Origin of the sequence: Vibrio sp. VPAP30 (genome assembly GCF_001188205.1) — a bacterium.
GTDB classification, from domain to species: domain Bacteria; phylum Pseudomonadota; class Gammaproteobacteria; order Enterobacterales; family Vibrionaceae; genus Vibrio; species Vibrio bivalvicida.
Window position 1 is genome coordinate 57,672 of the sequence record NZ_LBLS01000031.1, and the last position, 52,321, is coordinate 109,992.

Consider the following 52,321-nt stretch of genomic DNA (forward strand, 5'->3'; position numbering starts at 1 on the left):
AGCAGTGGATTTGGTCTTGGTTTAGCAATTGTGGAGCTGATTGTTAAAAGACACCAAGGCAGGGTTGAAGTTGGGCAAAGCGCGCTAGGCGGTGCGCAATTCACCGTGACGTTCCCTAAACTGTAATCGAGGCTGACATAAGCGTGACAAAGTAGCGACAAAGTAGATCTACATCTCATTTTTCTGGTTTTGTACACTGTGCACTAACGCTTGCCTAACCATTTATTAGGCAATGACTTCATGAGCAAAGTCCCATACAGAAAGCCGAGAATTCTATATGTCAGTCAACTACCTTAATTTTGTTTTGTCGCTTCCCAAGGTCGCCGAAACTGTTTATCCAGATATTCGCGGGTTTAAAAAGTTACGATATAATGCGCGTTTTTGCCTATGGTCAATGCTTAAGCCGGGAGTCCTAAAACAGATGCAGGAACTCTTTGCGCAACCTGATCTCAAGAAAATCACCGAGGTCAATCCTCGATTGCTGGAAAAACCATTGAAGCCATACGTGTGTTTGAAGTGGCGCCCTGAGCAGCGAGCAAAGAAAATCTATGAGCATTTTAGCTCTTTGTACGAAATGTACGGTCGTGGTTTCTTAGATTTCTATTCAAATGATGGCTGGTTACTCGCTGATATTTTAGACTGCAGATTGTTATTGTGTGCTGGGCCGGAAAGAGAAGGCTCGCTGGCACTTAAACTCATTGATGAGCAAAACCGAGACTTGTTTACCTTGGCATTTAATCTCTCAAGTACTCCGAATAGAGAGATCCATATTGGTGCGCTACAGGGGCCGGGGGATTACATCACGGAACGTGGTGAGATCATCAAAGCTTTGACTCGTGGTATGCATGGTTTGCGTCCAAAAGCTCTAATGGTAGAAGTGCTGTTGATGCTTGCTCGAGAGTGGCAGGTTGAGAAGATATTCGGTATTAGCAATAAGGGGCACATCTATCAAGCACTTAGATATACGGGTTCGAAACGCTCAAGTGTCACTTTCAACTATGCGGAACTATGGACTGAATATGGTGCGGAGCAGGTGTCTAAATATATTTATCAGATACCTATGCAACCACCGCGCAAAGATCCAAGCACACTTAAGAAAACCAAACGACGTTTATATACTAAGCGCTATGCTTGGCTTGATGAGATTCAAGATATTATGACGAAGCGCCTAAGCGAACTGTAGTCGCTGTACTAGATATATTTTATATATGACTGATAAAGCCTGATTGAAATCAGGCTTTTGTCTATCTGAAATTGTCACTACTTCATAAAATCACCCTGGCCCGAGCCTATATATCTTTAACAGCAGTACCGACCGCGTTGTCGCCGATCGCTGAATTAGCTAACATTACAAATTTTTAATCTTGAGTTTAGAAAGACGTTAGCTCCATTGGTTAATCTTGTTCCGAACTTAACCAACAGTAGGAATAAGATTATGAAAAAACTCACTACACTTAGCATCTTGATTGGCAGCATGATTAGCTTTAGCGCTATGGCGAACTCAACGAATGACTCTAACAAGGCTAATCTTCTGCCTACTATGAGCGCAGAAAAAGCGCTTAGTCAGATTAAAAAGCTCAAGCCTGCTAGCTATGAATCTATCGAATTGATTGAACAAGAAGATGGTCGGTTTCTCTACGTTGCCACTGCAAAACAACAAGCAGAACAAGACACCATTTTCTTTGATGCAACAAGTGGTAAAGACGTTACCCAAACGATTCAAAAAGTTAACTTTTCACTTCAAGAAGTCCTTGCGCAAGTTGGTAAGACGCACCAAGGGTTCATCGTCTCAGCGTACTCTGATCTAGCACCGGAGCTCGGAACTATCTATATGGTTGAGCTAAAAGAAAGTTACGAAGAGCCACTTTCAACCTTGTTAGTGATAGATGCCAAAACATTGAAAGTGATCGATTCTGAGAAGGTCGACAGAGTAGAAGAGTTAATCGAAGAGTATGAACAAATGGAATTCGCTTCGGGTATGGTTAAAGATAATCTATACGGAAATGCGTATTCTATTAGTGATGACAATGACTTAGAATTAGTGGAAGTTGGTCCACAACCGAAGCCATGAAATCGAAGCAATTGGGCTAGTCGCTTGGGGTTTGAGTTATGAAAATTTTATTAGTGGAAGACAACGTAGAACAATCGCGTTTTCTGAGTCATAGCTTAGAGCAATCTGGGCACCAGACTGATCGAGCCGAGAACGGGAAGTTGGGTTTGATTTGTGCTTTGCAAAATGACTACGACGTTATTATTTGCGACCGCATGATGCCTGAAATGGATGGTCTTCAGATGATTCAGGCGCTAAGAGCGGGTGGTAACCAAACTCCTGTATTGGTGCTCAGCGCGTTGGATAGCGTTGAGGAGCGTGTTAAAGGATTAAGAAGTGGGGGAGACGACTACTTAGTTAAACCTTACGCTTATACCGAGTTGCTGGCGAGAATAGAAGTGCTGGCACGAAGACCAAGTGAATCGCAATCTCAAGCAAAAAACACCGAGTTAAAGCTAGATTCTTTATCGTTAGATACATATACCCGAAAGGCAAAGCGGGGAGATATAGATATAGTACTCAACACTCGTGAGTATCAAATTTTGCTCTACCTAATTGAAAATCAAGGCCGCATAGTGACACGAACTATGCTGCTAGAGAAAGTTTGGAATCATCATTTTGATCCGCAAACCAATGTCATTGATGTTCATATTAGTCGATTGCGAAAGAAGATTGATCTCGATGGTTACAAGCCTCTGTTGCACACCGTTAGAGGGGCTGGCTACGTCATGGAGGAACGTTCGTGAGTTGGCTAAATGATCCTTTTCGCCGTTTTCTTAACTTATATGCCATGTTAGTCGTGGCAGCGATTGTGTTGCTAATCGTGATGCGTACCAGCATCTATGCCTGGTTCATTGACAACAGTGTCTTACCCATTCTTGCCTCTGAAGCCAACTATGTTAATCAACTGTGGGATGAGTTAGGCGCTGAGGAAACGAAGAAGGTTCTGCGAGCAGATCACGACGCAGTCTTTAGCTATATGTTCAAAGAGCATATCAGCGACCACGAATTGCAAAAGCTAGACTCCTATGAATTACTAGATGAAATGGAGTTTAGTGTAGAGTTTTATATACAGGAGAGTGAAGCTCCTGATTACATCAGCGTTGAGACCTTTCTTCCGGAGGGCGATGGCTGGCGAAAGTTGGAGGTTCGGGCAGAAGACAACTTCTTTAATCAACAAACTCAGCTTATTGATCGGATCATTTACTCGGTAGGAGCGTTGATGATTGTGGGATTCGTCATTGCCTATTTCATGATAAACAGCATTAAAACGCGACTGACTGATATTAACGCAGCGAGCAACAGCATAACTAAAGACAACGACCTACATCTTAGAATCCCCAATGAAAACCTGGAAGGGCCGCTGTCAGAGACCATTTCAGAACTGAATATGATGTTAGATCGTCTTGCACAGTCGACAGAGATGACTAAGCAGCAAGCAAACAATATTGCGCATGACTTAAGAACTCCGCTTACGTCGGTTTATCATCGAATTCAGCAACTTTCTGAGAGTCACTCAGAACTTGAAGAAGTAGAGCAAATGGTGGCAAACCTTCTCAATACCTTTAATCAACTGCTACGAATAAGCCGACTTGAGTTCAATGGAGAGCAGATAACTCAAAGTGCTGTCAATCTCCAACAGTTAGTTGAGTGTGCGGCAGAACTATACGAGCCCGTTGTAGAAGACAATCATTTAAACCTAGAGTTAAACATTGATCCAAGTCACCAAATTAACGCCAGCCAAGAATTAATGATGCAGGTAGTGTCCAATTTGATCGATAACGCATGTAAGTTCAACTTAGCGGGTAACACGATTCGAATCTCTTCAGCAGAGAAAGCAGACAGTGTAGAAATAACCGTAGCGGATCAAAGTGGCGGCGTCGGAGAAGAGGAGTTAACGCACCTATGCCAAAAATTCTACCGCAGCGACAGTAGTAGAAATACGGAAGGCAATGGACTAGGGCTAAGTCTAGTCTCTGCTGCTACGAAGAGAATGGGAGGCACCTTAGAGCTAAAGGATGAGTATCTATATGATAAGCAGGGTCTTTCAATCACACTGAAGTTCCCAAAGGTTTAGCTAGAAAACTTGCTAGGTACAGATACAACAAAGCCCGCTTGAAGCGGGCTTTGCGATCGTCCTGAAGGACTAAATTTGGTGGGTCCGGGCGAACTCGAATCGCCGACCCCTACCATGTCAAGGTAGTACTCTAACCAACTGAGCTACGGACCCAAATTTATGTTCTGTGCAACTGGATGCTTTAAGGAGTGGTGGGTCCGGGCGAACTCGAATCGCCGACCCCTACCATGTCAAGGTAGTACTCTAACCAACTGAGCTACGGACCCATTCCTTAAGAACGAGAGGGATGTTACCGAGAGTTATTCAATCGTGCAAGCGCATTTTCTTCGATTTTTACTCGTTTGCTTTATAACTAATCGAATTGTTGTTGTTTTACGCATTGCCAGTTAAAAAATGTGCATTAAATCACGTACATATCTCTACTCGTTAATGGCTATTGTCCTCGACCATCAAACATAACCACGATGGTTTTTGTGATAATGCTCATATCCATGCTTAGCCATGACTTCATTGAGCACAATGAAAGAGCGTAACTATGGTCATAGCCAACTTTTCTACGAACATCATCAATACAAGTATCGTAACCTTGGTTTACTTGCGCTAGCCCTGTGATTCCAGGCATGACACCGTAAGTTCTGTCAGCAAAGTAAGGGATTGCGTTCTCTAGTTTGCTGTAAAAGCTAGGGCGCTCTGGACGCGGGCCAATTAATGACATTTCACCCATAACCACATTAAACAACTGAGGAATCTCGTCTAGGCGCGTTTTACGTAGGAAGCGTCCAACTGGGGTGATTCTTGGATCGTTTTCTGTCGCCCATACAGCACCAGTGCGTTGCTCGGCATCTTGATACATGGTGCGAAACTTAATGATTTCAAAGAATACCATCTTTTCCGGTGTTGATTTACCGACTCTCAATTGTTTATAAAAAACAGGACCAGGAGAGCTGAGTTTTATCGCCAGTGCGATAAAAGGCATGACTGGAGAAAGCAGTAGCAATCCCAATAGTGCGCCAAATAGATCAAACAGACGTTTTGCTAACCAAATTGAAATGTGAGTTGATACGTTGCTCATAATCATCTCCTTATTGGCCTACGCGAGACCATTTTCCTGATTCAAGACCGAATAGGTATCGCATACCACCGATGAAATTTGCACAGTGACCTGCAACGATATAAAGCAGCAGTTTGCAGGCTTTATGACTAAAAATGTATGGCAATTGATGACTAAGTATTGCTAGTGAATAGAGCGCGATTTGGGCGAATAATGCTGCCATAAAAATCGGGTTGTCCATCATGACAATGGAGCAGATTAAGCAGAATATCAGTAGGTAAGGGGTGATGAGTCTTAATCCTTTTCCTGAAAAGAATGCAAACGCAACGCCTTTGTACTTAGGTAAAAACATTTCACAAAGTTCGATAGCTTGTTGCATGTTTCCTGCGGAAATTCGCAGTCTTCTGCTAAAGTCGTCTTTCTCGTTTGTTGCCTCCATCTCTAGTGCAACCATCTGAGGCTCATACTCTGCTATGTAACCTTGACGCACGATCGACATAGGAATCATAAAGTCATCATTGATGGTGTCCATGCTCATTGATTCAAACAGGTGAGTTCTAAACAGGTAGAAAGCTCCGTGTGCGCCTAGAGTAGAACCTAAGGTCGCTTCGCGCATCTTGAGTTTGCTTTGATATTGCCAATAACATGCTTCGCCTTCATTATCTGGTTTGAACAGCTGGTAGTGGCCATTGACCACGCCAACCTGTTCATTATGAAAATGTTTGTTGGCTACCCATAGTGCATCAAGAGAAATGAGAGCTGAGACATCGCTCAACGCGGTAATGTCGCTCGTGATGGTCTTCATCTGTTCGTTGACGACCGCAACTTTGCCACGATTGGATTCGAAGGCTCTGATCTCGAAGTGAGTATCTGAACAAATTGCTTCTTGAATGGTTTGCTCAGCAATTGAGACAGTGTTATCAGTACAGCCATCGCAGGCAATGATGACCTTGTATTTGTTTTTTGGATAATCGAGCGAAGACAGGTTACGAATTTTGTCTGCGATCCATTGCTCCTCGTTGAATGCGGGAACCAAAATTGTGATTGTCGCGCAAGCTCTGTCCCCTTTAATACTTTTGAATCCACGACTACGGTGATTTATCGTTTTAAAAGGGTGCTGTTTCGAGTACCAAGAAAGCAGCACTGGGTAACCAACATGGTGATAGATAACCAAAAGGCAGCTGACGACAAATAGAATCGTGAGTAGTAAGTCGATCATGCGCTTTTCTCCTCTGCCAACATTTCATAAGCTCTCATCATGTCTCTGATGTCATTGTTGTGAAGTACAAAGTCACGCGGAGAGTCAGTGTGGTGTAGCTCAAGGGCAGTGAGGACACTAGAAGCAAGTGCTTGCGGGTTTTCACTCTCAAATAGGCTCCCTGTAATTGGGCAGAGTGTCTCACCTGTAGCTCCCACGTTACTTGCTAAAGTGACAATGTCACATGATTGAGCCTCTAATGTTGAAAGTGGGAAGCCTTCACTACGTGAGGGAAGGCAGAACAGATCCAATGCTTGATAGAATCGAACCATGTCATCGACAAGACCTAAAAAGGTGACTCTATGGCTAATGCCAAGTTCCTTTACTTGTGCTTCGAGCTTTTTCCTTTGGCTACCTTCGCCTGCAATTACCAGTTCAATGTGATTCGGCAGTAAGGTCATCGCATCAATCAGAACATCATGACCCTTTACTTTCTCAAGGCGTCCCGCGCTACCAATAATCGTGCTGCGCACAGGAAGACCAATAACTTGGCGAGCCAGATGTTTTGAGCCTGTTGTGAACTGTTCACAATCGATGCCGTTTTTAATCACCGTCACGTCTTTATAGTCGAAGTGACGGTGAATTTGCTCTCTGACCAAAGCCGCATCGGCAACAATACTTGGTTTCGCTATTTTTAAAGCAAAGCCTTGTAGAGAGCGATGCTTTTCGTTGGACAAATGCCATGCGTCGTGTTCTGTGTGGATTCTCGCCTTAACACCTGCCAATCTTGCGGCTATCGATCCATAAAGGATTGGTCCGATATGATGAGTATGGACAACGCTAGGTTTGAGTGTGCGGAATAATCTGAACAGCTGAACCAAAGTTTTAACACTGTATCCTGATGGTTTGTTCAAGAAGATAAGTTGGTTCTTAACGGCTTCGAGTTTCGACCATTTTGAAATGGATGCTTGTTTAGTCCCTTCTAGGCTAATGATGAGCACTTTCTGTTGTGGGTTAGAAAATGCGAGCATATTGAGAGCTAGCGCCTCTAGACCACCAGGAGAGAGGTGTTGGACCACATGGATGATTGTTTTGCAAGGTGTGCTCATACTAGCTCCTAAACGAATAATTCCTTTAAGTTAGTAAGAGCACATAGTGTGCCAGATTTTAAATGTTTAAATTTCAGTATCTTATGTGTTTTCTGGCTGCGTTCTCAACCTGATAATCAATTTGAAAATCTTTATGATTGATAAGGCTTAATCTTAGGGTCAACGGATCCGAGGTATATGAGTAATCACAGGCGCATTTGTGATCACCTCAATCTCTTCCTTACGTCTAATCGAAGAGTCAAACAGCTCTATAAGGATTGCAACGCCTGCACCCAGCCCGATGCCAGCAACTAACCCAGCGATGACAAAAATAATCGCAGGAAGGTTAGCAGGTCGACTCGGAGTATAAGGAAGGTCGATAATTTTGACTCGTTTGTTTTGCTCGAATACACCTAATGATCCGGTTAACTGCGCCATCTCGTAACGTTGAATCAATTCATCGTAGAGCTGACGTTTAATTTCCGCATTTCTCACTAGGCGGTGCATGGTTTTCGCGTTGTCACCAAAGCTATTGGCTTCCTGTTCTAATCGGGCGATCATTTCTTTGAGACTTTTAGTCTCCTCAGTCAATGATTCATAGCGGCCACGGACTAATTGCAAACTTTGGAGTTGGGTTACCAGTAAGGGCTGCACTTCACCAAGATCTTTGAGCTTGTTGCTACTAGCGATGTCCCATAGCTGATCACTACTGATGTTCGGTTGTTCCATTTGTAGCAAGATGGAACGTTCATTCTCTAAGCGTCGTAACTCGCGTTCTTTACCTTGTACGGCACTGTGACTTTCAGTGTATTTCGCTTTTAGAAGCGTCAACTCGCTGCGAATTTCGATGATCTGATCTTCAATTTTACCGACTACTGGATTTGTTTTAGACAGTTGTTGATCGAGCGAGCCTAAGCTTCGTTCTACACCCGCAAGCTCGGCTTTTTTCTCCGCGTAGCTTTGTTTCAAAGAAGCGAGCCTACCTAGTGCTTGGCTTTGCATTTCTGGCGTGACGGAAGCGTAGCGATTTTTGAAGTCTGCCAACTCATTCTCAGCAATATCCAGCTCTTCTCTGCGCTTTTCAATATGAATCGCGAGGAATTCGGATGAATCCTCAATCGAAGAGCGTTCAGGAGCAAGCAGCTGCTCTATAAAGTGCTCGCTAATCGACTCCAACAGCTCTTTCATCCCTGTAGGGTTGGGGGCCGTTAACGAAATCTTTAGAAAATCCTTACCGGGTTGAGTCACAGTAAGGCTGCTTGAAAGCTTACTTATGATGTAATCTCGCTCTGCAGGAACCATCGCATCATCGATCAAACCATGCTCTTTCGCGACGGCCGTTAATACATGACGACTTTTAAGCAAGGTGCTGAGTGCATTGAGCCGTTCTTTTAGCATCGTTGAGACGGCGATGTCCTCTAGGAAAGGGTTCATCTTCGCCGTTTCCTGTATCAGCATAGAAGTATGCGACACGTAATTTGTTGGTGCGACTTTTCCAATAAAGTAGCCAACAAAAGGAAGGATGAGAATAGGTACTACGATTACGTAGCGCTGTCGCCATGCTGAGTTGAGTATGACGATGAACCTCATTTTTAGCTCATTCATAATGACTCCAACATACTATTAAGCTTAACTGTACGAGCATCCCAGCTTTCCGATGCAAGAGATTGCTGCTTATCAATGCTTGAATCTAAATCTAGGCGATTTAAGGTGTCAGTAAACTGCTGAGCGTTGGTCACTACGTTGACCTGCTCTCTATATGGAGAAAGTGCAGGGAAGGGCGTCGCAATGACTTTGCTACCAGCGGCTAGGTACTCAAGCAGTTTTAACGGGCTGCATGATGCGATTTGTCCATTAGACTGGAATGGAAGCAAGCTCACATTCCAATGTTGGCTATAGCTAGGCAGTTCACTATGAGGTTTTGGGCCAAGGTAGTGAACGTTAGGCAATTTTGGCAAAGGATTAGTCGGCAGTTCCAATGGACCGATAAACACGAACTGCCAAGTTGGATTGGCTAAGCACACTTGCTCAATAAGTTCATAATCTAACCAGTTAGACAAACTGCCATAGAAACCAGCGATTTTATTTTCTGCTGAAGGTAAGTCGATGGCGCGACTCACTGGAGTGCTGAATAGATGCGTATCGACCCCGTGAGGAAGATAATGTGTTTTAGACTGAGGAAATTTAGTCAGTAGTTTTGCACTCGCCGCGAGAATTAAATCTGCATGTTCGACAAGTTTGCTTTCGTGCGCTGCCACTACGTCGTGGTCAACACCTGCAAGAGATGAAAAATCATCGCCACAATAATAAACAATGGCAGATTCACCCATTGTTCCACACAGATCAGCAGTCGTCGGAAGCGAACTCCATAAGATGGGCTTGTTTAACCCAAGCTTTTTAATCACGGGTTTCAACTGAGAGCAGATCATCGTTTTCGCTATTTGACGTGCAAACCAAGAACGAGGTGCTGGAATCGTTTTTAGGTTCACGACACTGATATTCGACGGTTGTGCGTTATGGCGACTAAAGCCCCCCTTACTTTTACCTAATAGCTTGTTCGCAGCTCGCTTGAAATCGTGCATCGTCAGTTTAGGCTGACGCAGGCCAATCGAATTTACCCACAGTACTTTACGCTGCTTAGCCAAACGAGTTACTAGATGTTGAGTACTTGATGGCAAACCGCCAAAGTCTTCACCGAAAACAATAAGATCACGCATGACGGTTTTCCTTATTACTAGTTGGAGAGTCAGCAAGTGAACGAATCACTCTTGCTGGATTGCCTGCTGCGACCACATAGGGAGGGAGATCTTTCGTAACAACACTTCCGGTGCCAACGATAGTACCTTCACCAATAGTGACGTTTGGGCAAACCGTCACGTTGGTTCCAAGCCATACGTCGTTTTCGAGAATTATATCGCCGACGTCGCAATCTAGATCTCCAAAACCTTTTGCCCGCATAGCCGCATCTAAAGAGTGACCTGAGTAACCAAAGAGAAAAGCTCGACCAGCAATACGAACATTGTCACCAATCACGATTTTATGGCCGATTGCGAATGTGCTTTGCCATCCGATATCAACGTTGGTACCAACAATGAGCTGAGGATGGTCAGACTGAGGTCGAGCACTAAAAGTGGTTTGTCCTGAAATACGACAATCATCACCTAAGGAGATAGTCAAGGGACCAGAGACAAAAGGCACACCACCAAACAGGTAAAGTCCTCTGCCGTATTTTGATAGTCGCCCTTTAAAGGCGGGAGTGTGTACTGAAATGCGTAAAAGGTTTCCCCATACAGAGCCGAATGCAGAGTAGAGTAGACCAACGAACTTGTTAAATAGTTTGGGAGTAGGAATATCGCATGCGCGAATTGCTTTCAAAATGAGAAACAATTTGCGATACGCAGGATTCTCATTGTGTTGTAGCCAAACTTTGAAGTGGTTTAATTGCTGAGCCAACATGATTGCGTCCCTTACATTTGAATTATGCAGAGACTATTTCACGTAACGTGCCAAAATATAAATTAAGTAAAAACAATGAGATAAGTTTGGTTATTCTTTCGTCTTGTTAAGATTCTCAAATTGAGAACGTTTTTGAGCAATTCGAGAGATGGCAATACATAACGCAGCAAGTATGTAAATTGGCCAGGTAAAGCCTTGAGTCAGGAAGGTACCAGACACAACAGTACCTATTACACCTGCATAGACGGCAAGCGCAGTGGCAGTCAGATACGGAGAGAGAGAGTCCTTTAACTCAGCCAGAATTGAAAGTGTTTGCCTACTGGTTTTAATCAACGAAATGATGATACCGATGAAGACGATCAGACCAAGGAAGCCCATTTCTGCCAGAACACCAAACCATGTACTGTGTACAGCGTGGTTGAGCCCGTCCCAATGAGAGCTGTAGTAGTAGTAATTTGAATAGAAGTTATTAAGACCAACACCACTGAAGGGATTATCCAGTGCCATCTTGAATGCTGCTTCCCACGCATACAGACGACCCATTGCGGATGCATCGATACCTTCTTCTGCAGCGCCACCGGATTGTCGATCTGAAATACCAGCGACCGCAAATAAAACTGCTAAACCAATGACTCCGATGAAAATGAGTAGTGATTTTGAGCGGATGAGTCGCAGACCGAAAATACCAAATACGGCGACTGAGCCTAATAGCCCTCCACGACTTTGAGTCGCGATGACAGCTGCCATTGCGAGAACAAGTCCTACGATTCCTAGAATGCGTGAAAAGCCAATTCCTTTAGTCGTTGCGAAGCTAATGGCGAACGCGAGAGGGAACATCAACACGAGCGACAAATCATTTGGGTCACCAAGAACAGATCCAAGTTGGCGACCTATGGTAACCCGAGTGCCTTCCACCAATCCGATGCCTGCTGACGAATTATATAAAGCAACGACGGCAATGAGCCCGCCAGCCAAAATAATTAGCGTCGCTATTTTTCGAACGGCGTCTTCCGTATTAACTAACCAGGCGATTGCCAGTGTCATGACAATGATTTTCCAGTAGATATTCTTAAAGTAGGTAATGGCGATACCTGGATTTGATGAGAGTACAACGCCAATAACCACTAGCCCCCAAAACAGGGCTAACCACGTCATACTTGGGTGCCAGAATGTTTGTAATTGTCGGCTTACCAATGTATGCCACATGAGCGCAGAAAGAGCGCCCAATGAGAGCAACAGCGGGATCTTGAGCGAGTAAAGAGCTGGAATAGCTTCATGAATGCGAAAGAAAGAAAACAAAACGAATAAGCTAACAAGCCAAAATGTTTGATTGAGTACAAACAGAGCACCTAAGGGAACAAAACATAAGACCAACACAATCGCAGGGTGAGGCACCACGTACCATAGCATTGCTAATCCAAAGCTAAGCAATGCCATGAATAAGATTGGCGCGGCTCTGTTAGCACTAGCTTGGTTCACACTGTTCATAGTGACTTACCAAGGTAGTTATTGACGGTATGAGTTAAGCGCTTTAACGAGACTCCTGAGATCAATTTAAAGCGAATTGCAAAAGCAACGACACCTAAGGGTTGAAGAAGCAACATTAATGCCGAAACTTCTATATTTTGGTGGTAACGGCTGGTTAAAAGAAATAGTGCAGTCAGCGTCAGAAGGGCAATAATGTTGCTCGACGGATAAGCGAGGTAGTGCGCTTGTTGACTAAACCAAATGGTGAGAGCGAAACGGCAAAGCTGCCCAGCAATCAGTCCCCAAAGTATCGCCTCTATACCTGATGCTATGGAAGCGAAGCAAACGATGAAGGCTAAAACTGTTGACATAACGTTGATATATAACAGGTGAGTGGTATTTTTCTTATACAGAATACCGAAGTTCGTCAGCTCAACGAGCTCTTTGAAAAGCATCATAGTAATGGTCATACCTACCAAAGCGACCGCGGGTTGGTAGGATTCGGGTAGGGCGATTGTAATAAAAATCTGGCTTAACCAAGCGACGGTAACCGAAATGATGCTCAGCAATACCACGCCTTGCGTCGTGACGTTGGCGACGTAACCGGCGCCTTTGTTGTCCATTGCCTCAAATCTTTTTGGCATCCACCACATATGGAAAGGTTGAATTAGGATACCGACAGCCAACGCAAACTTAGCTGCGATAGCATACATACCCAAAGTTTCTAAGTTTGTTGCTCCTGCAATCAACCATCTCTCAGCGCCACTTAGTCCGAAAGCAACAACCCCAGATAACATTAACGGTGCCGAGAATCGAATGTATCGTTTCATGCGCTCTTTGTTAGGCAGCATGAGCGGGAAGTTGATATAGATATGAAGAAACAGAAACTGTACGAATGTGCAAATGACGTTAAGCGCGAATATCACCGTTACATCAGGCTTATGTAATAACGCAATGATAAGTAATGACACTTGGGCAATAACAGTGCTGACACAAATCTTAAAAAACAACCCTGCCTGATTGTGCAGCCTAAGCCACGCTAGACTTATCGCTAAAGGAGCTTCATAGCAGAGGACCAACGCCATAAATAGGACTTGTTCATGAGTGATCGAATCCGCTTTGAAAGGCAATAAGTAGTAACCTATGAGCAACAAAGCGCTAAGAGACATAGAGAGAAGAAGTGTTGCGCTGTACAGTTGAGATGCCTTTCTCTTTCTAACTACTTTACTACTGACTGTGCCGATAAAGCGATAAAGGTTTTCATGCATGGCGAGACCGACGATGAGGCTGAAAAACACAGTCGTGACCCCTAGTAGCTCTAAGTGACCGATTTGAGATGGCGATAAATAGTGTGCCATCAAAGGCAATGTGAACAGGGATACACCTTTAATTAAGAACAAGCTGACGGCGTATAGGCTAATGCTTTTAATATGTTCTGTGTTCATAGCGAATCTCCAATCAGTTATCCATTTTTCGGTCAAAAGACCCTAGTCACAAGCACGAATCATTGATGTGACAATGTCACCGTTTATATGCTGCGCAAATCTCTGATAGCGGTATTCAGCTTTGTATTGTTCAGCGACGACTCGGGCGTTTGTGCAGCAACGTTCAAATGCTTGGCTATCGTTCGTTGCGTAAAGCAGAGCATCACACAATGAATCTGCGTTGTTTGGTTGATACTTGATGCAATTTTCATTGTGCGTCAATTGCTGATCCCAGAAGGAGCCGTCTTGTGGGATCACTACGCACATACCGGCGGCTAATGCTTCTAGGATTGAAAGACCGAAGGGTTCGTTACAGCTGGTAGAGGCAAAGATGTTAGACTGGCCTCTGATTTCATCAAGATTGTCAGGATCTTCGTACCATTCTGTGTGTTTTAGTAACACTGGCGCCTTAGACACTGGTAGACAGGTGTCGACGGGGCGAATAAAGCAAACATTAAGCGCGATAGGTTTACAGCGAGCGGCAAGTTTGGAGGCTTCAATAAGCGTATCGAGACCTTTCCACTTTAACAGCGAAGCGGCCCAGAAGCAGATAGGAACACTCTTCTGACATTCTGTAGGCCAACGCTGCGCAGGGATGCCATTAACAAATGACTGATAGCTTGAGGGTTTTAAATAGCTTTCAGCTAAGGCCGAGGTATCTTCAATCTTTGTTGCGTGTTGAAGATAGGCTTCAAGAGCAACCTTTAGACTTTTGCGAGTAGATGGCAAATAGAAAACTGCATCGGCTATTGTCAGGCAGTAGCCGATAGAGCGTGATAGCCCCACATTACCGTGGATAAATTGGGTGATTTCAATGTTTAAGAAGGCTTTAAGCAAGTACATTGGCATGTCGATTCCAGGACCGGAAGCGCCTACTATTTTGGCTATACCGCGTTCCATCACCATGGTTTTGAGCATAATGAGTAAAAGGTAGAGTTGGTTTAACCAGTAGAAGGCACCGTTATGCTTTTTCATCAGCCAAGAAACCGCAGAAACTTTGCGTAAAGTGACATTGTGTTTGGCATAGAACTCTGTCGCTTTCCAGAACTCTGGATCGACGGTCAGCACAATAAATTCATTGCTGGTGACTCGGCAAACATTAAGCGCGTCACTGGTCGCAATCTTAGAACCGCCTTTGAACGTGATAGGGTCAAAAATCAATGTTTTGTTCTTGTTGCTAGCCATGCTGACCTCCTAGTGAAAGGCGATTCGCTACGTAGGTCTTAATTGGTGAAAAAGTGCTGAAGATAGAACGCTCTGAGACAAACGGCTGTTCAAGTAAGTCACGATAAACATTGATGATTTTTCGGCAACTGACAGAGAGATCATAGTGCTTAGTGATATGCTCGTAGCCCGCTAGCCCTAGTTTGCTGCAAAGCTGCGGATTGTTGACCAGAATACGCATAGATTTTGCGATAGGACCAACCCCATGATTTGGGTAGAGTACGCCGGTCTTACCATGTGAGATAAACTCAGGGATTCCTCCTTCGAACGGCGCGATAACAGGGATTTTGGCGAGAGCTGCTTCTGCTACAGCAAGACCAAATGCTTCGCTTCGAGCACCACTGATGAAAGCATCACATCCTTTTAACCATCCAACGACATTGGTTTGCTCTCCCACGAAATGAATGCGCTCAGCAAGGTGTAGATATTCAGCTTGATGGTGGAGCTTATCCATCATCGAACCATCCCCAATGACGACAAGGCTCACGTTTGGGTACTCTAGAACGACATGGCGCATTGCCGTCATGATTCGATCGACGCCTTTGCGGTGGATCAGGGATCCGACCGTAGCGAATATGAAATCTTGACCTGGAATGTTAAGTTCTTGGCGTACATCAACTTTTTCTTGAGCGCTAAGCGCAGCGGTATCAATACCATTGTGAATTATTGAGACTTTCTCCGTTGGGTATCCGTCTCGCACAATAGATTGTGCAACATAGTTGCTTACAGAGATAATATGCGGGGATAGGTGCAACCCGAGAGTAAGTCGGTCTCTTGCAGGATAAGGGCAGTGCAGTTGAGTCACCAAAGGGACTTTTTTCAGACGCGCAGCCGCTAACATCCATTGGCATGGAGCGCCGCTGTTGATGTGAACGAGGTCAATTTCCTCTCGTTCGATTAATTCTTGTCCATAGTCAATGAGACCGAGCCAGCTTGATACATTGTACTTAGGCGCTTTCCAACCGAGCAACAGTGGGAAACTGTCGAGTTCGTTTGGAACATTAAACAGTTCTAGTTGTTTTGAAAGCTCACGATTGTTTGTCCACACGAATGCTTCGTAGCTGCGATTACGCATGTACTTAATTAGATCAAGTAGACATTTCTCACTGCCTCGAATCCAATCGTCACCATAATGTACAAATAGAATCTTCTTTTTCATGGCTGACCCCTTACGTAACTTTCTCATAAAACGGATTAATAGGTTTATTGAGTTAGATAACGCAAATGGAGTGCCAATTAGAGGGGGTTTTTAAGTTGTTGTTTTGTTAGGGTTTTATGACTTTCTTGAATTTGAGGAAGATTATTTCTCAATTTGACAATCAGATTGAGTGCTATGAAAGTATAGTTCGAGTATCTGGGGAATGACCGCTGATTGAGAGAAGCTCTGCTCTATGGTTTCGACTGCCTGTTGTTTTAATTGGGCTGTTTGTTTTTCATCTTGGGAAAGGAAATTGGTTAAAACCAAGCCTAACTCATCCATGCTATTGACCAAATAACCGTTTGTCTGATGATTAATTAAACTAGGCATGTTGCCGACCTTGAGAGAGAAGACGGGTATGCTGCGTGCCATGGCCTCTAACGCTGTCATAGGTAAGCCTTCATACCGAGAGCAAATGACCAAAACACCAACATTTGGCCAAATGGCATTCATGTTGTTCTGGTGGCCGTGAAAACGAACATTATCGGTCGCAAGTTGTTTGAGTTCATCTTCGAGAACGCCTGAACCATAGATATCGAACTTAAGTAGGCTATTCGCGTTTGCAAGTTCGATAAATCTGTCTGGTCCTTTTTCGTGGCTGAGTCGACCGACAAAAGCAATTTGCGTTCCTTTTGAATGCTGAGTTTCCCTTGTATCAATGAAGTTATTAAAACAAACCGTTCTAGAAACAAGTTTTTCAGCAATTTTGTCACTAACAGCAATCGAGTGATTTGAAACAAACGAAGTGAAGCGGTCAATAAAGTCATACAACCATACCTTGCCCGAAGGAGTCTCGCCCGCATGGTAGGTTGAAATCTGTCTTACACCCGTTAACAAACGAATCAGCTTAGTTGTAATACTCGCCTTGTATCCATGAGCGTGTAAAAGGGCAGGTCTATGCATGCGAACGAGATGAAGCAGTGTTTTGAAATAGCTATTGCCATCACCGTCTAAATGCTTAGTAGGAATTTGGTTGGCTTCAAGCTTTTCTACAAGTAGTTGTCTTTGAGGGTATGTGCAAAGAAATAGTACCGTCACTGGAACTTGAAACTGCTTGAGCCCTTTAGCAAGCTCAAGCACATGAGTTTCAATACCACCAAAAGTTAAGCTATCAATAACCAGCCAAACTTCATCAGACGAGTTGCTGCTCATCTTCTGCTTCCCAAGCTTGTTTCTTGCGATAGACGGTTGAAGGGCTAAGCTCCAATAGTACCGCTGCATTTAGAACATTGCCGTCGCAATAATCGATGGCTTGCTGAATAGCTTCCCGCTCGATTTGCCACATTGGTCGGATAGTGACAGATTTATCTGCTTGCGAATTGGCTGAGATTGGTTGAATAGGATTGCCTTCCAACGCTTCCTCACTGGCTGGAGGGGGAGGCGGCGTTACAGCGGGCGCGGGTTTAGGTGAAATGCTAGATTTCAATTTGCGACTCGTTGTGACCTGATCCGGTAAATGTTCTAGACGTAGATGGCTGTCGTCATTAAGTACCACAATGTTGCGTACAATGTTTTGCAATTGGCGGACGTTACCGGGCCAAGTGTAACGCTTCAATGTTGATTCCGCATCACGATGAATAGCGTTGAACTTTTTCCCATCTTCTTTGGCATAAAGTTTAAGGAAGTGCGTTGCTAAAGTAAGGATGTCATTGCCGCGCTCTCTAAGAGGCGGCATATCAAGAGGAACAACATGTACACGATAATAAAGGTCTTCTCTAAATCGTCCTTGTTCAACTTCAACTAGAGGATCTCGGTTAGTTGCACAGATGATACGAGTGTCGACCTTCATTTCTTTGTTTGCCCCTAGTGGGGTGAAAGTACCAGTTTGTAGGAACCTCAAGAGCTTTTTCTGCATCTCCAATTCCATCTCACACAATTCATCTAGAAAAAGAGTACCGCCATTCGCCATGGATGCTGCGCCTTTTCTGTCTGCGGTCGCGCCGGTAAATGCGCCTTTGACATGACCAAATATTTCACTTTCCATCAGATCTTTTGGAATGGCGCCGCAGTTGATTGCAACAAATGGCTTGTCTTTGCGCTTGCTCTCTTTGTGAATAGCTTCAGCGCATACTTCTTTACCCGTACCGCTCTCACCAACAATAAACACGCTAGCTGTAGTGGGTGCGACTGAATCAATGATTTTATAAACCCCTTGCATGGGTAAACTAGACCCAATAAAACCATGAAAACGGTTTCTGTCGAACTTAGTTTCAATGTCTTCAACTAGGTGCTCGAGTTTCGCTTGTTGAAGATGGAGAGCAATTGACGTTTTTAGGCGATCGGCATTAATGGGTTTTTCAAGAAAGTCTTTAGCACTTTTCTGAACAAGGTTTACAGCGAGATCGACAGAGCCATGTGCGGTAGCAATAACAACAGAAGTGGGTATTTGATTGTCATTGATCCAATCGAGAATCTGTTCACCATCCATGTCAGGTAACTTGAGATCGAGAATAACCAGTTGAGGAACATTTCTTTCTATAAAGGAGATAGCTTCTTTACCTGTCTCGACATGAAACAAGTCGTAGGGCTCATCTTTTACATACTGCTTATACAAAATGGCAAGCGAAGTCGAGTCTTCAATAAGTAGTACTTTTGGTTTCATTATGATGTCCTATTTTAAGCCTTTATTGTTGTGTTGGTTCGGTGAACCCTTGTTGTTTTCGCTCTTCCAGTGCCTGTAATGATTGTTGGGCAAGTAGTTCTAGTTCCTGCTTAAGTGAAAAGGCTTGTTCCTGCTGACCGTCCAAACACATGTGTTCGATTTTTCTTGCGAGATTAGACAATGTGCGATTACCCAGAGCGAGTGAAGAACTGCCCAATGTGTGGGCTTCAAACTCTAACGTCTCTTTGTCTTTGTCATCCATGGCCTGATAAATCTTCGCCAGACGCTGCTCAGATTCTTCAACGTAGTGGTCGATTAGCAAAGGGATAACTTCCGCGCTCGTATCTTCGATCATTTGCTGTAAAATTTGTTCGTCTACCAGTTCCAAACCCGCCGTTTCCTTACGCTGATTATTTAAGTTCTGTTGTGTCTTTTTATATGTGTTATATTGCTCATTCAATCGTGATGGTTCTTTTCTTTGAGCTTCATCTTCAACACCATCGTTATTTAAGAATAGATTAATTTTTTCAATTAGTTGTGACAACCTAAGAGGTTTTGACAAGTAATCGTCCATACCTGATGCAAGAAACTTCTCTTTATCACCGGCGAGGGAGTGAGCCGTCAGTGCAATAATAGGTAAGTTAGCGGTATGCTCGTCTTCAAGATGTCGAATGGCTTGGCAAGCTTCCATACCGTCCATTTCTGGCATAGAAATGTCCATAAATATCAGGTCATATTGGTACTCTTGCATCATTGATACGGCGTGTTTACCATTTTCAGCAATATCGATTGAGAGACCAACGCGCTTAAACATTTCGCGAATAACGAGCTGGTTGGCTTTGTTGTCTTCGGCGACAAGGATTCGGGCATCAGGTCGCAGCAACTCTTGTCGCTTTAGCTCTGAGGTCGGGGACGAAATTAAGTCATCGGCAATAGCAAGGGTAATGTCAAATGTGAAGGTACTACCGATCTCTTGTTCACTTTCTACGCTGACATCCCCTTCCATTAAGTTACAAAGGCGACGACAAATCGCGAGGCCAAGTCCAGAGCCTTCTTTGCTCCTAGAATAGGTTTGGTCGACCATAGTGAATTCATCAAAAAGGTACTCAACGGCGCTTTTACCTATACCGATACCTGTATCCTGAATTTGGCAGATTACCTTCGCCTTGTTTTGATCTTGAATCTCAGCACGTACCTTAATAGTGACGCTACCTTCATGGGTAAACTTTATTGCATTACCAATCAGGTTGAGCAAAATCTGCTTAACACGATTTTGGTCACCGCATACTTTGCTTGGCACAGTGCCTTCTATGTAACAGTGCAGGATTAAGTTCTGACTCGCTGCAACAGGCGAGAAAGAGTCGACAACACTTTCAACACAATGACGAAAATCGAAGGGTTTATCCTCTAAAATTAAGGTATTGGAGTCCATTCGAGTGAAGTCTAGGATGTCATTGATAACCGATAATAAAAAGTGCCCCGATTCCGTAGCAGTATTGACTAGTTTTTGCTGCTCAGCGGTTAGCTTGGTTTCCTCAAGGATATTTAGAATACCAAGTACACCATTCATTGGCGTACGTATCTCATGAGACATTGAAGCTAGGAAGCGGCTTTTTGAATCGTTGGCTTGTTCGGCGCCTTCTCGAGCTTCGGTGAGCACCTGGTAGTCTTTTTCTAGCTTGGCAGACATTTCATCGAACGCTTTGGTTACTTCACCCAGCTCATCTTGAGAGTGATGGTTGAGTTGAAAGCCTGGCCCATGTTTGCCAACCGTATTGGCCGCTGCAGTTAAACGAGTAAGATTTCGGGTGAGATACGTTCCAAGGATAAAGGAGAAAACAGCAACTAATACGACCTCGATGGTGGCAATACTGATGATGGCTTTTTGGGCGTCATCAAGCATTGCTTTTATCGGGTGGGTCTCGAACCCAATATCCACATAGCCGTATATGGTACCACTGTTCTCGATAGGGGTACGAAGGTCGAAGATACCATCACTAACACCGCTTAAAGAACTATCGCTAGACATCGATCGTTGGAGAAGTTGTTTGTCTCCGGCACACGCCATCTCTTTACCATCACGAAGTACGCGCACATAAGCCACATCTTCCAGCGTCATGAATTCTTGGACTAGGTCTTCGAGCGTTGCGATATCGGTTGATAGAACCGCATCTTTAGCTGCGTGGGTGAACATGACAGCGCTTGAGTTCGCGCGTTGAATAAGCTGCTTCTCATTTGAATCAGAGAGAAAACTCATGGCACTGATAACCAAAATAACCAACACAGTTATTTCAATGAGTGCAATACCCAATATTGTCTTCGAGCGCAGTGTCATAATCGCCTCCGGTTACTCCAGTATTGTAATGTTAAGTGCTCTTACGTCATCCCAATCGGAATCATTAGCCGTTGCAAAACCTTTAATGTTAAGTGATTGCAGCTGTTGTCCACCTTCAGGGGTATCTTGAAGTGAGATCAATGCTTTCTGAATGGCCACAGCCTGCTCTTTAGACAATCTAGGGTGGTAAGCGATAGCGTGAGGTGTATAAGGTTTCGTCGTCCAAATGGGTTCAAGCTGAGATTTGACCACATCAGGCAAGGAATTGAATGTTCTTATCACGCCGCCACCCGCTGGGTAGAAACCTTTCGCGATGGATAAATAAACCGAATCGTGAGAAGAAACATAGTCTGATTCGAACTCTACATTGGCGCTTTTTAGATCACTTTGGGTTAATACAGTTGCGGCGAATGCAGCTGGTGAAGGAAAGGCGAGCGTTTGACCCTGCAAGTCTTTCAGTGATTCATAGCCATTTGATTTTCTCGCTACGATTATGCCTTTAATTCTTTTATCTTTTGCCTTAGCGATCGCTTTATAACCAGGCACTTGGCTAAAGACGGTATAGTGGTAAGGGTTCATATAGGCGAAATCATATTTACCCTCAGATAGCCTCTTCTCGAACTCTGGAATGTTTGGGGCAGTGCTAAATGTAATCTTGTAGCCTGTCTGCGCACTCAGAGTGTCTACTATAGGCCCCCATTGTTTAGCGAGACGACTTGCTGATTGCTGCGGGACAACACCAAATGTCAGCGTCTCTGCTAAGGTAGGCAAAGAGAATAATAGGGTAGATAGAGCAAGTATGGTTGTTCTCATAGCAACTCCTATGCTGACTGAGCCAGAAATTCGTTGGTAAGGATTTTGTTTGCCCACTTATCTCGCCAAGTTTTGGGGATGAATTTGAGTCGATTCATTTCACGTACGATTTCTTGAGCAAGCGTCGCTTGGTGCTTTAGATTTAATACTGAGCCCAGGAGTGAAATAGAGGGGCTATTGATAAGTTGCATTGCTTTTTCTAGTTGCCCCGAAGACGTTTTACCCCCCATAACCACTAAAGCCGTCTGATCACAGGCATTAGCAACAACTTGAGCGGGGATATTTCCTCTATTGATATGAAGTAGAGGAGACGTATCGCAAATTACACGGTCATATTGAGTCAGCCATTGAGCAACAGAGTGTTGTAGCTGAGCTGGATCTTTAAAAGCTAAAAGGGCTGCTTGGTTGTTTGGCACGGTGAGCCCAGTAAACAACTGATGAGTTGAAGCGTGCTCAACAAGTAAACCAAGGCTGTTATCGTTACTTGGCGTGATGTCTATACACTCAAAGGAAGGATGGAAGGTGTTGAGATCAACGACTAATGTTCTGTGGCCGGCAAGTAGATACCGTTCTGCAAGCGCTGCAACTATAGATGTGACACCGTCACCTGATTGACATGCTGTGATACACAGTGAGCGACTACCACTTATCTCAGCAGCAAGATAGATCTGTTCTATTTCTGTATGCGTTGCTGGAATAATCATTACAGTGCTCCTATTAGAACGATAGTTGTCGTTAAGCGCAGAATGTCTTCAAGACCAACACGTGCTTTTTCTAGGAAGCTTTCGTTGCGATCAGGTACGTAAATGGTATCACCAGCACGTAGCACGGGAAGCTTGTAAATATTCGCCGTTTTACTGAAATCAATAAGGTCAAATGTTCGTGCCTGTCCCTGACAACAAGACATATTCACAATCGAAATTTTCTCAAGAAATGCGCGTTCTGATGGGCCACCGGCTTCAGCGAGTAAATCGAGTACGGTCATGTTGTCATCAAATACATAGCGACCAGGGCTGTTTACCGCGCCCAACACACGCACTGTGGACTCTTTCGAGCGATCCAGCCAGATTTTGTCTTTTTCAGGAATGTAAATAGTGTCGCCCATTGTGACATTTGGCAGTAGGCTTTCATCGCCGGTTTCAAAGTAGAGCGAAAGGTTAAGCTTACTTACTTTTGAATAGGTTTTGTCACGATGGGTGATACGGATATTGTGTATGTCGGCATCTTTAGTTGGACCATCTGCCGCAGATAAGATATCTAGGAAGTGCATATCTTTGGTAAAGCGGTAGCGACCCGGTGCGTTAACCTGACCAAATACATAGATAGACGCGTCTGAACTTTGGCGTACCCATTGAGACTTGTTGTCTGATGGATCTTGTGGCAGATCGTGAACTCGAACAATTGTCCCCGCTGTTATGGTTGGTAGTTGGCCGTTAGGAGCACCATTTAGTATGAACTCATCTAGGTTAAAGATGTGTAGCTTGTTACCTGTTGTCACTACTTCAATTTTTGAGGTGTCAGCTCGCAGAGTTGGGCCACCAACATGAGAGAGTAGATCCATAAGGTCCATTTCATCAGACCATTCTATACGTCCGGGACGGACTACCTCGCCAATAACGCTGACCGCGCGGCTGGGTGCAATTTTCAGCCAAGACTTTTCATTCATATCTGTTTTTTCGGGTACGAAAATAGCATCACCGGGGCCGATTGCTGGTGGGCTTTTGCGCGTTAGGCCCTCGGTGAAAGCGGTTAAGTCGAATTTGATCACTTGTCCGCCTGCTTTGATAACACGGATCTGGCGTGATTCCGCATAGCGAGTCGGGCCACCGGCATTGGCAAGAATATCCATAAAAGAAGCGTTCTTTTTGCCTTCATAAGCGCCCGGATGAGCAACTTCGCCCATGATATAAACCACATTCGCCCCTGCTTTTATCTCTTCTTCTTGTTTAGGAACGAAGATAGTTGTACCAGGAGTCAGCGTGGGCAATAGCGACACATCACCGCTATCAAGGTACGTTTTGAGGTTGAAGAGTTTAGGTGTGTTATCTGAAATCACTCGTATTTGCTCAACGGAGGCATAGCGAGTAACGCCACCTGCACGCATGATGACGTCAACAAGGTCGGTGTTTGCTTTGAAACTAAATGAACCCGGTGCGTTAACTTCACCAAATACTTTAATCGCAGTTCGACCATCAGCACTGTCACCGGCATTGGCGAGTTTGTTAGCGTCAAACTCCTGCTCAATATTACCCACAAGCGGTGACGCAGGAATAAAAATCGTATCGAGCGATTCTAGCTCTGGAAGCAGGCTTTCATCACCCGTGTCTAGAAAGGTTTTATAGTTAAACTTAATCTTGTCTTTGCCGCGTTTGATGAAAAGGTTATTCAATTGGGCACCTGCACGAAGACCGCCTGCAGCATGGATGGCCATCTGAATGTCGGAAGTTTTCGACAAAGTATATTCGCCAGGAGAATTCACATAGCCTTGAACAGAGAGCAAAATCTGCTGCTCAGCAATATAAACAGAAGCAGAAGAAAGGTCTCGGTATACCTTTTCCAACGAATCTTTCACCGCTTTTTCTAGTTGAGGCTCGCTATAACCAGCGACGTATAGTGCACCCACTTCAGGTAAAGTAATGCGGCCGCGCTTATCGACTTGAAAGCCTTTGTTGAGCGAAGATTCTCCCGGCAGGTTTACTTGAATCAGATCACCAATTTGTACACGTACTTCATTTGCTTGAGCATAAGAGAGCAGTGAGGTTAATAGGAATATGGTAATTAAATTAGTCCATTTCATTGTAGCCTCCTTGCAAACGCTGTTCAGCTTGCTCTTGCGTATCAACCACTTCGATACTTACGCGGCGGTTGGTCAGTCTTACACCTTCAGACTCCCCGTCATAGAGAGGAAGCGTGTCACCAACGGATTGGGTTTCAACTCGTGTTGGGCCAAGCCCAAAAATGATCAGGTAACGCTTCACCTGTTTCGCTCGACCCATTGCAAGCTTTTGGTTGGATTGGGCATCACCGACAGAATCAGCATGACCGGTCACCTTAAGGTTGAGGTTTTGGTTGTCATTTATAATGCTTGCAGCACGTGCCAAGTGTCCCATGTACTTAGGGTTGACTTCGATTGAGTTGAAGGCAAATTGGTTGTCTACGTTAAGCAGGTTATACAGTTTATCGATTACGGCTAAACGTTGTTGGAATGCGTTCTCATCCATTGGCGGAACACATCTGGCTTGCGAAGTCACATAGTCTAGTTGAAGCTCAAGTTCATTCAGGCGTTTACGCTGAATGACGATGTCATTTGCTGCATCCAACAGCAGATCTCCCTCAAGCTCTCGCGCTATACGATTCTGCTTTTCAAGCGCTTGTACTACAGCTGCGGGGAAGCACCAACGAGCGCCTTCTCTGATTAAAGAATCTAAGTGAAGTTTTGTCAGTTGCCAGTCAAAGCGTAATCCGTGTTCTGGGCCTAGTGGTTCATCTGGCATTACTGGGGTGAAATTCGATTGGATATAATCTTCACCCAATCCTCCACGCCCTTCTTCTGGGTAACTAGAGCACCCAACAACAGATGCTATAGATGCAGCTAGGGCTATGTGCTTGATTAAAAAGTTCATGCCAACGTCCTTTGTTAGTGTTTTTATAGTTTTTAGTGAGTTTGAGAGTTAACAGGTATTGCCTGGTTAATCCTCAACAGATTCATGATCTCAAGAGGCTGACCTGAAACGTTCTCAATGCGCATGTTGCGCTGACGTTCGACAAGGCGTTTGTATAGGTAAACGATTGCTCCAACACCAGAAGAATCTAGAAACTGCACCTGACTAAAGTCGATTTCAATTTCACGCGAAGAATCTTCCGATAGTATTTCATCAATGTGTGGCTGAGCGTGGCGGCTACCGTCTGCATCTAGATTGCCGTTGATTACCCAAGTTATGATGGTGTCGTTAGTTTCAATTTTGCGAAGTTCCATAATGTTATCTCCTCGGTTTGTTGATATGTATAGAGCAGATTGTGTGCCAAATGCTAAGGCCTTATTTATCAATGATATATATTTGTTGGAGGGCAGTTTCTCAAATTGAGAAAAGAGTTATCTCAAAATGACAATCAGAAAAAGTAGCGGGGGAGTAGTGGCAACTCGATCGCTTTTTGTATGCAATAACGTGTTGCGTAACTAAGCCGACAGCTAGAGGTGGCTCGAATACGCTTTCCATTTACCTTGCCCATTCAGATGCACATGAGTCATTGTTCTGTAATTGTTAGGTATGGATATAGATTATGGATATCAGACTATCTACGGTTGCGTTCAGCGTCATGTCTGCATTGGTAGCACTAACCCAAGTTCAAAGCGTCGAAGCCGAGTCACTGCCCGTAGCGCTCGCCGTATCATACAACTCAGGTATAGATACTTCAGAGTATTGGAAAAGTGAAAAGCTTGATGGCATCAGAGCAATTTGGGACGGAAACCAACTTATGACCAGAAACGGAAAGCAGATCGTGGCTCCTGGTTGGTTTACAGATGGGTTACCAGAGTATTCACTAGAAGGTGAGTTATGGGCGGGGCGTGGGAACTTTCATATAGTTCAGCAAACGGTTTTAGACAGAACACCAAATGATACGGCATGGAAGAAAATTAAATTTATGCTGTTTGATGTTCCTCATTCTGCGGGTGACTACAAAAAGCGCTACTTCAACCTTGTGCATTTTGTAAATACGCTTGAAAGCGACCATATTAAATACATTGAACACACTCCAATTGAAGACGAACAGGAGTTGCTTGGCTATTTGGATACAGTTGATGGATCTAAAGGCGAAGGTTTGATGCTGCGAAAAATCTCCAGCCGCTACCAAGCGGGACGCAGTAGCGACTTACTAAAACTGAAAAAGCACCAAGATGCAGAAGCTATCGTCATTGGGTACAAGGTAGGGAATGGTAAATACAAAGGCCAAATGGGGGCACTGCTAGTCCAGCTAAAGTCTGGCAAGCAGTTTTATATTGGTAGTGGGTTCAGTGATGAAATAAGGCTGGATCCACCCGCAGTGGGTTCAAAGATTACATTCCGCTATAACGGCTATACAAATAATGGTGTGCCAAAGTTTGCTCGTTACGTCAGAGATAGAGTGGAATGACTGGATGAAATAAAGGCCCAAAAACGGGCCTGTTGATAAAGGCTATTTTGCCGCGAGTGTTAACTGAGCATCGTCACTGAGTCGGTGCATCCACCTTAATCGGACGCCAAGCATTATAGCTGCAGAAGTAAGACCGATAATAAAGCCCACCCAGAATCCATGTGCACCCATTGGCTCCACAATCCAATCCGTCATGGCAAGAATGTAGCCAAGTGGTAACCCTAAAATCCAATATGCTATGAAAGTGCGATTGAAGATCGCGGCCATATCTTTATATCCGCGCAACGCACCCGCAGCAACAACTTGAACAGCATCTGTTACTTGATAAACCGCCGCTAATAGCAACAACTGAAGTGCCAACTCAATTACCGCTTTGTTGTCAGTATAGAGTAATGCGACTTGTTCTCTAAACAGTACGGTGAGTAGTGCTGTGAATAAGGACAATGACACTGCGACAATAAGACCGACATGAGAGGCGATAGTCGCACCTTCTACATTTGCTTCGCCGAGACGGTGGCCAACGCGGATACTTGTGGCGGCACCAACACTCATCGGTAGCATAAACACCAATGAGGAAAAGTTGATAGCGACTTGGTGTGCAGCAACGACAAGTGGACCTAAAGGAGCAACAAGTAATGCTACGACAGCAAACAGTGTAACTTCAAAGAACATGGCTGCAGCAACGGGAAAGCCTAGCTTAAACAGACGTACTAAGGCTTTTGGATTAGGTTTATGGAAACAATCAAACACCTTTACTTTTGCAAGGCGCTCGGATGTCATCACGTAGAACAACAGCATGGCAAACATAATCCAATACACAATAGCGGTAGCCACTCCACAGCCAACACCACCTAATGCCGGAGCGCCAAATTTGCCGTAAACAAAGATCCAGTTAAGTGGAATATTGAGCAGTAAACCAACGAACCCAATGACCATAGCGGGTTTTGTTAGTGACATCCCGTCGGTCAAGCTACGTAACGCCTGAAACAACAGGAAAGCGGGAACAGCGAAGATGACAGCATGCATATAGCCAATAGTCTTCTCGCTCATTAAGGGTTCAACATCCATTAATCCAAGAATAGGTTTGGTTTGTAACAGAACAAGTCCAATTGGCACTGAGATAATAATTGCCATGGCAATTCCCTGCTGAATTTCAAATGGCACTTTGTGTTGCCTTCCAGAACCATTGAGCTGAGCGACAACAGGCACCAAAGCCATCAGTAGACCAACACCAAATAAAATGGAAGGTAACCAGATACTCGCTGCAATCGACACCGCAGCCATATCCGTTGCACTGACCCCGCCCGCCATAACGGTATCAACAAAGCTCATCCCGGTCTGGGCTACCGAGGCGATGAGAACGGGGGTCGCTAATCTGATTAATGTATTTGCTTCTGTTTTATAGCGATGCAATGGAAACTCCAATACTAGAAGATGTTCTAACTACAAGTTATTCGAACGAAAGCCATGCGTGATTGAAAGTAGTGAACATAAGAGAAAATGATTGTGCGTGATGATAAAGAAATGTCACACTAAGCACCATGAAAAACTCGTGGAAATAATTAATGTTCACAGGAATAGTTCAGGGCATGGCGGAAGTCATTGCAATAGAAAAGAAAGAAAAGTTTCAGACTCATACGATTCAATTGTCAAAAGAAATGGCCGAAGGTTTAAAGATTGGTGCGTCGGTAGCACACAATGGCTGTTGTCTGACCGTAACAAATATTGATGGCAGCTCAGTTGACTTTGATCTTATGCATGCAACGCTGTCGTTGACGAATCTGGGTGAACTGAATGAGGGTGACTTAGTCAATATTGAACGAGCCGCTAAGTTTGGCGATGAGATTGGTGGGCATTCTATGTCGGGTCACATCTCGTTAGTCGGTGAGGTGGTCGAGGTGATTAATACACCAAACAATCGTACTATCTGGTTTTGCGTTCCGGCAGATATGATTAAGTATGTATTAGCAAAAGGTTATATTGGTCTAGATGGTTGTTCACTAACTATCGGCGAAGTAGAAGAGAACCGTTTTTCTGTCCATCTCATTCCAGAAACCTTAGAACGTACTTTGTTTGGACAAAGAAAGGTTGGAGATAAGATCAATGTTGAGTTTGATCCTCAAACTCAAGCGATTGTGGACACGGTTGAGAGAGTGCTTGCGAACCGAATGTGAGACCCACCCAGCAGTGGTGTAAAAAAAGCGCCCAAGGCGCTTTTTAAAAAATTTGTTCGTCATCGGCATCAACGAGGAGTTCTATTTTATCCAACTGCTCGTCAACCGTCATGTTTAAGTGAATCGCGTGGCAGCATGCTGGGCAGTCATCATAAAAGTTCTGGCTGCCGTTTGAAGCATCTAATGTGATACCAATCGAATGTCCGCAGTGAGGGCATGAAACCATCTTTTCTGTATATTTTTGCATATCTTTTTCCTTACAACCTGTCGAAAAACCAATGCCTAACTGCCTCCTGTTAACACTAAGGAGAGCCCCTGTCGACACTATAATCTTAAGCTGAGAAGTTCATGTTCGGTATGAATTAAGTACAAAATTTGACTTAGGTAAGGAAAACAAAAATTCGTTGCCCCTTACTTCACTATTGATAGTAAAAATAATTGACAACGAAGATGGTAAGTTAGTGTAACTGATTGTAAATATTAAATTATTTTTAGTTAGTATGAAAGAATCTGCTTTATAAGTCTTTGTGATTGTTCTAAATAGTGACCGCCAAACTGGTTATAATGATTGAGGACGTGATAAAGGTTATAGATGTCTTTTCGCTCACTATAGCCAAAGTCGAGAGGGGCGATACTTTCATAACCTTGATAAAACTCTGGTTGGAAGCCTTCGAACAATTCGGTCATCGCAATATCACATTCACGATCACCCCAGTAGCACGCGGGGTCGTAACAAATTGGTCCGAATACCGAATTCGCAACGTTACCGTGCCATAGGTCGCCGTGAAGTAAAGCGGGCTTAGGGTGGTGATTAACTAATCTGTCATGGACAAGTTGGGTAAATTCATTGATATCGACAAGATCAATACCTTTCTCCCTCAATAATTGAAGTTGCCAGCCTATTCGTTGCTCTGAAAAAAACCTTGCCCACTTGCGACTCCACTTGTTTGGCTGAAGCGTTGAGCCAATATAATTATCTTGATCAAATCCATATTCTTTTTGATCTCCCCATTGATGCAAACGAGCGAGCTGTTGTCCAAAAGCGTAACTGTTTTTACTATCATCCAAAGGCTTGGTTGGAAGGTAGTTGAGGATAATGAAAGAGTGGTCTTTGGATTTACCCGTTAAGATGAGTTCTGGTACGTATACAGTGTTACTCTCGCGTAAAATACGGATGTTTTCTGCCTCGATATCGAATTTAGGTAGAAAATCGCGCTTGTTAAGTTTTACAAAGTAACGTTGCTCACCATCTGACACCATGTAGCAATCACTAATATCACCACCATGCACTTTTTCTTTTTCAATAATGTCATAAGAAAACATTAAGGTTTCGGAAAGTTGTTTAGAAATGGCCTGCCACATATCTCGTCCTAGTATTAATTGCCTTGCTACTAGTGTAGAAGAAGCTTTGAATGAATACTGATTCATAGTGCAAAAAATTCAACCATTTAGACAGATTGCTTCCTCACAACGCAAAAGTGTGAACTTGCTCCACCTAGTCGCTAAAACACCAATTTGCTACTCAAGTGAATCACGGTTTTGGACTCAATTTAGCTTCCTATAAATCGATCCTATGCTAGCTTTATTAAAGGTGATTGCTGAATTTGTGCAGGAAGTCAGCAACCTATTCGACTTTGGTTGTAACTATTCATTGATATGTCTTAGTATTAAGGATGTTAGTCAACGACATAATTTATAACGGAGATAGGCTGTGGTTGTTGAAACCGATGGTTACTTGGCTTTAATAGAGCATTTGGCTTTTAATCTTGACGTATTCGCATCTGAGGATGGCGATGTCGGAACTGAAAGCGTAGAAGATGTCGTTACTGATATGGTCGCGAGTAATATTATGGCGATCTTTGAGCAAAATCCAGAGTTGCACTCTAGCGTTCGTTTTCAGCTTCTAAAAGAGGCAGACTCGGTAGTTGAAGACTTAAGTGAAGTGCTTGCGGGCGTTTGGGCAAAACCAGCCACCAATGAGCAGATTGGATTTTTGGATGAGTACATTGCATTAGTCAAGAACTTATTCGATTCCGCTGTGGCTAAGTACGATTAAAACACTTAGTTAATTTCAGGCGAGTAGCTAACTCGTCTGAAATGCCAATATTTTGATGCCCAGTAAGGGTTATCTAATCTTGATATAATTACCCCCTTTGAAGTAGAGGCATGCATAAACTGCTTGTTACCTATATACACACCAACATGCCTTACTTTTGGGGCCGTTTTAAAAAACACAAGATCACCAACACTCGCTTCAGAGTAACCTATCTGTTGCCCCAACTTCACTTGATCGAGTGTTGTGCGCGGTAACTGCATTCCAAGAGCGTCTTTGTATGTGGTTTGAACGAACGCAGAGCAATCTACGCCACTCACGGTTGTCCCGCCTAAACGATAGGGCGCGCCTTTCCATACTCGGTAAACATCCAGTAATGAATTTTTTGTGATTTCTTCTTGTTCAGTAAGCGCTGCGCCGTTTGCTGAGCTAAAGTCATGTTCGGGCTGACTGCTGCAGCCCGCTACGGCTAGGCATAAAAGAAGGGTTTTGAAGTGACTCACACGAAAAACTAGATGCTTCATTAATAACCTTTACTGAAATCTAAGCGTAACAAACCAGACATAATATGCCTCACTGATAACTTTAGTACTAGGACCTTATTTCCAAATGGACACGCTGAAAAAAGGCAAACTTAAACTATCGCTGATTCAAACCATCAGTGCTGTATTTATAACAATTACCTTACTGGTGATTTTACTTTCTGTCACGAGTCTTAAGGGCTTAGAGCGAATTAACTTACAATTTTCAGGCCTATCTGAACAAGCATTGCCCCTTGCAATGACTAACGCGAGGCTAACTCACCACATTCTAGATCAAGCCAAGCAGCTTAGTTATGTCACGCAAACTCAAGATAAAGAAACTCTTCGTCATATTGAACAGCAAATATCGTCTTTAGAATCAAACATTGATCAGCTCTACGAGCAAATCGGAAACATATCATCGAGCTTTAATAATGCGATTTCATTGCAACAAACAGAGCAGCTTTCAGGCTCGATCCAATCGCTCAAAGCACTGACTGCGAGTGTGATTGGTACTCAACAAAACATTCTGAGTAGACAAGTAAAAATCAATGAGGACCTTGATGCGTTTCGCTATGGGCTTGGTTCTGTTGGCCCAGAAATGAACAGAATTAGCTCATTCCTAGTTGGTGGTAACCCAGAATCAGCAGACGCGGCGAACCGATTTATCGCCAACGTTAGTTCAATGGAAAGCTCGTTTGTGCAGTTGATGATGCATTCAGATCTTTCAAAAGCCAATGAAGAATACCGAGAAATGAAAAATCGTTTAGCTGGCGTCAACTTAGCGTATGACGACTTCAAAGAATGGCATCCGGACGTCGTAGACTTTACAAGCTTAACGGCAAGCTACGACATGGTATTATCAGGTTTTGAAAAAGATGGCATTGTTGACCAAATCCTTTTAAAACTGCAACTAGCGACTACGCAGTCAGAGCAAGTTGCGGAAGTAACCATAATCGCGAATCAAACAATTTCAATGCTAAATCAGATCTCGTCCACTGCCGAATCCTTAATCGGTGATAGCCAGAGTGTGGTAGCTAATACGATGGATGCAATAACCGTTGTGCTATTAGTCAGCGGGGCTCTATTGGTTGCTGTCATAATCGTTGCTTGGCTTATGCTCAAGCAATGGATTAACCGAGGTTTGAACAACATCATAAGTCACTTAAACAAAATGACTCATCACGATCTGACTGGGCACGCTCAATTGCTTGGTCCGCTGGAGATGAAAGAAATTGCTTCTAAGCTCAACCAAGTGATGGCATCGACGAAAGAGTCCATTGCGACCGTTACTCGAAACTGCGAGACATTATATCAAACCGCAGAAATCAGCCATGGTGCGGCAGAGCTATCAAATCAAAGCTTAAGTGAACAAAATGACTCGCTATCGAGTATGATAACTACCGTCAACCAACTTGAGGCGTCTATCCGTCAGATTTCAACGGTAACCACCGAATCCTATCAAGAATCCAAGTCAGCGGCCTTACTGTCGGGCCAAGGTGTGACGGCTATTGAAGAAAACCGAACGCGTTTACAAGCATTAGAGAACACCCTCAATGCTAACGAGACCTCAATGGTAGAGCTAGATAAGCGAGTGCGACAGATTCGAGAAATGGTTGACCTAATATCTGGTATCGCAGAAAACACGAACTTATTAGCACTGAATGCCGCGATAGAAGCTGCGCGTGCAGGAGAGCAGGGCAGAGGCTTTGCTGTTGTTGCCGACGAAGTACGAAAGCTTGCCAGCGATACTTCCAACCAAACTACCAATATACGTGATCGTATGAATCAACTCGTCGGTGCTGCTGAGCGCTCACGCGTTGCTGTAGAAGAATCACGCCAAGAAATGGCCAACGCCCTCGAATCGAGTGAGCTAGTGAAAGCAACTTTTGTAGACATTGAAACTGCGGTTGATCATATTAAAGCTCGTGTTGAGCAGATATCCGTTGCGACGGGAGAGCAAGAGCGTGCTACAGCGCACGTGAGTGAGTCTATTACGCGCGTCTCAGAACAGGGTGACCTAACTAAGCGACAACTCGAGTCTGTGGTAGAGAGCTCACAAAAAGTCGCTAATATAGCAGGTAATCAACAAACCATGCTTCATAAATACGCACTGTAACCCAATGAGGTGATGAAGAAGCACAATACTCCTTTTAAGTACGTCTAAAAGGTTGCGTAAGCATTTTATCCAGTCGCTGCTCGGTGCGACTTTGGAACATTGGAATACCTATCTTAACGTTTTCATGCCCTAATACGGGCTGTGCTCGGTAAGTGTTAAACATCCGATCCCAAATGGATAAAAAGAAACCAAAATTTGAATGTGTTTCTTTCTCAATGACCGAGTGGTGAATGCGGTGCATGTCAGGTGTCACAATCACTTTTCGCAGCATTCCATCTATTTTTAGTGGCAAAAACGCATTGCTGTGATTAAACATAGCACTGGCATTGAGAATAATTTCAAATACGATAACGGCGATGGGGGAAACCCCAAACATTAGCACCAAACCAATTTTTATCCACATTGACAAGATAATTTCGATAGGGTGGAAACGAGTTCCCGTCGTTACATCGATATCTTGGTCGGCATGATGCATTCGATGCAAACGCCATAAAATAGGGATGCGATGAAACACCAGGTGCTGTAAGTAAATAGTTAGATCAAGGAGTACAACTGAGATAATAATTTCAATGTATGAAGGCAATTGGAATTGATTTAGTAAGCCCCAATTGCTATCCGCGGCGTATATCGCAGACTCAAAAGCCAGAATAGGCATCACCAAACTCAAGCATACAGAGTTGAAAGCGATAAGCCCGAGATTGTTAAGCCAACGATAGAGCTTACTTTGAGTTAGTTGTTTACGTGGTGTTAACCACTCCCACAACCCACAAAGAATGAGTACAGAAAGAAAGAAACTCAGTCGAATCATTTCTGGATTTTGCATCTTGTAATCCTTGCAACTGTTGGTTGGGTGGGTAAACTGGCTCCCCTTGTTTATTATCTACAATACACCATGAGAATCCACGCCTTTCATCGCTTGTATCAACAGCGATTAGACCGCTCGACTAAACCATTTGTTGCGCGAGGAAGTAAAGTTGTTCGATGTCAGTACTGCCAAGTAGCGGAAAAAGACTGTCTATGCGCTTATCAACCTGACGTAAACAGCAATATTAGCGCGATGCTGATCTTATCAGAAAACGAAGTTTTTAAACCAAGCAATACAGGGCGCTTAATACTGGATACAGTTAAAGATGGATACGCTTATCAGTGGAGTAGAACTGAACCCGACAAAGAAATGCTTCAAGTGTTGAGTAACCCAAAATATCAGCCAGTTGTCATCTTTCCAGATGAGTACGTATCGGATGAAACAAGATTGATTAAGGGGGACGCACTAGCATTGTGTGGAAACAAAGTGCCTTTGCTCATTTTTCTTGATGGCAGTTGGCGAGAAGCGAGACGAATCTTCAATAAGTCGCCATATTTAGATGCTTTACCTGTGATATCAATTCGCCCTGATTCTGTCTCTCAATATATGATGCGCCGTTCAGAAAATGACCAGCACCTCGCCACGGCGGAGGTAGCCAGTTTGGTATTTGAGGAGTTTGGCGAAGCTAAGTTAGCGAAAACTTTGTCGAGTTGGTTTGCGGTATTTCGGGAAAGCTATATGAATAGTAAGACTCGAAATAGACGTGACGACACAAAACCAGCCTTGAATCGTTTCATCGAAGAGATAAGAAACGAGAAACTGGTCTAATTATTATCATCTGGTTGTATACACGCTGCGCAGTTAAAACCATTACCGAGCTAAATCCGTTCTAAATCACAGTTTGTAGGCGTAGCTATATGGATAATAAGTCGATTAAACGAATTTTTGAGTTATTTTTCTGGGAGAGAAGAGATGTACTACGGCTTTGACGTTGGTGGCACTAAGATTGAATTTGGTGCATTTAACGAAAAACTCGAGCGTGTTGCAACGGAACGCGTACCAACGCCAACGGATGACTATGCATTATTGGTTGATACCATTGCTAGCCTAGTCACTAAATACGATCAAGAATTCGGTAGTGAAGGCAAAATCGGTCTGGGCCTACCAGGTATGGAAGACGCTGATGACGCAACAGTATTAACGGTTAACGTGCCTGCTGCAAAGGGTAAGCCTTTACGTGCTGATCTAGAAGCGAAAATTGGTCGTAGCGTTAAAATTGAAAACGACGCGAACTGTTTTGCTCTTTCTGAGGCTTGGGATGAAGAATTAAAAGATGAGCCGTCAGTGATGGGCTTAATTCTTGGCACCGGTTTTGGTGGAGGCTTGATTTATGATGGTGCGGTATTCTCTGGCCGAAACCACGTTGCTGGTGAGCTGGGTCATATGCGCTTACCAATCGATGCTTGGTTTCACCTAGGTGACAACGCCCCATTATTGGGCTGTGGCTGTGGTAAAAAAGGTTGTTTAGATAGTTACCTATCAGGCCGCGGTTTTGAGTTAATTTACACCCATTACTTTGGTGAAGAGAAGAAGGCGATCGATATCATCAAAGCTTATGAAGCGGGTGAATCTAAGGCTACCGAGCATGTTGAACGCTTTATGGAGTTATTGGCGATCTGCTTTGCCAACATCTTCACTGCAAATGATCCCCATGTTGTTGCGCTAGGTGGCGGTCTTTCTAACTTCGAACTGATTTACGAAGAAATGCCAAAGCGCGTACCTAAATACCTTCTTTCTGTAGCGAAGTGCCCTAAAATCATCAAAGCTAAACATGGTGATTCAGGCGGTGTACGTGGTGCAGCTTTCCTTAATATCAAGTAAGGTTACTCATTTCGGATATAATAGGGCTGCAATTGCAGCCCTATTGTTTATTGATTCTTTTTGCCAACCCCAAGGTTTTCTTTTTGTTGCAATGTGATCCGCCCAAAGCCCAGTTTTCTAAAGTAGTTATCGCGGTAGTTGCGCACGGATTTTGTGTCTGAAATCGCTTCGATTTGTTGCTCCATTTTCAAATACTCCGAGATATCAATACCTTCAGCTTCAGCGACAGCTTCGTGGATGTTACGATACTGCTGGTAGGAGAAGGTCAGTGTTTTCTCTTCTTCTTTGTAAGTGTAGAGGATTGTGCGAGCCATAAATAATTCCAAATCGATAAAACTAAAGAGGCCAGCAACGCTGACCTCATCTTAATAACTAGATTCTGCCTTGAAGCGGGATGATTGTCACGCTTTCACCGACTTTAACTGTATCAATCGCTGGTGAAATCTCTATCAAGCAGTTTGCTTCACTCATAGAACGTAAGATTCCTGAACCTTGTTTACCTGTTGTGCGAACCGTTAACTGGCCGCGATAATCGAGTTCATAAATACCACGACTAAACTCGGTACGACCTTGGCGTGAGCGTAAGTTTTCACTAGCAATAGCGTTGACCTTTAGTGGCTGCCAATCTTGCTCTCCCTGCATTTTTCTTATTGCAGGCTCTACAAAGTTAATAAACGAAACCATGACCGCGACAGGATTACCCGGCAAACCGAAAAACGGTTTGTTTTGAATGTGGCCAAAGGCGAGTGGACGTCCTGGTCTCATGTTTATTCGCCAGAAATCGATTTGACCAAGCTTATCTAGTGCAAGTTTAATGTAATCGGCGTCACCGACTGAAACCCCACCAGAAGTCATGACGACATCGGCTTTCGAAGCTGCGCTCTCTAACGCTTCTATCATCAGAGCTTCGTCATCTTCGATAATACCGAAGTCGAGAATTTCACAGCCTAAGGTCTCTAGCATCCCCATGATGGTGAAACGGTTCGAATCATAAATGGAGTTTTGCTTTTGCTCGCTACCTGGGGCTTGCACTTCATCACCAGTAGAGAAAATGGCGACCTTTAGCTTGCGATAAACGCTGCAATCAGCCATGCCCAGTGAAGCGATCATTCCCATCTCTGGCGAAGCGATTCGCTGACCTGTGGTAAACACGGAAGAGCCTATTGCTAAGTCTTCTCCAGCTTGTCGTACATTCTGACCCACTTTGATATCTGAAGAGAATGTGACAATGTCACTATTGTGCTGAGCTTGCTCGCGCATAATGACGGTGTCGCCACCTTCAGGGGTAGGGGCACCTGTCATAATCTTAACCGCTTGACCTTTATCGAGCGGACGATCGTAAGCGTGACCGGCAAACACCTCAGCGACGACTTGAAAGCTTTCTAAATCGGCATCTTCGCCACGAATAGCAAAGCCATCCATCGCTGAGTTCGTGTATTGAGGGACGTTGACCGGAGAGATGACATCTTCAAATAGCACGCGACCGGACGTTTGTGTGATAGGGCATTTTTCGGATCCAGCTACAGGGTTAACCAGCGAAAGAATTTTGTCACGTCCTTGCTCGACAGATAGGAAAGCAGGGGAGAGGGTATCACAACAAGCCGCTTCGTTTTTCTTTGGCTCAGCTTGGCTTTGTACATACTCGGTGACAAATCGCGCGATCGCATCTAAATCGTCGATGTTCATTTGCGGTAGGTCGCTATCTTCAACAATTGAGTCTGCTGCAATTGCGATGATGTTGTCATCATTGTTGTATAGCCAAGGTTTACCTACTACTTCACGATGAAGTTCAATCTTAGGAAAGGCGATGTTTTTACAGCCTTCAACTAAAATGACATCAAGCTTATCCATGTCGAAGCGTGATAACAGATAGGCAAACTCAGATTCATGCTCAGGCGTTTCTGTCATTAAAGCAAAGCGGTTTCTTGAAGAGATCAACATTTGCGAAGCGCCAGCTTTTCTTAGTCGGTAACTATCTTTGCCTTCTTTATCAACGTCAAAATTATGGTGTGCATGTTTCAGCATACCGATACGTAGGCCCGCTTCTGTTAACTTTGGCAGAAGTGCTTCTAACAGTGTTGTTTTCCCCGTACCTGAATACGCGGCAAAACCTAGAATAGGGATAGGAAGATTTAAAGTCATCAGCTGATGGTTCCGAATTGGGCCAGTTCTTCTGGGGTATTTAAGTTTACAAAGCAGTTTGGTGAGTCGCTGAAATCGACATATTCAGTGTTGCACTCTTTGTACAAAAGAATGATCTTACGATCTCCGCGCTCAAGAAAAGCGGTGAGTTTGGGTAATACACGCTTATGGTACAAGGTGAAAACAGGTTGTTGATGGTCACCGTCATGAGCCACTAAAATGTCGGTGCTATCTGTTACCGACTGGCAAAAGCGCTCTACCAAATCACTGTTAATTTGCGGGCTATCGCATGGTACAAAACCTACCCAATCGGTTGGCGCGTTGATGAGTCCTGCATGAATACCGCCCATTGGGCCAGGGAAGTCTTTAAATTGGTCAGAAAAGACCTCGCCAAATTTTTGGTATGCCTCATGGTTGCGATTGGCATTAATCAAGATGCGTTCAGTTTGAGGTGTCAGTCTTTTGATCACGTGTTGGATCAATGGCTTATCATTGAGTAAAACAAGACCTTTATCTTGCCCTCCCATACGGCTTGCCTGACCACCAGCTAAAATTACCCAGCTTGTCTCTTTTGCATGAAGCATAGTTGTCGTATCTGATATTATCTTGTTATTGGGCTTGCACTCTAGCAAATCTATTTTCTCTTTCAAGCCCACAGGCTTAGTGCATTATGTGTTACAGCTCGTCGTAGACTATCCTCTACTACTTACTTTTGTATCTAATGATTTATCTTTCAACACAACGACATTGTTTAACTCAAAGTCATGGTTCGAATATTCTTTCAGCTCAAGGCCACTAATTACCCATTGCTTATTACAAAGCTCAGTCAGTGCATTTTGCTGGTGACTGGTGATGACTAAGCTAGAACCGCGATCTAAAAGATCTTTCGCCATGACCACTAAGCGCTCAATCGATTCTTGGTCTAGTGACGCGCTTGGCTCGTCCATCAAAAGAATCGAAGGCTTAAGTATCCATGCCCGAGCCATCGCCACACGTTGCTTTTCTCCACCGGACAAGACCGAAATATGCTCGTCTGCTAAAGTTTCTAAGCTTACCATGCGAAGTGCAGTGATAACTTGAGCTCGCTTATCTTTTGCTGCATCTTTTTCGAAGCGGATACCGTAGACAACATTTTCATAAACCGTTCCGTCGAAAAGGTACGGAGACTGATGAAGGTAGATCACGCCTTTACGACCAAAGCGCCGAAACAGTCTGTGTAACCACGTATCGCTTGGCGCATTTACTTTTCCTGTTGATGGTTTCATTAACCCAGACAAGATTTTGAGTAGTGTGGTTTTGCCGACTCCATTATCACCTTTAAGATAGATAGCGTCGTTTGGCCCAATAGAGAGAGTAGGGATGTGGAACAGTACACGCTCTTTAAAGCGCATAGAAAGATGCTGTGCCGTGATCTTAATTGTCATACAGCGCCCTTAAGTCCTTAAGTAACCTTTACCACGCATACTAGTCAGCATGAAGTTTAGTATCAGTGCCAATGTAAGCAAGACGATGCCCAAAGCGACTCCTTGAGCAAACGCTCCTTTATGGCTTTCCATCGCAATTGCTGTAGGGATGTTACGAGTGATCCCCATAATGTTGCCACCCACCATGGTTGAACAACCCACTTCGGTTACAATGCGAGAAAACGCCGCTATCGCTGCTGCCAAGAGTGGAAAACGTGTTTCCCACACCATAGTGGCAATAATTCGCGGTATAGAAGCGCCCAATGTAATTGAGGTTTCAACTGCTCTTTGATCGCTAGACTGCAATGCGCCGTGCATCATTGATACCAACACCGGAAAACCAATCAGCATTTGACCAACAATCATCGCCTTTTGCGTAAACAGCATCTGCCAGTCGCCTAGAGGGCCAGCACGTGACAATAGCATATATAGCAATAGACCAATCACTACTGTCGGAATGGCTTGCAGTGTGTTAATCAGGGATAGAAACAACCATTTGCCTTTAAAATTTGTATAAGCCAATACAAATGAGAAAATGATCGCCGGGAAAAGAACTATTGAAATCGCAGACAAAGAGACGCTGAAGGAGACCGCGACGATCTCCCACAGCTCTTTATCAAAGCTCACTAACAAGGCAAGCGCATCGAGGGTGGTTTGCCAAAGGCTCATTTAGGCTTATTTCTCGTTCGCATTAGCAACAAAAAGCTGTTTGCCGTGGAGTGTAAAGTCATTAATCAGTTTTTGCCCTCTTGGATTAACCAACCAGTCACTGAATTCTTTCGCTCCTTGGTAGTTAATACTCGGGTAGCGTTCTGGGTTAACCAATATCACCTGATATGGGTTAAACAGCTTCTTGTCACCTTGAAACAAAATCTCAAGATCAAGCTTGTTGTTGTAGGCTAACCAAGTGCCACGGTCAGTCATGGTGTAGCCTTGCATTTCGTTGGCCATGTTGAGAGTTGGGCCCATCCCTTGGCCAACGCTACGGTAACCACCAAAGTTTGGCTCGATTTTGGTTTGCTGCCAGATGCCTTTTTCTTTTTTGTGAGTGCCGGAATCATCTCCGCGAGAGATAAAAGTGGCGTTCATGTTGGCAATGTTTTTGAACACATCAGCGACGTCTTTTTGTTTTGCAACTTCGGCAGGGTCTGCATGAGGCCCTACAATAACAAAATCGTTATACATGAGCTTACGGGGTAATACGCCATAACCTTTGTCGACAAAATTGGCCTCGGCTTTAGGTGCGTGAGTCATGACCAAATCGACATCGCCGTTTTCTCCCATTTTAAGGGATTTTCCTGTCCCTGCGGCAATGACATCAACCTTGTACCCTGTATCCTTTTCAAATTGTGGTAGTAGGTAGTCGAGTAAGCCTGAGTGATAAGTACTTGTTGTCGTTGCTAGGCGTACATGAGAATTATCAGCCGAAGAAGCAGAGTAGCTAACGAGCGCCAAGGACGCTGTCACTAAAGTAAGAGAAATTGCATTCATATTGTTATTAATCCGTTTTCTATAATTTGGGCTAGACAAATTAAGAGTGGTGAACCTATGCCGTAAGATTCGTGTTGTCAGTTAGCAAACATTAATAGCAATCTTAATGCCAACAATTCATGATACTTTTCAAACTAAATATCAATAAGTTAGCACACAAAAACTTGATGAGGGACAAAATGTCTCACATTTATTGAGTCGCGTACTGATAAACTTGGTACACTCTGTCCCAATTACCCTATAAAGCAAGTGGTCATCATGCCTCCATCATTCGAGCCTAACAAAGTTTCTCAATATCAAGCATTTTCAGTACTTGTCGTCGATGATGAAATTGGAATGCAAACGATACTGAACAAAGCCTTAAGCAAGTGGTTTTCAAAAGTTGACTGTGTTGGAAGTATCGAAGAAGCAGAGCAGCTTCGAAGCGCCAACCATTATGACTTGATCGTTCTCGATATTAATTTGCCAGGGCGTTCTGGAATTGAATGGGAAGAAGCATTCACAGACCCAGATAAAAAAGCCGATATCATCTTTATGACGGGCTACGCCGATCTGGAGACGGCAATATCTGCTCTCAAATTGGGTGCGTCGGATTTTATCCTTAAACCATTTAACCTAGAGCAGATGTTGCAAGCGGTTAAGCGTTGCATTGATAAACGCTTAGAAAAGCGCCACCAATTTGCGCTTCGTCATGAGTTTAAACGCCATGTTGTCACAGACATTGTTGGCGGTTCAGAGAAAACGGCATTGCTAAAACAACTGATTAGCCAATTTGCACCTTCTCGCGCATCTGTATTGGTGGAAGGTGAATCAGGGACAGGCAAAGAACTAGTCGCGCGAGGTATACACGAAGCAAGCCAACGCAGTGGACCATTTGTGCCAATCAATTGTGGTGCCATTGCACCGGAACTACTTGAAAGTGAGCTTTTTGGTCACAATGCAGGTGCGTTTACCGGGGCCAAGAAAAGTCGCGAAGGTTTGTTTCGCGTTGCGAATGGAGGAACACTATTCTTAGACGAAATTGGTGAGATGCCGCTTGCTATGCAATCGGCTTTACTACGCGTGCTAGAGCAAAGGACTATTCGCCCTGTCGGTGGAGAGAAGGAAATAACGATCGACGTTAGAGTTGTGGCAGCAACGAATCGAAATCTTCAACAAGAAGTGAATAAGGGCAATTTCCGCGCCGACTTATTCTATCGACTCAATGTACTTAAGATCGATGTGATGCCACTAAGAGAGCGTAAAGCAGATCTCATTGAGCTCGTCCCATTTTTTACACAGATGTTGGCGTTGGAGCTTGGAATGCCCAATCCCAATTGGGCACATGAAGATATTCTTGCTATGAACGAATATGACTGGCCGGGCAATATTCGTGAACTCAAAAACCTTATAGAGCGCTGCATTCTGCTCGGCAAACCTCCGGCACATTATTGGCGCGAGATTCATGGTGATACGTTAAAGCCATCTGTGACCATGACGGTATCGAGCGGAGCGGAAGTTATTGAGCTTACCACTCCGACCAATCAGCAAGAGGGCTACCCCAATACATGGACACTGAAGAAAGTTGAGAAAGCGCATATTCAACAGTTAGTGGATTATCATGACGGAAATAAATCAGCCGCAGCACGAGATTTAGGTGTAGCGCGCAAAACGTTAGAGCGCAAATACAAAGAGTGGGAGAATGAGGAATCAAGCTATGCCGAATAGCCCCTCATTTTGGTCAAAATGGCGCTATCGATTTAAAACCATGGTTCGATATCGCTTGATGATTCTGACCTCTGCACCTATCGCTTTAACACTTGTCGCGCTAATTGGTATTACCATCTATTGGTCAATCCATTACACTTGGCAGAGTGCTTTAGTCGATGTCTCTGAGCGGCTTGGTGTCGCGGAAAATAGCATTGAGTTAATTCAAGAGAAACAAGCGAATCATGTTAAAGCATTTGCTAGCTCATATGAATTTGTTACGCGAGTGCGCGAACGAAGTTTCGGCGATGCTGAATTGAAGAGCTGGGTTGCAAATCAGCGAGACAGGTATAAGCTCGACTTTTTGCGTTTTCATCGTGTTGACAGCATGGAGAACAAATTCCGCTTTATGGATCTTACCCATAGAGAATCATTCTTTGATGTGCTGACAGAGAAAGAGCTTAGCGAACTCGGTAATGATCTGGTCAAACGCGCCCAAACGCCAATACTTGAGAACAATACGGTTGAAAGCCGAGGACTGGTTAGCCGCACCGTCATTCCGATACGCAGCCAATCTAACGATATTATTGGCTTTTTAGATGGTGGTTTACTGCTTAATAACAGTACTGTATTGGTCGATACCATTCGTGATCTGATTTATCCCTCTAAACAAGATAGTCTACGCCCTGTCGGTACACTAACGGTTTTTTTAGATGATCTTCGTGTGAGCACTAATGTTCCGCTCGATAGTAAGGATCGGCTTGGAAGAGCGATTGGTACACGTGTCTCAAACGAGGTGAGACAAGCGGTCTTAATCGAAGGGCATGAGTGGACCAACTTAGCATTTGTATACGATGCTTGGTACATCACCGCATATCAGCCGTTGTACGATCAGTACAATAATGTGATTGGCATGCTCTACACAGGGTATTTGCTATGGCCATTTGTCGCCACTTACATGACCAATATCGCCGAGATATCGATTACAACACTCTTCTTGCTGTTTATCTCAAGTTTGCTCGTTTATCGGGGTTCTCGCGATCTGTTTGTCCCGATCGAGCATATTCACCGCGTGGTAAAAATGATTCAACTAGGTAAGGAAACGCGCATTGGGCCTCTTGGCCTAGACGAAGGGCATGAACTGGCGCAACTTGCCAAGCAGTTTGACAATATGCTTGACCTGCTCAAACAACGTAAAAACGAAATTCTACGTGCAGCTAATCAACTAGAGTGCAAAGTGCAAGATCGAACTGCGAGTCTAAAAGAAAAAACCGAGGAGTTAGAATTGCACATTCAACTGCTCAACCAAACAAGAGATAAACTTGTCGTTAATGAAAAACTGGCGGCGCTTGGTGAGCTTACTGCAGGTATTGCTCATGAAATTAATAACCCGACCGCAGTGATCCTAGGTAATGTTGAACTTATGCAGTTTGAGTTGGGGGATGAATCGTCTCGAGTTAAAGAGGAGATTGAAGCGATTCACGCGCAGATTGACCGTATTCGAAATATCACACGGAGCTTACTGCAATACAGTCGGCAAGGTGGTGTACAAGATGAGATTACTTGGCAGCGCGTCAATCCCATTATCGAAGAGAGTGTGACTTTGGTTAAAACAGGTGCCAAAAAGCGTGAAGTTACCTTTGAGACCGAGTTGAATGCGCAATCTTCAGTCGAAGTTAATCGCCATCAGCTACTGCAAATTCTCGTCAACCTGCAAATGAATGGCATTCACGCCATGCAAGGTAAAGGTCGCCTGATCGTTTCAAGTGAAGACTGGGTCGAAGATGGCAGGACGCTCGGTGCGGTTATTCATGTGAAAGACGAAGGGTGTGGAATTAAACCAGAGAACTTAAAACGAATCTTCTCACCATTTTACACCACTAAGCGTGATGGAACGGGGTTAGGTCTTTCGGTTTCGCAAAGTATTCTCAGCCAATCGGGCGGTGAGCTCAAAGTTAATTCTGAATGGGGGGAAGGGAGCCAGTTTAGCATTTATCTTCCGGAACGAGCAGAACCTCAACTCAAGGTCATGAACCTTTAACAAAACGGTCAGCAATAGTGCTGACCGTTTTTCTAACTATTTTGATTCTTCCGCTAGAGCGTCTTTGCATTCCTGATATTTCAGCTTCTCTGCTAACGACTCTGGTGGCAAACCACACTTCATCACCACTTCCTTGTCATAGCATTTATTGGTCTTACCATGTAAACAGATGATTTCATCATCCTGATAAACGATATCACCTGTTTGCAAATGACCATATGTGTCGTTTCCCCAAACTGGGTTAGCATTAAAAGTGTTCTTCGCTATCGCGACAGAACAAGCTAAAGACAAAGATGCAATGATTAGAGGGGTTATCTTCTTCATGATTGTGACCTACTGATGGAACTGGCGGCGATTATATAGAACCCCAGCCCAAAACCAACTCATAAAAGTTAGATTGCTTTTACATAGCTGATGGTTTGCATGCCTTGGCAAAACAAAACTTGAAGTTCGACTCAGTAAACAGTAGTGTGGCGCGGTTTTTCATATTTTATAGGTAACGACATTGATTTCCACTAACAACATCACACAGCAATTTGGCGCTAAGCCACTTTTTGAAAACATCTCTGTTAAGTTTGGTGAAGGTAACCGTTACGGCCTTATCGGTGCGAACGGCTGTGGTAAATCAACATTTATGAAAATCCTAAGCGGCGAGCTTGACCCGACAGGTGGTAACGTAAGTTATGATCCTAATGAACGCGTAGCCAAGCTAAATCAGGATCAGTTTGCTTACGAAGAGTTCACCGTCATCGATACCGTTATCATGGGTTACAAGGAGCTGTGGGAAGTAAAAAAAGAGCGTGACCGTATTTACTCTTTGCCAGAGATGAGTGAAGAAGAGGGTATGCTCGTTGCCGACTTAGAAGTTCATTTCGCTGAAATGGACGGTTATATGGCTGATTCTAAAGCAGGTGAGCTGCTACTTGCGGTTGGTATTCCTGAAGAGCAACACTACGGTCTAATGAGTGAAGTCGCTCCTGGTTGGAAACTTCGTGTGCTTCTTGCTCAGGTACTGTTTGCAGACCCGCATATTATGCTACTTGACGAACCAACCAACAACTTGGATATGGATACTATCCGTTGGTTGGAAGAAACGCTGAACCAGCGTAACTGCACCATGATTATCATCTCGCACGACCGTCACTTCTTAAACTCAGTATGTACGCATATGGCAGATTTAGACTACGGTGAGCTTCGTGTATATCCAGGTAACTATGATGAGTACATGATGGCTGCTTCGCAAGCACGTGACCGCCTATTGTCTGACAATGCGAAGAAGAAAGCTCAAATTGCAGAACTACAAACCTTCGTCGCACGTTTCTCTGCTAATGCTTCTAAGGCGAAGCAGGCGACATCACGAGCTAAGCAAATCGACAAAATCCAGCTCGAAGAAGTAAAAGCGTCAAGCCGCCAAAACCCATTCATCCGCTTTGAACAGTCGAAAGAGCTGTTCCGTAATGCATTGAATGTTGAAAACTTAAGCCAAGGCTTTGAAGAAGATTTGTTTAACGATTTCAATGCGATTTTTGAAGTTGGTGAGCGTGTTGCAATTATTGGTGAGAACGGTGTTGGTAAAACAACACTACTCAACACTCTTGCTGGTGTATTGGAACCTCGCACTGGTGAATTTAAGTGGTCTGAAAACTCGAACATTGGCTACTACGCACAAGACCACGCAGAAGACTTTGCAGAAGATCTCAACCTGATGGATTGGATGGGTCAGTGGCGCCAAGAAGGTGATGACGAGCAAGTAATTCGTAGCTTCTTAGGTCGTATGTTGTTTTCACAAGACGACATCAAAAAATCAGTAAAAGTACTTTCTGGTGGTGAGCAAGGCCGCATGCTTTTAGGTAAGCTAATGATGCACAAGCCAAACATGCTGTTAATGGATGAGCCAACCAACCACATGGATATGGAATCTATTGAGTCTTTGAACAATGCGTTAGAGCAATACAAAGGCACACTGTTTTTCGTATCTCATGACCGAGTATTTGTAGATTCGTTAGCTACGCGTATCATCGAGATAAAAGACAACAAGATTACAGACTTTAAAGGCACTTACGCTGAGTTCTTAAAAGCGCGTGGCATTGTAGGCTAAGAATTAGCTTCTAAACTGAATTTGAAAGCCTCGCATTACCAAATGCGGGGCTTTTTTTGTAATATAATATTGATACTGTATAAGTATACACATTAACGGAGGCAGGACGAAAATCATGCTATATAGAACAATTCTGCATTTTGTGATTCGTAATTTTCTCTGTTTGATGTAAGTAACTGTTATTTAGTAAGTTGATTTGGTAACGTGGGGGTAGTTAAAGTTTTATTGCAGATTGGTTCTGTAGTTTTTTATAGAATTGTTCTGTCTAAGAACTGTTAAGCGATTCGATATATCATCGATATAGAGGAATATAGATGAGTACAATTATGAATAATCCTGCGGCAAGATTATTAAATATCTTAGAGGAAGGTAAACAGCAAAATGCTACTCAAAACTGTAGAGCAGTGTGGTGTAAGCTGTTAGATGTAAACCCTAATGATAAAGTCACTTTTTTAGGTAAGCTTGGTAAGGTACTTGCGTTGTCATCTGAGGTTGTAGATGAGTTGAAGAAAGTTGATGGCATAAATATTGAGCGTTACATGCATTGGTGCCAACCCGTAGAAAGAGCATTCTCGGAAAGCAATTTCAGTGGGCAATGGAATGAGTTTTCAAAGCATCTTAATGAACATGTTTTCAATTACTTAACTATGACATCAGATTTTTTATCTTTGCGTGCCCCTCAAGCGATATTGCCGCAGCAAGAAGTGGAAAAAATTTCATCTGGTGCTTTGGAGCTTATTTCAGAAGTAGAGGCATCTGAGCTACCAGAAAGTATTAAGTCATATATGCTAGCTCAGTTAAAGAAAGTGGTAGTTGCAGCTGATGACTACAAAATTACGGGTTCAAAAGAAGTTGTTCAGATTGTAGAAGAAACATTTGGACATGCGATCTTGAAAAATGATCTAGTCAAACCAGTAGAGAATCATCCAGTTGCTAAGAAGTTTTGGGCTTACATGGCAAATGCTGCTGTTATTACAACAATAGCAACTGGTGCACTTCAAATAGCTCCAGCGGTATCTAAACTTCTACCTGATATTCAGTTTACACAAGAACCTGTGATTGAAGTGATCGAAAATCAAGACCAAATAAGTACGGACAAAATCGCTTAACAAACTGTTCAAGAGGGATTCGCAACGCGTGGCATTTTTACTATGCGTTAGTTTTAGTGGTTAAGGTGGTATGCGGCAGCTTCGGTATTGCGTTGCTCACCCCTTAACAGGGCGTTAATAAGCTACTGTTAACGAATAGTTTTTTTGGCATGTAGTCTTTCAATGGCTGTACCGTTTTCGGCACAAGTCCTCTTTCTCAGCACGCTCTGAGTTCTCAAGTTTCTTTGACGTAAATGCCATTTGAAAGCATCGAAAGCGCTAATATGCCAGCAGCCATCTTCGCTCTCAAAGGTACATCGTTGTGGCAATTAACTGTCCGTGACTTCAGTGGGTGGCCTGTTCTCTGTCACTTTGGTTTGGCTACTTGCTCAAAGCAGGTTTCTGGAAAGGACAGTGGGTCAGTAGCCAATAAAAATCTGGTTAGTTTGTACTGTTGAGTTCGGTGGTCCGTTTGGTTGTAGAGCACGCGGAAAGTACTTTATTAACAAAGTGTTCAAGCTGGATTCTCAACGCTCGGCGGTTTTGGTTGCAAATTCCCGTGCAGTGATTAAGGTGGCTTTATTAAGTTAAGTGGGGCGTTGTTCACCACTTAACACAGCGTTAGCTTTCAAACAAGGATTTAGTATGCATAAATACCATATGGTTAAGTTTCTGATAGCGTTGTTTCTGTTGTTCCCTCCATTGTCGGAAGCTGCAACTAAGTCAGTGATATTGCCTTCTGGAGAAACTATCGAAGTGCAAAGCATCTCAAAAATATATGCTGCGGGGTCAAAGGAGTGGGTACTCATAATTAATTACATAACAGATTCCATAGACAACAAAGTATCACTGCGAGAAAGGGCAGATCTGATATGGGAGTTTTTTCGCCCAATTGTGGAAAAGGCAGGCTATACGAACGCGGGAATAAAAGCAAAAGCATATGTTCACGACGCTGAGAAAACAATATTCAAAAAGTCAAAGGCCTATACGTTTATTATCAGGAAAAGCGACGATGGTATTTGGAGGTTCCTTGAAGACGAAAAACAAAGCTAACAATCTGCTTAAGACGGACTATCAACGCTCGGCGATTTTAGTTCTAGTTTAGTACAGTGTTTACGGTGGTTAGTTTAAGTTTCGTGGTTTGCGTTGTTAGCCACTTAGCAGGGCGTTAGCTATATACGAGGATAAAATGAATACAGTGGATGTAATGCGAGAGTACAATGAGTTTGAACGCAAGCTTATTCACTCGTTTAATGGCGTAAAGGAGTCAGATAGTAATCTGACTAAATTCGTGTCTAAAGATCGTCACGGCAGTTATATTTCGTTCTTTGACTTTGATGAAAGCCTCACTGAATCAATAGTTAAAGAGCAACTTGCTTACTTTGGCCAACGCAAATTATGCTTTGAGTGGAAGACATATAGTACCGATAAACCAAGCAATATCGGCAGTGTATTACTCGCTAATGGTTTTGAACAAGAAGATACCGAATCATTTATGGTTTTAGACCTTTCTAAAACAGCTAACGAATTCTTCGATGAATCTCAGATCACAGAAGTTTTCGATAGCCAAGGCATTCGTGATGCAATAAAGGTTCAAGAACAGGTATGGGGTGGGGATTTCGATTGGCAATACAATTACTTAATGAGTCTCAAAGAACAATCTCCAGATTCGGTATCCATTTATGTTGTGTATGTAAATGGACAGCCAGTGACTTCCGCTTGGCTAACATTTAATGGAACCAGCCCATTTGCAGGTATTTGGGGCGGAAGCACAATCAAAGAATTTCGAGGCAATGGGTACTATAGCTTGCTCCTAAATAAGCGCATCGCTGAAGCAAAGTCGAAAGGTGTTAAGTATCTGATAATCGATGCCTCAGACATGAGTAAACCGATAGTATCAAAGCGGGGATTTGAAGTCGTAGCGACAACAACGGGCTACACTTCACCAAATAGCTAACAAAGCATTTAAGAGTGATTCGCAACGCTTGGCAGTTTCGCTTCGCTCAAGTATAGCCAATCGCTGCTCACACCTTAATGCGGCGTTAATAAGCTACTGTTAACGAATAGTTTTTTTGCTATGTAGTCTTTCAATGGCTGTACCTTTTTCGGCACAAATTCTCTTTCTCAGCGCGCTCTGAGTTCTCAAGTTTCTTTGACGTAAATGCCATTTGAAAACATCGAATGCGCTAATATGCCAACAACCATCTTCGCTCTCAAACGTTCATCGTTGTGGCAATTAACTGTCCGTGACTGCAGTGGATGGCCTGTTCTCAGTCACTTTGGTTTGGCTACTTGCTCAAAGTTGGTTTCTGGAAAGGACAGTGGGTCAGTAGCCAATAAAAATCTGGTTGGTTTGTACTGTTGAGTTCGGTGGGTTGTTTGGGTCTAGAGCGCGCCGAAAGTACTTTATTAACAATCTGCTTAAGACGGACTGCCAACGCTCGGCGAATTCACTTCAAAGTTTGTTCTGTGTTTACGGCGGCATGTTTACGTTTTGTGTTACGTTGTCAGCCACTTAGCAGGGCGTTAGCTGGTATTTAAAGGAACTAAGGGCTTAAGTGCTCATGAATACTGGGCTCTCGCTTCACGCCTGATAGTCCTTAGGTACAAACTATCTCGCCAGTGGCACTGTTCGAAAAGTGGTTGAATCAGCCAAAGTCGGCTTACTGAAGTGGTGTGTTTGTTTAGTTCTTTGGTGCGGCTTCTTGGGTGTTGAAATGCTGCTGTGACTACATCTGTTTTGCTCACTTGGTAGTTGGCTTCTTCGAAAGCATTCTTTCACAAGCCTATTTCATCAATTGGTTTTTGGTTTGTGAACTGTCCAATTTACATTATCATTCGAAACCAATATTGTACTTCAAATTAGGCACTTGGGTGAAAAACGCAACCTTCTGCGTAGCAGCTAACAAACTGCTCAAGACGGACTATCAACGCTCGGCGATTTTGGTTCTAGTCTGGTACAGTGTTTACGGCGGCTAGCTTAAGTATCGTGTTATGCGTTGCTAGCCACTTAGCAGGGCGTTAGTTGGCAATAGTTTCTTGGTTTTAGGTACGGGTTCTGTAGGCGTCGTTTACATCCGTTCTCCGTACTTCGGCAAGCAGAAATTTCTCTGTTATTGAATTGGCTTGGTGGCTAGCTTGCCTTTCTAGTTTTGTGTCTGGTTTGAAGAACGGGCGTATCAGGTTTACTGGTTTCAGTGACTCTTGCATGCAATGGACTATCGTAGCTTTTAGCTTGCCTTTGCAAAGGGAGCTTTGGATGTTTAAGTTGTCCAGTCTACTAATTTAGGGCGCTCGCTGATTCTACTGTGGAAAATGGAAACTTCAGTGCGTGCTAGCCAACTAACAATCTGCTCAAGACGGACTGCCAACGCGGGGCAATTTTCGTTCAAGTCGGGTATAGTGTTTACGGCGGTTTGGTTGAGTGCAGTGGTCGCGTTGTCAGCCACTTAGCAGGGCGTTAGTTTGCTTCAAAGAATAGGGGAGTATCGTGGAAGAAAAACGAGTAAGTATTAGACCAGCAAAACCGAATGAATTGGAATTAATTCATGCTTTGGTAACTTCAAACGACGCATGGACTAAG

General features: G+C 43.8%; 47 protein-coding genes and 2 tRNA genes (1 of these 49 running past the window's edge). 17 read left to right on the top strand and 32 right to left on the bottom strand.

What is annotated here, in order from left to right:
• From ZX61_RS13855 to ZX61_RS13875, 5 genes are all read left to right on the top strand, one after another.
• Positions 1-126: the end of an ATP-binding protein gene (locus tag ZX61_RS13855; protein ID WP_049845221.1), read on the top strand. Its footprint begins 1,158 nt before the window's first position; only the last 126 of its 1,284 coding nucleotides appear in the window; its start codon lies off the left edge, out of view; the stop codon is at positions 124-126.
• Between the two features lie 151 nt (positions 127-277).
• A complete protein-coding gene (locus ZX61_RS13860; protein ID WP_049845222.1) occupies positions 278-1,183 on the top strand; it encodes a VirK/YbjX family protein in 906 nt (301 codons plus the stop codon).
• 252 nt (positions 1,184-1,435) lie between these two features.
• Complete coding sequence (locus ZX61_RS13865) at positions 1,436-2,071, top strand: hypothetical protein (protein WP_049845223.1); 636 nt, start codon at positions 1,436-1,438, stop codon at positions 2,069-2,071.
• A gap of 38 nt (positions 2,072-2,109) precedes the next feature.
• Complete coding sequence (locus ZX61_RS13870; RefSeq protein ID WP_049845224.1) at positions 2,110-2,796, top strand: response regulator transcription factor; 687 nt, start codon at positions 2,110-2,112, stop codon at positions 2,794-2,796.
• Positions 2,793-4,127 (top strand): HAMP domain-containing sensor histidine kinase, encoded by a 1,335-nt coding sequence (locus ZX61_RS13875; protein ID WP_049845225.1) that lies wholly within the window; start codon positions 2,793-2,795, stop codon positions 4,125-4,127. The genes ZX61_RS13870 and ZX61_RS13875 overlap by 4 nt, the downstream gene beginning before the upstream one ends.
• Before the next feature lie 76 nt (positions 4,128-4,203).
• Here ZX61_RS13875 and ZX61_RS13880 read toward each other — a convergent pair.
• From ZX61_RS13880 to ZX61_RS13975, 20 genes are all read right to left on the bottom strand, one after another.
• Positions 4,204-4,280 (bottom strand) — tRNA-Val (locus ZX61_RS13880).
• Positions 4,281-4,316: 36 nt separating this feature from the next.
• Positions 4,317-4,393, bottom strand: a tRNA-Val gene (locus ZX61_RS13885).
• A gap of 167 nt (positions 4,394-4,560) precedes the next feature.
• Complete coding sequence (locus tag ZX61_RS13890; RefSeq protein ID WP_049845226.1) at positions 4,561-5,199, bottom strand: sugar transferase; 639 nt, start codon at positions 5,197-5,199, stop codon at positions 4,561-4,563.
• A gap of 10 nt (positions 5,200-5,209) precedes the next feature.
• Entirely contained in the window at positions 5,210-6,397 is a 1,188-nt protein-coding gene (locus ZX61_RS13895; protein WP_049845227.1) for a glycosyltransferase family 2 protein, read from the bottom strand.
• Positions 6,394-7,485 (bottom strand): glycosyltransferase, encoded by a 1,092-nt coding sequence (locus tag ZX61_RS13900; RefSeq protein ID WP_049845228.1) that lies wholly within the window; start codon positions 7,483-7,485, stop codon positions 6,394-6,396. The genes ZX61_RS13895 and ZX61_RS13900 overlap by 4 nt, the downstream gene beginning before the upstream one ends.
• A gap of 159 nt (positions 7,486-7,644) precedes the next feature.
• The gene (locus tag ZX61_RS13905) at positions 7,645-9,069 is read right to left on the bottom strand and encodes a GumC family protein (protein WP_049845229.1); all 1,425 of its coding nucleotides are present in this window, start codon (positions 9,067-9,069) and stop codon (positions 7,645-7,647) included.
• Positions 9,066-10,181: a glycosyltransferase gene (locus ZX61_RS13910; protein WP_049845230.1), complete on the bottom strand. Its 1,116-nt coding sequence runs from the start codon at positions 10,179-10,181 to the stop codon at positions 9,066-9,068. The genes ZX61_RS13905 and ZX61_RS13910 overlap by 4 nt, the downstream gene beginning before the upstream one ends.
• Entirely contained in the window at positions 10,174-10,920 is a 747-nt protein-coding gene (locus tag ZX61_RS13915) for an acyltransferase (protein WP_049845231.1), read from the bottom strand. The genes ZX61_RS13910 and ZX61_RS13915 overlap by 8 nt, the downstream gene beginning before the upstream one ends.
• Positions 10,921-11,010: 90 nt before the next feature.
• A complete protein-coding gene (locus ZX61_RS13920; RefSeq protein ID WP_049845266.1) occupies positions 11,011-12,357 on the bottom strand; it encodes an O-antigen ligase family protein in 1,347 nt (448 codons plus the stop codon).
• 47 nt (positions 12,358-12,404) lie between these two features.
• Entirely contained in the window at positions 12,405-13,832 is a 1,428-nt protein-coding gene (locus ZX61_RS13925; RefSeq protein WP_049845232.1) for a lipopolysaccharide biosynthesis protein, read from the bottom strand.
• A gap of 42 nt (positions 13,833-13,874) precedes the next feature.
• On the bottom strand, positions 13,875-15,056 hold the full coding sequence (locus tag ZX61_RS13930) for a glycosyltransferase family 4 protein (RefSeq protein ID WP_049845233.1): 1,182 nt from the start codon (positions 15,054-15,056) through the stop codon (positions 13,875-13,877).
• Positions 15,049-16,254, bottom strand: a complete 1,206-nt coding sequence (locus ZX61_RS13935; protein ID WP_049845234.1) for a glycosyltransferase family 4 protein — start codon at positions 16,252-16,254, stop codon at positions 15,049-15,051. Before ZX61_RS13935 ends, ZX61_RS13930 begins: the two co-directional genes overlap by 8 nt.
• A 141-nt stretch (positions 16,255-16,395) precedes the next feature.
• Complete coding sequence (locus tag ZX61_RS13940; RefSeq protein WP_049845235.1) at positions 16,396-17,445, bottom strand: glycosyltransferase family 4 protein; 1,050 nt, start codon at positions 17,443-17,445, stop codon at positions 16,396-16,398.
• Complete coding sequence (locus ZX61_RS13945; protein WP_049845236.1) at positions 17,426-18,895, bottom strand: sigma-54-dependent transcriptional regulator; 1,470 nt, start codon at positions 18,893-18,895, stop codon at positions 17,426-17,428. Before ZX61_RS13945 ends, ZX61_RS13940 begins: the two co-directional genes overlap by 20 nt.
• A gap of 22 nt (positions 18,896-18,917) precedes the next feature.
• A complete protein-coding gene (locus ZX61_RS13950; RefSeq protein WP_049845237.1) occupies positions 18,918-21,230 on the bottom strand; it encodes a response regulator in 2,313 nt (770 codons plus the stop codon).
• Between the two features lie 12 nt (positions 21,231-21,242).
• The gene (locus ZX61_RS13955; RefSeq protein WP_049845238.1) at positions 21,243-22,043 is read right to left on the bottom strand and encodes a phosphate/phosphite/phosphonate ABC transporter substrate-binding protein; all 801 of its coding nucleotides are present in this window, start codon (positions 22,041-22,043) and stop codon (positions 21,243-21,245) included.
• Positions 22,044-22,051: 8 nt separating this feature from the next.
• On the bottom strand, positions 22,052-22,747 hold the full coding sequence (locus ZX61_RS13960) for a chromosome partitioning protein ParA (RefSeq protein WP_049845239.1): 696 nt from the start codon (positions 22,745-22,747) through the stop codon (positions 22,052-22,054).
• Positions 22,747-24,840 (bottom strand): SLBB domain-containing protein, encoded by a 2,094-nt coding sequence (locus tag ZX61_RS13965; RefSeq protein ID WP_049845240.1) that lies wholly within the window; start codon positions 24,838-24,840, stop codon positions 22,747-22,749. Before ZX61_RS13965 ends, ZX61_RS13960 begins: the two co-directional genes overlap by 1 nt.
• Entirely contained in the window at positions 24,827-25,666 is an 840-nt protein-coding gene (locus ZX61_RS13970; RefSeq protein ID WP_049845241.1) for an OmpA family protein, read from the bottom strand. Before ZX61_RS13970 ends, ZX61_RS13965 begins: the two co-directional genes overlap by 14 nt.
• A 32-nt stretch (positions 25,667-25,698) precedes the next feature.
• The gene (locus ZX61_RS13975) at positions 25,699-26,019 is read right to left on the bottom strand and encodes an STAS domain-containing protein (RefSeq protein ID WP_049845242.1); all 321 of its coding nucleotides are present in this window, start codon (positions 26,017-26,019) and stop codon (positions 25,699-25,701) included.
• Positions 26,020-26,324: 305 nt separating this feature from the next.
• Here ZX61_RS13975 and ZX61_RS13980 point away from each other — a divergent pair, with 305 nt between their 5' ends.
• The gene (locus ZX61_RS13980; RefSeq protein WP_049845243.1) at positions 26,325-27,176 is read left to right on the top strand and encodes a DNA ligase; all 852 of its coding nucleotides are present in this window, start codon (positions 26,325-26,327) and stop codon (positions 27,174-27,176) included.
• Between the two features lie 42 nt (positions 27,177-27,218).
• On the opposite strand, the gene ZX61_RS13985 is transcribed toward ZX61_RS13980, so the two are convergent.
• The gene (locus ZX61_RS13985) at positions 27,219-28,589 is read right to left on the bottom strand and encodes an MATE family efflux transporter (RefSeq protein WP_049845244.1); all 1,371 of its coding nucleotides are present in this window, start codon (positions 28,587-28,589) and stop codon (positions 27,219-27,221) included.
• A gap of 152 nt (positions 28,590-28,741) precedes the next feature.
• Between ZX61_RS13985 and ZX61_RS13990 the strand changes: the two genes are divergently transcribed.
• Positions 28,742-29,350, top strand: coding sequence for a riboflavin synthase (locus tag ZX61_RS13990; protein ID WP_049845245.1), 609 nt, complete (start codon positions 28,742-28,744; stop codon positions 29,348-29,350).
• A gap of 43 nt (positions 29,351-29,393) precedes the next feature.
• On the opposite strand, the gene ZX61_RS13995 is transcribed toward ZX61_RS13990, so the two are convergent.
• Positions 29,394-29,597: a CPXCG motif-containing cysteine-rich protein gene (locus ZX61_RS13995; RefSeq protein WP_049845246.1), complete on the bottom strand. Its 204-nt coding sequence runs from the start codon at positions 29,595-29,597 to the stop codon at positions 29,394-29,396.
• A 248-nt stretch (positions 29,598-29,845) separates the two neighbouring features.
• Positions 29,846-30,712, bottom strand: coding sequence for a fructosamine kinase family protein (locus ZX61_RS14000; protein WP_049845247.1), 867 nt, complete (start codon positions 30,710-30,712; stop codon positions 29,846-29,848).
• 349 nt (positions 30,713-31,061) lie between these two features.
• Here ZX61_RS14000 and ZX61_RS14005 point away from each other — a divergent pair, with 349 nt between their 5' ends.
• A complete protein-coding gene (locus ZX61_RS14005; protein ID WP_049845248.1) occupies positions 31,062-31,406 on the top strand; it encodes a DUF3802 family protein in 345 nt (114 codons plus the stop codon).
• Positions 31,407-31,411: 5 nt separating this feature from the next.
• Here the strand turns inward: ZX61_RS14005 and ZX61_RS14010 are convergent, their stop codons facing one another.
• Positions 31,412-31,927 carry an NlpC/P60 family protein gene (locus ZX61_RS14010; RefSeq protein WP_049845249.1) on the bottom strand — a complete coding sequence of 172 codons (516 nt, stop codon included), beginning with the start codon at positions 31,925-31,927 and terminating at the stop codon, positions 31,412-31,414.
• 85 nt (positions 31,928-32,012) lie between these two features.
• On the opposite strand from ZX61_RS14010, the gene ZX61_RS14015 reads away from it, so the two are divergent.
• On the top strand, positions 32,013-34,043 hold the full coding sequence (locus ZX61_RS14015) for a methyl-accepting chemotaxis protein (protein WP_049845250.1): 2,031 nt from the start codon (positions 32,013-32,015) through the stop codon (positions 34,041-34,043).
• A 34-nt stretch (positions 34,044-34,077) separates the two neighbouring features.
• Here ZX61_RS14015 and ZX61_RS14020 read toward each other — a convergent pair whose 3' ends face one another.
• A complete protein-coding gene (locus ZX61_RS14020; protein WP_049845251.1) occupies positions 34,078-34,866 on the bottom strand; it encodes a sterol desaturase family protein in 789 nt (262 codons plus the stop codon).
• 69 nt (positions 34,867-34,935) lie between these two features.
• On the opposite strand from ZX61_RS14020, the gene ZX61_RS14025 reads away from it, so the two are divergent.
• Positions 34,936-35,676 carry a tRNA-uridine aminocarboxypropyltransferase gene (locus tag ZX61_RS14025; protein ID WP_049845267.1) on the top strand — a complete coding sequence of 247 codons (741 nt, stop codon included), beginning with the start codon at positions 34,936-34,938 and terminating at the stop codon, positions 35,674-35,676.
• A 144-nt stretch (positions 35,677-35,820) separates the two neighbouring features.
• On the top strand, positions 35,821-36,729 hold the full coding sequence (nagK, locus tag ZX61_RS14030; RefSeq protein ID WP_049845252.1) for an N-acetylglucosamine kinase: 909 nt from the start codon (positions 35,821-35,823) through the stop codon (positions 36,727-36,729).
• A 47-nt stretch (positions 36,730-36,776) separates the two neighbouring features.
• Here the strand turns inward: nagK and ZX61_RS14035 are convergent, their stop codons facing one another.
• The 6 genes from ZX61_RS14035 to ZX61_RS14060 all read right to left on the bottom strand — a co-directional run bounded on the left by ZX61_RS14035 (position 36,777) and on the right by ZX61_RS14060 (position 41,825).
• Entirely contained in the window at positions 36,777-37,043 is a 267-nt protein-coding gene (locus ZX61_RS14035; RefSeq protein ID WP_049845253.1) for a DUF2960 domain-containing protein, read from the bottom strand.
• 58 nt (positions 37,044-37,101) lie between these two features.
• Positions 37,102-38,871, bottom strand: a complete 1,770-nt coding sequence (locus ZX61_RS14040) for a bifunctional molybdopterin-guanine dinucleotide biosynthesis adaptor protein MobB/molybdopterin molybdotransferase MoeA (RefSeq protein WP_049845254.1) — start codon at positions 38,869-38,871, stop codon at positions 37,102-37,104.
• Complete coding sequence (gene mobA / locus ZX61_RS14045) at positions 38,871-39,455, bottom strand: molybdenum cofactor guanylyltransferase MobA (RefSeq protein WP_049845268.1); 585 nt, start codon at positions 39,453-39,455, stop codon at positions 38,871-38,873. Before mobA ends, ZX61_RS14040 begins: the two co-directional genes overlap by 1 nt.
• Positions 39,456-39,563: 108 nt before the next feature.
• Entirely contained in the window at positions 39,564-40,295 is a 732-nt protein-coding gene (locus ZX61_RS14050; protein WP_049845255.1) for an energy-coupling factor ABC transporter ATP-binding protein, read from the bottom strand.
• A gap of 9 nt (positions 40,296-40,304) precedes the next feature.
• Positions 40,305-41,003 (bottom strand): ABC transporter permease, encoded by a 699-nt coding sequence (locus tag ZX61_RS14055; protein WP_049845256.1) that lies wholly within the window; start codon positions 41,001-41,003, stop codon positions 40,305-40,307.
• A 6-nt stretch (positions 41,004-41,009) separates the two neighbouring features.
• The gene (locus ZX61_RS14060; RefSeq protein ID WP_049845257.1) at positions 41,010-41,825 is read right to left on the bottom strand and encodes a substrate-binding domain-containing protein; all 816 of its coding nucleotides are present in this window, start codon (positions 41,823-41,825) and stop codon (positions 41,010-41,012) included.
• A 258-nt stretch (positions 41,826-42,083) separates the two neighbouring features.
• Between ZX61_RS14060 and ZX61_RS14065 the strand changes: the two genes are divergently transcribed.
• Both ZX61_RS14065 and ZX61_RS14070 read left to right on the top strand, forming a co-directional pair.
• Entirely contained in the window at positions 42,084-43,532 is a 1,449-nt protein-coding gene (locus ZX61_RS14065) for a sigma-54-dependent transcriptional regulator (protein ID WP_049845258.1), read from the top strand.
• Entirely contained in the window at positions 43,522-45,552 is a 2,031-nt protein-coding gene (locus tag ZX61_RS14070; RefSeq protein ID WP_049845259.1) for a sensor histidine kinase, read from the top strand. Before ZX61_RS14065 ends, ZX61_RS14070 begins: the two co-directional genes overlap by 11 nt.
• A gap of 36 nt (positions 45,553-45,588) precedes the next feature.
• On the opposite strand, the gene ZX61_RS14075 is transcribed toward ZX61_RS14070, so the two are convergent.
• Positions 45,589-45,876, bottom strand: a complete 288-nt coding sequence (locus ZX61_RS14075) for a hypothetical protein (RefSeq protein WP_049845260.1) — start codon at positions 45,874-45,876, stop codon at positions 45,589-45,591.
• Between the two features lie 181 nt (positions 45,877-46,057).
• Here ZX61_RS14075 and ZX61_RS14080 point away from each other — a divergent pair, with 181 nt between their 5' ends.
• The 4 genes from ZX61_RS14080 (at position 46,058) to ZX61_RS14095 (ending at position 50,695) form a co-directional block, all read left to right on the top strand.
• Positions 46,058-47,650, top strand: a complete 1,593-nt coding sequence (locus ZX61_RS14080) for an ABC-F family ATPase (protein ID WP_049845261.1) — start codon at positions 46,058-46,060, stop codon at positions 47,648-47,650.
• Positions 47,651-47,964: 314 nt separating this feature from the next.
• The gene (locus ZX61_RS14085; protein WP_049845262.1) at positions 47,965-48,759 is read left to right on the top strand and encodes a hypothetical protein; all 795 of its coding nucleotides are present in this window, start codon (positions 47,965-47,967) and stop codon (positions 48,757-48,759) included.
• Between the two features lie 624 nt (positions 48,760-49,383).
• Entirely contained in the window at positions 49,384-49,791 is a 408-nt protein-coding gene (locus ZX61_RS14090; RefSeq protein ID WP_049845263.1) for a hypothetical protein, read from the top strand.
• A gap of 136 nt (positions 49,792-49,927) precedes the next feature.
• Positions 49,928-50,695 (top strand): GNAT family N-acetyltransferase, encoded by a 768-nt coding sequence (locus ZX61_RS14095; RefSeq protein WP_049845264.1) that lies wholly within the window; start codon positions 49,928-49,930, stop codon positions 50,693-50,695.
• The last annotated feature ends 1,626 nt before the right edge of the window (positions 50,696-52,321 follow it).

What these genes read in the sequence shown, in the direction of transcription:
- ZX61_RS13890 (WP_049845226.1), bottom strand. Translation starts at nt 5,199, where the DNA reads ATGAGCAACGTATCAACTCACATTTCAATTTGGTTAGCAAAACGTCTG.
- ZX61_RS14015 (WP_049845250.1), top strand. Translation starts at nt 32,013, where the DNA reads ATGGACACGCTGAAAAAAGGCAAACTTAAACTATCGCTGATTCAAACC.
- ZX61_RS13960 (WP_049845239.1), bottom strand. Translation starts at nt 22,747, where the DNA reads ATGATTATTCCAGCAACGCATACAGAAATAGAACAGATCTATCTTGCT.
- ZX61_RS13980 (WP_049845243.1), top strand. Translation starts at nt 26,325, where the DNA reads ATGGATATCAGACTATCTACGGTTGCGTTCAGCGTCATGTCTGCATTG.
- ZX61_RS13905 (WP_049845229.1), bottom strand. Translation starts at nt 9,069, where the DNA reads ATGAATGAGCTAAAAATGAGGTTCATCGTCATACTCAACTCAGCATGG.
- ZX61_RS13970 (WP_049845241.1), bottom strand. Translation starts at nt 25,666, where the DNA reads ATGAACTTTTTAATCAAGCACATAGCCCTAGCTGCATCTATAGCATCT.
- ZX61_RS13935 (WP_049845234.1), bottom strand. Translation starts at nt 16,254, where the DNA reads ATGAAAAAGAAGATTCTATTTGTACATTATGGTGACGATTGGATTCGA.
- ZX61_RS13925 (WP_049845232.1), bottom strand. Translation starts at nt 13,832, where the DNA reads ATGAACACAGAACATATTAAAAGCATTAGCCTATACGCCGTCAGCTTG.
- ZX61_RS13955 (WP_049845238.1), bottom strand. Translation starts at nt 22,043, where the DNA reads ATGAGAACAACCATACTTGCTCTATCTACCCTATTATTCTCTTTGCCT.
- ZX61_RS14070 (WP_049845259.1), top strand. Translation starts at nt 43,522, where the DNA reads ATGCCGAATAGCCCCTCATTTTGGTCAAAATGGCGCTATCGATTTAAA.
- ZX61_RS14025 (WP_049845267.1), top strand. Translation starts at nt 34,936, where the DNA reads ATGAGAATCCACGCCTTTCATCGCTTGTATCAACAGCGATTAGACCGC.
- ZX61_RS14050 (WP_049845255.1), bottom strand. Translation starts at nt 40,295, where the DNA reads ATGACAATTAAGATCACGGCACAGCATCTTTCTATGCGCTTTAAAGAG.
- ZX61_RS14090 (WP_049845263.1), top strand. Translation starts at nt 49,384, where the DNA reads ATGCATAAATACCATATGGTTAAGTTTCTGATAGCGTTGTTTCTGTTG.
- ZX61_RS13895 (WP_049845227.1), bottom strand. Translation starts at nt 6,397, where the DNA reads ATGATCGACTTACTACTCACGATTCTATTTGTCGTCAGCTGCCTTTTG.
- ZX61_RS13910 (WP_049845230.1), bottom strand. Translation starts at nt 10,181, where the DNA reads ATGCGTGATCTTATTGTTTTCGGTGAAGACTTTGGCGGTTTGCCATCA.
- ZX61_RS13930 (WP_049845233.1), bottom strand. Translation starts at nt 15,056, where the DNA reads ATGGCTAGCAACAAGAACAAAACATTGATTTTTGACCCTATCACGTTC.
- ZX61_RS13860 (WP_049845222.1), top strand. Translation starts at nt 278, where the DNA reads ATGTCAGTCAACTACCTTAATTTTGTTTTGTCGCTTCCCAAGGTCGCC.
- ZX61_RS13965 (WP_049845240.1), bottom strand. Translation starts at nt 24,840, where the DNA reads ATGAAATGGACTAATTTAATTACCATATTCCTATTAACCTCACTGCTC.
- ZX61_RS14020 (WP_049845251.1), bottom strand. Translation starts at nt 34,866, where the DNA reads ATGCAAAATCCAGAAATGATTCGACTGAGTTTCTTTCTTTCTGTACTC.
- ZX61_RS14035 (WP_049845253.1), bottom strand. Translation starts at nt 37,043, where the DNA reads ATGGCTCGCACAATCCTCTACACTTACAAAGAAGAAGAGAAAACACTG.
- ZX61_RS13870 (WP_049845224.1), top strand. Translation starts at nt 2,110, where the DNA reads ATGAAAATTTTATTAGTGGAAGACAACGTAGAACAATCGCGTTTTCTG.
- ZX61_RS14000 (WP_049845247.1), bottom strand. Translation starts at nt 30,712, where the DNA reads ATGTGGCAGGCCATTTCTAAACAACTTTCCGAAACCTTAATGTTTTCT.
- ZX61_RS14010 (WP_049845249.1), bottom strand. Translation starts at nt 31,927, where the DNA reads ATGAAGCATCTAGTTTTTCGTGTGAGTCACTTCAAAACCCTTCTTTTA.
- ZX61_RS13940 (WP_049845235.1), bottom strand. Translation starts at nt 17,445, where the DNA reads ATGAGCAGCAACTCGTCTGATGAAGTTTGGCTGGTTATTGATAGCTTA.
- ZX61_RS13900 (WP_049845228.1), bottom strand. Translation starts at nt 7,485, where the DNA reads ATGAGCACACCTTGCAAAACAATCATCCATGTGGTCCAACACCTCTCT.
- ZX61_RS14085 (WP_049845262.1), top strand. Translation starts at nt 47,965, where the DNA reads ATGAGTACAATTATGAATAATCCTGCGGCAAGATTATTAAATATCTTA.
- ZX61_RS14040 (WP_049845254.1), bottom strand. Translation starts at nt 38,871, where the DNA reads ATGACTTTAAATCTTCCTATCCCTATTCTAGGTTTTGCCGCGTATTCA.
- ZX61_RS14060 (WP_049845257.1), bottom strand. Translation starts at nt 41,825, where the DNA reads ATGAATGCAATTTCTCTTACTTTAGTGACAGCGTCCTTGGCGCTCGTT.
- nagK (WP_049845252.1), top strand. Translation starts at nt 35,821, where the DNA reads ATGTACTACGGCTTTGACGTTGGTGGCACTAAGATTGAATTTGGTGCA.
- ZX61_RS13920 (WP_049845266.1), bottom strand. Translation starts at nt 12,357, where the DNA reads ATGGCATTGCTTAGCTTTGGATTAGCAATGCTATGGTACGTGGTGCCT.
- ZX61_RS13865 (WP_049845223.1), top strand. Translation starts at nt 1,436, where the DNA reads ATGAAAAAACTCACTACACTTAGCATCTTGATTGGCAGCATGATTAGC.
- ZX61_RS13945 (WP_049845236.1), bottom strand. Translation starts at nt 18,895, where the DNA reads ATGAAACCAAAAGTACTACTTATTGAAGACTCGACTTCGCTTGCCATT.
- ZX61_RS13990 (WP_049845245.1), top strand. Translation starts at nt 28,742, where the DNA reads ATGTTCACAGGAATAGTTCAGGGCATGGCGGAAGTCATTGCAATAGAA.
- ZX61_RS14065 (WP_049845258.1), top strand. Translation starts at nt 42,084, where the DNA reads ATGCCTCCATCATTCGAGCCTAACAAAGTTTCTCAATATCAAGCATTT.
- ZX61_RS14095 (WP_049845264.1), top strand. Translation starts at nt 49,928, where the DNA reads ATGAATACAGTGGATGTAATGCGAGAGTACAATGAGTTTGAACGCAAG.
- ZX61_RS14055 (WP_049845256.1), bottom strand. Translation starts at nt 41,003, where the DNA reads ATGAGCCTTTGGCAAACCACCCTCGATGCGCTTGCCTTGTTAGTGAGC.
- ZX61_RS13950 (WP_049845237.1), bottom strand. Translation starts at nt 21,230, where the DNA reads ATGACACTGCGCTCGAAGACAATATTGGGTATTGCACTCATTGAAATA.
- ZX61_RS14075 (WP_049845260.1), bottom strand. Translation starts at nt 45,876, where the DNA reads ATGAAGAAGATAACCCCTCTAATCATTGCATCTTTGTCTTTAGCTTGT.
- ZX61_RS13915 (WP_049845231.1), bottom strand. Translation starts at nt 10,920, where the DNA reads ATGTTGGCTCAGCAATTAAACCACTTCAAAGTTTGGCTACAACACAAT.
- ZX61_RS13975 (WP_049845242.1), bottom strand. Translation starts at nt 26,019, where the DNA reads ATGGAACTTCGCAAAATTGAAACTAACGACACCATCATAACTTGGGTA.
- mobA (WP_049845268.1), bottom strand. Translation starts at nt 39,455, where the DNA reads ATGCTTCATGCAAAAGAGACAAGCTGGGTAATTTTAGCTGGTGGTCAG.
- ZX61_RS13995 (WP_049845246.1), bottom strand. Translation starts at nt 29,597, where the DNA reads ATGCAAAAATATACAGAAAAGATGGTTTCATGCCCTCACTGCGGACAT.